We start from the raw sequence: 57,671 nt of genomic DNA on the forward strand, positions 1-57,671 counted from the left end.
GGCGGGGTAGGGCGGCCAGGTCGTTTCGGGCGTACCTGGTCGTTTCGGGCGTACCTGGTCGGAAGTTCTCGCCAGGTATGCCCGGAAGCACCAGGTATCGCGGGCGTTCTGGGAAAGAACGGGCGGGCTCAGGCCCCGAGCTCGACCAGGACCCGCGGGATCTCGGTCACGAGTTCGCTCGCCAGGTACCCGAGCGGCCCGACCTGCACCGCGAGTCGGTCGCCTGCGGCAGCGTGCACGTAGGACGCCCACGCCACGGCCTGTGCCGGATCGGCGCCGCGGGCGAGCAGGCCGGTGACCGCACCGGACAGCACGTCCCCACTGCCGCTCGTCCCGAGACCGCCGGAGCCGGTGCCCTTGAGCCACGCCCGACCCTGCGGTGTGGCGATGGCGTCGCCGAGGGCCACGACGGCACCGAAGCGGTTCGCGATCGCCACGGCGTCGGCCACGTCGTCGTCGCTGCACTCCCGCCCGAGCAGGCGCTCGGCCTCGCCGGAGTTCGGCGTCATCACGAGCCGTCCACGCAGCGGCTCCAGGCGGTCCCGCACGTCGGCGGCCACCCCGAGGGCGAAGGCGTCGAGCACGACGGTGGTGTGCGGACCGACGACGTCGGCGAGTCCGGCCACGAGGTCACGCGAACCGTCCGGCTCGTCGAGCCCCGGCCCGACCAACACGGCGTCGGCACTCGACGCGCTGTCCGCGATGCCTTCGATCGCGCCGACGGCGATGTGCCCGTCCTGGTCCTCGTCGAGGGGTTCGACCCCGGACTCGGGCACCTCGACCGCGACCTCGTTCGCCACGCTCCGGCCGACCGCCAGGGTGAGACGACCGGCGCCCACCCGGAGTGCGGCGAGCGCGGAGAGCATCGCTGCGCCCGGGGTCCGAGCGGCGCCGCCGACGATGAGCACCTGCCCGCGGCCGTACTTGCCGGCACCGGGTTCGGGCAGTGGCCAGTCCCGCAGGAAGTTCGGGGTGACGGGTTCAGTGGACATGCTCGTCGTCCTTCCGGCCGGTGTGCTGGGTGACCTCGTCGTCGTCCAGGTGCCCGACGGAGGAGAACTCCTCGAGCACCCACGGCGATCCGGCGTCGTCGCGACGGAGTCGGGTGAGGGAGGCGTTGGCGACGGCGTGGGTCCGGGCGAACTCCATGAGCGCCGGCTCGTCGAGGTCGAGGCACACCGCGACGGCGAGCATCACCACGGCGTCGTGCGCGGCGATCACCAGGCGCTCGGCGCCGTCGACCCGCTCGACGTCGCCGAGGAGCGACCGGAGCCGGAGCATCACATCGGCCCACGACTCCCCGCCCGCCGGCCGGTGGTAGTACTTGCCGAGCCACTGCCGGCGGCGTTCCTCGTCCGGGTACCGGTTGCGGACGCCCTGCAGGGTCAGCAGGTCGAGGACGCCGAGTTCGCGGTCGCGCAGCCGCTCGTCCACCCGCTTCTCGGGTTCGGCGAGGCCGGCTGCCTCGAGCGCGATTGCGATGGTCTGTTGTGCGCGGAGGTACGGCGACACCCACAGCGCGACGGGGACGTCGTCGATCCCGCGGTCGGCGAGCTCCTGCCCGAGGGCCCGGGACTGATCGGTGCCGAGCGGGCTGAGCGGGACGTCGGCGTCCCGGAACTCGACGTCGATGACGTCGTCGCCCGCTGCTTCGGCCCGAGCCGCCGCGACGTTCGCGACCGATTCGCCGTGACGGACGAGCCAGATCTCCTGCACTGCCATGCCGCCACGCTAGCCAGAGCGTGCTGTGCCGGTTCACCGGCGCCGTGGTTCATGCACGTGACGATGCCCGCTCAGCCACCCACTCCTGGGGCCGATGTCGGGAACTGTGGACGGGCCTCCAGGCCTGGGCGGTTGTGGAGGGGAGACGTTCCTTCCCAGAACGGCCGCGATGCCAAGCGGAACCGGGCGTACCTGGCCGGAAGTTCCGACAAGGTACGCCCGATTCGACCAGGTACGCCCGATTCGACCAGGCCACCCGACCCGCCCACCTCGGCCGCCCCCACACGCACCCCCGCACGCCCTCCCACCCCCCGCGCAACACGACGCCGAACGGAACGCACCCGTGTCCCGTCCGGCGCCGCGGTCTCTCCCCGACCGAACGCCGGGCCCGCTGCCTCAGGCCCGACGCACGCGCAGCGTCACGATCTCGAACGGCCGCAGGGTCAGTACGACCGGCTCCCCGGCCGACCACGAGCGCTCCAGCGGCCGCTCGAGCAGGTCGACCTGTGACACCGACTCGACGTCGAACCCGAAGGAGACCCCGACGTCCGACGCCCGGCCGCCGAGTCCCTCGTACAGTCGCACGACGACGTCTCCGGAGCGGTCCTCGGCGAGCTTGACGGCCTCGACGAACACCTGCGGCGACGACACCGTGACGAGCGGCGCGACCTCGGCCGACCCGGGGACGCTCCGCACCGGCAGGTTCAGCCGGTACCCGGAGTCGGCGGCGTCGAGCACCGAGGCCCCGATCCGCAGCACCGTCCGGAACACGTGGTGCCCCTGGTCGGCGTTCGGGTCCGGGAACGTCGGCCCGCGCAGCAGCGACTCCCGCACGAGCGTGGTGATCCCGCCGTCGGGCCGGGTCTCGCGCGTGATGTCGTGGCCGTAGGTCGAGTCGTTCGCCACGGCGACGCCGAACCCGGGCTCCGCGACGTGCACCCAGCGGTGTGCCGAGGTCTCGAACCGGGCGTGGTCCCACGAGGTGTTCTGGTGCGTCGGCCGGTCGATGTGCCCGAACTGGATCTCGCTCGAGGCCGACGACGCGAGCACGTCGATGGGGAACGCGAGCTTCAGCAGCTTCTGGTGCTCGTGCCAGTCGACCTCGGTCTCGACGGTCAGCTCCGGTTCGCCCTGCACGGCGGAGTAGCGCGTGGTGAGCGTCGACGATCCGAAGGACCGTTCCACCACGAGCGAGGAGCCGTCGACCGAGACGGACGACGCCGACAGCACCGTGCCGTTGCGCTGGTACGCGCGGTCGATGTCCCACGCCTCCCACTGGTTCGGGGTGTCACGGAACACCGTGTACTCCGCCGCCGCGGCGCCGGGCGCGATCGCGTCGCGTCCGGTGGCGTGGTCAACGAACGAGACGACGTGGCCGGCAGCGTCGATGGTCGCGGTGACGACGCCGGTGTCGAAGACGAAGCGGTCGCCGCTCCGGACGGGAGGCACGGGTCGCGGCGCGTGGACGACCGAACCTGCCAGGGCGGTCACGTCCCCTGCCGCGACCGGCGAGGCGTTGAAGCGCACGACCGACGCGGCGTCGTCGGCGCCGGCGAGCGCCGTCGTCGCGCTGCCCGCGAGCGCCGTCGTCGCGCTGCCGATCAGCCCCTCGAGCACCTCGGCGACCCGGGCGTACTGCTCCTCGGCGTTCTCGTACACCCACGCGATCGAGGACCCGGGCAGGATGTCGTGGAACTGCTGCAGCAGGACGGTGTGCCAGGCGTCCTCGAGTTCGGCGTACGGGTACTCGCTGCCGAGCCGGACCGCCGCCGTCGCTGCCCAGAGCTCGGCTTCGCGCAGCAGGTGCTCGGAGCGGCGGTTGCCCTGCTTCGTGCGGATCTGCGACGTGTAGGTGCCGCGGTGGAACTCGAGGTACATCTCCCCCGACCAGACCCCCGGCGTCGGCAGCTCGGCTTCGAGCTGCTCGAACACCTGAGCCGGCGTGCCGAGCGTGACGTGGGGCGACCCGTCGAGGTCGTGCTGGCGGTGTGCGGCGCCGACCATCTCGCGGGTGGGACCGCCGCCGCCGTCGCCGAAGCCGTACAGGAGCATCGAGGTGTTCGCGGTGCCGCGTTCCTTGTTGTTCCGTTCGCCGCGGCGCAGGTCGGCGGGCGAGACGTCGGAGTTGTAGGTGTCGGCCGGGGGCAGGTGCGTCAGGACGCGCGAGCCGTCGATGCCCTCCCAGTGGAACGAGGTGTGCGGGATGACGTTCGTCTCGTTCCACGACGGCTTCTGGGTGACGAACCACTTCGACCCGGCGGCGCGGACGATCTGCGGCAGGGCACCCGAGTAGCCGAACGAGTCGGGGAGCCAGGCCTCCGGGGTGTCGATGCCGAACTCCTCCAGGAAGAAGCGCTTGCCGGCGACGAACTGGCGGGCCAGGGCTTCACCGCCGGGCAGGTTGGTGTCCGACTCGACCCACATGCCGCCGACCGGGATCCACCGGCCCTCGGCAACGCGCTGCTTGATGCGGGTCCAGATGGACGGGTACTCGTCGCGGATCCACGCGTACTGCTGCGCGGACGAGCAGGCGAAGGTGAAGTCGGGGTCGCGGTCCATCAGGTCGAGCACGTTCGAGAACGTCCGCGCGCACTTGCGCTTCGTCTCGCGCACGGGCCACAGCCAGGCGGAGTCGATGTGGGCGTGCCCGACGGCGATCGCGCGGTGGGCGGCGGGACTGGCGGGGACAGCGAGCACGGGCGCCAGGACCTGACGGGCGTCCGCGGCGGTGCCGGCGACGTCGTCCGGATCGAGTGCGTCGGCGGCGCGTTCGAGTGCCCGCAGGATGTCGGCGCCGCGGGTGCCGTCGGTGGGGAGCTCGGCCATCAGCCCGCGCAGCACCCAGAGGTCCTGCTGCAGTTCCCACACGGTGTCGTCGCGCTCGACGACCTCGAGGGCCTTGAGGCGGTAGATCGGGTCGTCGCCGGCGGTGGAGCGCGAGCCGAGCGGCGTCGCACCCTGGAACGAGTCGCCGCCGATGTCCGGGTTCGCCCCGGCCTCGATCCAGAGCTCGAAGGACTCCCCCGGGCCGACCTCGAGCGGCACGGTGTCGTTCCGCGGCTCGATCGCCTTGATCGTGGAGCCGTCGGCGCGGAACGCGAGTCCCTCGGCCTGGAAGCCGGGCTGCCGCTTGGTGAACCCGAGGTCGACGAGGAGCTCGGCGGTGGTCCCCGGCGCGGTGCCGAAGTCCGCCGGCACGGTCCCGGTCACCCGGAACCACGTCGTGCCCCACGGGCGTCCGCCCCAGTGCGACCCCACCGTGAACGGTGTGTACGTCTCGCCCACGGCGGCGTCGAACGGCACCGGTTCGTCCGGCACCTCCCACGCCTCGATCGTCACCGGCGCCGAGCGACGGAGGACGGCGGGGTCGACGCGGTCGCGCACGAGGCGGGCGATCCGGGCCTCGACGAGCGGTTCGTCCTGGTGCATGTGCTTCCTTTCTGGTTCGCGGAACACCGGTGTTCGCGGATCGAACCGCGGTTCGCGGGTGTTCGACGCGCGAACACCGGTGTCTTGCGGGGGTGGGGGCCGGCGTCAGCCCTTGATGCCGCCGGCGAGGGCGTTGCCGCCGCCGAGGCCTCGGGACACGATCACGTAGAGGGCGATGACGGGCACGGAGTAGACGATCGAGAACGCGGCGAGCTGGCCGTACGCCACCGCCCCGTTCTGCCCGAAGAAGTTGAAGATGCTCACCGCGGCGGGCACCTTCTCGGGCGAGAGCAGCAGGACGAAGGGGACGAAGAAGTTCCCCCATGCCTGGATGAACACGAAGATGAAGACGACCGCGATGCCCGGACGCATGAGCGGGATCACGATGCGGGTCAGGGTGGTGAGCATCGAGGCGCCGTCGGTCCACGCCGCCTCTTCCAGCGAGATCGGCACCGAGTCCATGAAGTTCTTCGCCATCCAGATCGCCATCGGCAGCGACGTGGCGGCGAGGAAGAAGATGCAGCCCCACACGTTGTCGATCAGGTTGAGCGACACGAACAGCGCGTAGACGGGCACCATCATCGCGGTGATCGGCAGACCGGTGCCGAACAGGATGCTGTACAGGAACGGCTTGTTGACCCGCATCTTGTACCGGGACAGCGGGTACGCGGCGAGCAGGGCGAACACCACGGTGACGACCGCCGTGCCGCCGGAGAGCAGCAGGCTGTTCGCGAGCGGGATGAACGACAGCTCGGGGGTGAGCACCTTCGCGAAGTTGTCGAGGGTGAACTGCGAGGGCAGCTTCACCGACAGCGACGCCTGGGTGTCGAACGACGCGAGCACGAGCCAGAGCAGCGGCACCGCGAAGCACACCGCGATGACGAGCAACACCGTGTTCGACACCCACCGCATGGTGCGGCCGCGCGGTGACGTCATGTGCATCGACCCCGGTGCGGTCACCGAGCGGGTCGTGGTCTGGTCGAGGGACGGGGCGGTCGTGGCCATCAGTCCACCTCCGGCTTGAGGGCCCGGATGTAGATGATCGAGAAGACCGCCCCCACCACGAGCAGGATGGTCGCGATCGCGGTCCCGAAGCCGAGCTGCGAGAACTTGAACGCCTCCTGGTACGCCAGGATCGGCAGGGTCGACGAGTTCGTGCCCGGACCGCCGCCGGTCATCACGAAGATCAGCGTGAAGACCGACAGGGTCTGCAGCGTCGTGAGCATGAGGTTCGTCGAGATGCTCCGGCGGATCACCGGGAGCGTGATGTAGACGAGCCGCTGCCAGCCGGTGGCTCCGTCGACCTCGGCGGACTCGGTGATCTCCTCGGGGACCTCCTGCACGGCGGCCGAGTAGACGAGCATCGAGAACGCGGTGCCGCGCCAGATGTTCGCCAGGATCACCGCGAGCATCGGGTACGTGTAGAGCCAGTTCGCGCCGGTGATCCCGATCGACGCGAGGAACGTGTTGAGCGTCCCCTCGTCGTTGAAGAACGCGTACGCCGCGAAGGACGCCACGATCTCCGGCAGGACCCACGCGGCGACCACGAAGGTGCCGACGATCGCCCGGACGGCCTTGTTCGCCGAGCGCATCAGCAGGGCCAGTCCGAGGCCGAGCACGTTCTGTCCCACCACGGCCGAGGCCAGCAGGAAGACGACGGTCAGGATGACGGACTTCGGGAAGTCCGGGTCCTGGAACAGCTCGACGTAGTTCTGGAACCCGACGAACTGCTGGTCGGCCGCACTGGCGCCCGTCAGCGCCGAGTTGGTGAACGACCCGTAGAACGACGAGATGACGGGGCCGAGCAGGAAGATGACGAGGAGGACCAGGGCGGGGATGAGCGGAACCGCTCGTCCGACGTTCCGCAGTGGTCGCCGCTTGCGCGGCACGGGTGGATCGGTGCGCTTCGGCGCACCGGGCGCCGACAGCGTCGGCGCGAGGGGGGTGCTGGACACGATGGGTGCCTTCCGGGTGCGGAGGGGTTCCGAAGGTGGGGAAGAGCGGACGGGAGGCGCGGTGCGGGACCGCCCCGCGCCTCCAGTCCGTCAGTGGGTGACGTCCGTCAACCAGCGGAGACGGTGTTCTCCTTGCCGACCACCTGCGTGACGGCCTTGTCGTAGGCGGCAGCCGCGTCCTTCGGCGACTGCTGACCCGTCATGACCGCTTCCATCGCGACCTGGATCGCGTTGGAGACCTGCGAGTAGTCACTCGTCGCCGGGCGGAAGTTGGTGTTCTCCACCAGCCCCGAGAAGAACTTGAACGTCGGGTTCGCCGCCGTGTAGGCCGGGTCGTCCGCGACGTCCTTGCGGACGGCGATCTGACTGTTCTCGGTGTCGTACTTCAGCGAACCGTCCTTGTCGAGGAAGCTCGTGATGAAGTCGAACGCCGCCTGCGGGTTCTTCGACTTCGCGCCGACCGCCAGGGTCCATCCGCCGGACATCGAGTTGTAGCCGGGAGCCTGCCCGTTCTGGGTCGGCATGGGCGCCTGGCCCATCACGTCGTTCCACTCGGGCCACGGCGCAGTGCCGGACTTGAGCCACGTGCCGGACTGCCACGAACCGTCCAGGTCGATCGCGAGCTTGCCCTTCGGCAGCCACGTCTGGGCGATGGTCGTGCCGACGTTCGTGTCGAGCGCCTGCTGCGGTGTCGGGCCGAGGCCGCCCTGGTAGACGTCCTTCACGAACTTGAGCGAGTCCTCGAACTGCTTCGAGCCGGTGACCCACTTCTTGTCCTTGTACAGGGTGTTGCCGGAGCCGTCGGCGCCGTACAGGAGCATCTCGAAGCCCTGCATGGTCGAGGCCTCGCCCTGCGCCTTGCCCGAGTAGATGTTGAACGGGATGACGTCGGGCTGCTTGTCCTTGATGGTCTTCGCCGCCGCGAGCACGTCGTCCCACGTCTTCGGCTTCCACGGGACCTCGAGCCCGGCCTTCTTGAAGATGTCCTTGTTGTACCAGAGGGCTCGGGTGTCGGTGCCCATCGGGACGCCGTAGATCTTGCCGTCGTCACCCTGCCCGGCCTGCTTGGCGTTGTCGAAGAACTGGTCCCACTCGTCCCACTTGTCCGTGTACTTGTCGAGTGGCAGCAGGTAGCCCGCCTCGGCATCGGCCTTGACGAGGAACGTGTCCTCGTACATGACGTCCGGGGCGGTGGCCGGCGCCTTGTTCATGAGCGCGAGCTTCGTGTAGTAGTCGTTGCCCTGTGCCTGGATGGGCACGAGGGTGACCTTCTTGCCGGGGTTGTCCTTCTCGTACTGCTTCTTGACGACCTTCATCTGGGCGTCGAGCTGCTGGAAGGCGCCGAACTTCTGGTACGCGATCTTGATCGTGTCGCTCGAGGCGGACCCCGAGCTCGAGCAGCCAGCCAGACCGACTGCGGCCACGGCCACAGCTGCGAGTCCGGCGATGATGCGGGTGCGTTTCATCGGTGCTCCTTTGCACGGGTGATGTCCGCGGGCACCATCGCCCGCGCGCAGGATTAGTCCACCGTATTGACTTAACCGTGTCAAGGAGTTTCTGGGGGAGGCCGCCGGCGCAATCGGGCGTACCGAGTGAAATCGGGCGTACCGGGTCGGAAGTTTCGACCAGGTACGCCCGATTCCGCTTCCCAACGCGTGCGTTCTGGGAAGGAACGTCCGTCAGGAGATCGGCGTCGCGCTCCCCGTCACCGTGATCCCGCCGGCCTCGGGGACGTCCACGAGCAGCAGACTCGGACGCCCGACGTGCCGCCCCTGCCGGATCGTGATGCGGTCGCCCGGCTGCGCTGCACCGATCTGCCGCAGGTACGCCCCGGTCGACGCCGCAGCCGATCCCGTCGCCGGGTCCTCGGTGATGCGCCCGGCGGGGAACAGGTTGCGCGCCTCGTACTCCCGGTCACCGGTGCGGTGCAGCACCGTGACGGTCCCCGCCCATCCGGCCTCGCGTTTGAGCTCGGCGAGGGGCCCCGGCGCGAACCGGAACTGGTGGAACAGCTCGCGGTCGTGCAGCACGAGGACCGGGTGCCAGTTGCCGGCGAAGGACTCCAGCACCGGGAACCCCGGAGCGATGTCCGCCGCCTCGAGTCCGAGCAGGTCGAACAACCGCGCCAGCAGGGCCGGGTCGAGGTCCCGTGTGGCCGGCTCGACGCTCGTCATCGCGACCTGCACCGCGCCGTCCGCACCGACGATCGCATCGAGGGCGACTTCGCCGGCCAGGGTCGTGAACACCCGGCGGCCCGTCCCGTCGCGCTCGGCCAACGCGACGGCCAGTGCGACGGTGGCGTGCCCGCAGAACGGGACCTCGGCGCTCGGCGAGAAGTAGCGGACCCGCGGCCCGGTCGCCGTCGAACCGACGACGAAGGCGGTCTCGGGGTACCCGACCTGTCGGGCGATCGCGAGCATCTGGTCGTCGGACAGCCCGGCCGCATCGAGCACGAGCCCAGCGGGGTTGCCTCCGCCCGGCTCGGCGGCGAAGGCGGTGTACCGGAGGATCTCCTGCTGCATCCCCCGACGCTACTGCGGCGTCACGACCGGGTGCGCGGGCCGATCCCCGACGGGTGGCACGGCGTGCTGCGGTGCCCAGGTGGGGCTAACCCCCGACCGCTTCCGGGTGCGCACGTGATGTTTCAGCGCCGCGTCCGTCGCGAGACTGGATCCATGAGCACCGACACGCGCCCCACCACCGCCCGCCGCACCCTCCGGATCGCCCTCGCCTCCACCGCCGCGGTGTCCGCCCTGCTGCTGACCGCCGGCTGCAGCGCGATCCAGGACATCGTGCCGAACAAGACCCCGCAGAAGCACTTCGACGCGTACTCCGACGCCCCGCGCTCCGGGGAGTCCGAGGACCTGGCGTTCTTCATGCCGAAGTGGGTGCCGGAGGACGCGAAGGACATCGACGTCCGCCTCCACGTCTCCCAGCCCGGGTACGTCATCGGGTTCGCCTCGAAGGACGGCGTCGACGTGGACGACTGCACCCCGCTCGACGAGTCGTACGGCGGCACGGCGATGACCGCCGACTTCCTGCCCGAGGAGCTCCCGACCAAGGGCCTGGTCACCTGCGGCGACGGTCGCGCGGTCACCGAGATCGACGGCCGCTGGTACGGCTGGACCACGAAGGACGCCATCCCCGGTCAGGACGACACCCAGACCATGCACGGGGCGGCGCACTGAACGCACGCACCCACCCGCCTGGAGGCGCGGGGCGGCCCCGCACCGCGCCTCCCGTCCGTCGCGCGGTCGCGCCCACCGCGCATGGTGCGCAGAAACGGTCGGGTCCGCTGTTCGAACCCGACCATTCCTGCTCACGAAGTGTGCCCGTGGGGCGTGGGGACTTACTCCGCAGCCACCGTCCGACGTCGGCGACGCACGACCAGCACACCCGCACCCGCCGCGAGCAGCAGGAACGCCACCAGCGCACCGGCACCGAGCCCTGCGGCACCCGTGAACGCGAGCTGCCCGTCCGTGGTGATCGTGATCGGGGTCCACCCGATCAGATTCCCGTCCGCAGCCGTCACCGCCAACCGGTGCACACCAGCCACCGTGTCCGCCGGGATGGTCACCCGAACCGTCCCGTCAGCAGCCACCACCGCGGTACCGATCAACGTCGGCTCCGAGAACAACCACACGTTCACCGCGTCACCCGCCGACGCCGTGCCCACCGTCACCGTGATCGTCTCCCCCGCACGAGCCGACGCCGGAGCCGACACCCCACCACGACTCGCCTCCGTCAACAGCGACTCCGACGGCGCCACCGGAACAACCGGGGCAGCCGAGGGACCCGGGGTCGGGCCCGCGGTGGGCGTCCCACCCGGGGTCGGAACCGGCGTCGGCGTCGTGCCGCCGTCGCCCGGGGTCGGGGTCGGCGTGGGCTCCGTGCCCGGGTCGGTGTCGCCGCCCTCGCACGGGTACGTCCCCGTGCGGAGCGAGAACCCGTCCGTGTCGTTGTCGTCGGCGTAGAAGGTCGCGCGCTCCCCGTCGGTGCAGACCCCCGAGATCGCGAAGCCCTCGTTGGCGAGCGTGCGGTCGGCGGCCGACGGCGCCTCGTACAGCGTCGATGCGGCGAAGGCCCCGTCGGTCACCTCGTACAGCGCAGTCCGACCCGAGCACACCTCGTCGCAGACCACCCAGAGCGCGTCGAGCGTCGGGTCGAACTGCACGTCGGCGACGACGGCGAGCGAGGTCGCGATCGTGGCGACCCGCGCCGAGGACCCGTCGTCCATCAGGGCGTAGGCGTACACGCTCGCGGTGCCCTCGACCCCGACGAAGAACAGGCCCTCGCCGTGTCCGGCGTAGCGCGACGGTGCGTAGGCGGCGCCCGTGCGCTCGTCGGTGAAGCCGTGCGCGGTGAGCCAGGTGTCCGGGATCCAGGTGACGCCCTCGAGTCCGGCGTTCGCGCCGAGCCCGGGGAAGTCCGCGGCGAGGTTCCACTCGTCCGTGGCCCGCAGGGTGCCCTCGGAGCCGTCGGTCGTGGCGTAGCGCAGGACCGACGGGCGGCTCGTGCTCGACACGTCGTTGTTCCGCTCGGTCGACACGTAGACGGCACCGGGGTCGTCGCTCATGACGGTCACGCCCTCGGCGTCCGGGGTGCCCGTGCCGTCGGCGTAGCGCAGGTCGGTGCCCGCGGCGTTCGACGGCGCCCAGCCGCCCGTGCCGTCCGAGGTCAGGTGGTAGAGCAGGCCGTCGCCGTTCTGCACGGCCCAGAGCTGCCCGTCCCGCGAGGTCCCCGAGGTCGTCCAGTCGAGGCCGCTCAGGTCACCGGTGAAGGTGTCCTCGTCGTCGAGCACGGTCTCGTCCGGGCCGCCGGGCCAGGCCTCGGCGGTGACGACACCGGCGAACCGGTTCGCCGCGCCCTTCGTGGGGGCTGCCGTCTCGGCGAAGTCCCCGGTGCCGTCGGGGTTGCGGCCGTACGTCGTGCTCGCGTGCGCCGTCCACGAGGTCGAGTCGACGACCGCACCGCGAGCGTCGAAGAGCCGCACGGAGTCCACCTTGCCGAGTCCGAAGCCGAACGCCGCCTCGTCGAGGACGGTGAAGCCCCCGGCCGCGACGGTCGTGCCCGCGGGGATCGTGTACGTGTGGTCGTCCTCGCTGTCGCGCAGCACGTACCCGCCCAGGTCGACGGTGGCGCTGCTGGTGTTGGTCAGCTCCACCCAGTCGCCGGGGATGCCGTCCTGCGACTCGACCTCGTTGATCCGCACGGGCGAGGAGCAGTCGTTCGCGGCACCCTTGGTCGAGGACGTGGTGTCCACGAGCGTCCCGACGCCGTCGGCGCAGCGACCGTAGGTGACACCCGCGTGGGTCGTCCAGGCGTACCGGAGCACCAGGTCGCCGGCGGGGTCGTAGAGGCGCACGGTGTCGGCGCCACCGAGCCCGAAGTCGAAGCCGGGGGCGGTCGCGGACAGCTGGTCGACGACGAAGTACCCGCCGGCGGCGATCGTCGAGCCGGCGGGCAGGACGTAGGCGTCGTGCGAGCTGTCGGAGTCGAGGAACGCGTACCCGGTCAGGTCGATCGCTGCACCCGAGGTGTTCTCGAGCTCGACCCAGTCGGTGTCGTCGGCGTTCGACTCGACCTCGTTGATGACGAGGCCGTTCGCCGCGACGGCGCCGACGGCCGGGTCGTCGTCACCGACGGCGGCGAGGGCCGGGCTGGCGGTGACGACACCGGCCGCGACGACCAGGGCGGTCGCGACGACTGCGCCGATCCGCATCGTGGGTGGGCGCAGGGCAGGAGCACGCATGCAGGGTCCTTCTCGGGGAGAGAGCGGGCGGAGACCTGCACGACTGTTCAGCATCCACGCGACCGGCCGGTGGCCGCCGGGTGAACGGGCGGTGTCCCGGGTCGCGACCGGTGCCCTGGACGCGCGGCGTGCGGAGAGGCGCGGGGCGGGTCCGCACCGCGCCTCCCGTCCGCCCTGCGGTCGCGCTCACCGCATCCGGTGAGCCCGCGCGCTCAGCGCCGGATCAGCAGGGTGCTGGCCCGCGGCGAGAGCGCGGCGTCGAGCACCAGGCAGGCGGCACCCACGGCGGCGACGTCGGCACCGCGGTCGCTCTCCACCACCTGCACGGCGTGCTTCGGCACGAGCAACGGCGACCCGACGATGGCGGTCCGCGCAGCCGGCAGCGCAGCGCTCGCGATGCGCGACCAGAACGGGCCGCCGAACACCACGCGGTCGATGTCGAGCAGGTTGACGATGAGGACGACGGCGTTGCCCATGACGGTGCCGGCCTCGGCCGCGAGCGTGACGGCGGTGTCGTCCCCGTCGGCGATCGCCACGGCGAGCTCGTCCCACGCGGCGTTCACGGCGTCGACCGAGTCGGCATTCGCGGCGTCGGCGGCTGCGCCAGCACCAGCCTCCGTGACCGCGCCGCCGCCCGACAGCGCGAGCCCCCGCGACCGCGCGATCCGCACCAGCCGGTCCGGCGCGACGGCTGCACCGACCTCGCCGCGCGTGCCCGAGCCGTCCGGGGTGCCCGCGAGGGACCCCTGGTCGACCATGATGTGCCCGGCGTCGCCCGCGTTGGACCCCACCCCGCGCACGGGTTCGTGGTCGACGACGAGCCCGACGCCGAACCCGGTGCCGAAGTACACGAACGCGAAGTTCCGGGCCGAGGACTCCCCCGCCAGGAACATCTCGCCGACCGCGGCGGCCGTGACGTCCTTCTCGAGCAGGACCGGGTAGCCGGTGGCCTCGGCGAGCGCATCGCGCAGCGGCACGTCCCGCCACCGGGGCAGGAACGGCGGGTCGACCACGATGCCCGCCTCGACGTCGATGGGTCCGGGGCTCGCGATCCCGACACCGAGCACGCTGTCGACGGCCACCCCGGCGTCGGCGACGAGCCCGTCGACGGCCGAGGCGATCGTGCGAACCACCTCGGACGGGTCGTCGGCGGTGGGGGTCGAGGTGGTCGACGCGGCGACGACGGTGCCGGCGAGGTCGAGCAGCACGTAGGTGACGACGGCCGGGTCGACGTGCACGCCGACCGCGTACCGGCTGCCCGGTTCGAGCCGCAGGATGGTGCGGGGCTTGCCGCGGCCGGACACGACGGTGCCGGACTCGACGATCATGCCGGCCTCGATCAGGAACCGGGTCACGTTCGACACGGTCTGCGCGCTCAGTCCGGTGCGGGCTGCGAGTTCGACGCGGCTCAGGCCGTCGGGTGAGCGGCGGACGGCGTCGAGGACCACGGTGCGGTTGAACCCGCCGATCGACGGGAGGTTCGCTCCGCGTCGATGCTCTGCCATGCCGCGACCATACCGCGGCAACGGTGCGGTCTCGGTCTGCCCCGGTCTCTGGCTTCCGCAGGGTCTGCACCGTTAGCCTGGCCGCATGTCCGACCTGCGCCTGGAAGAACTCTCCGCGAAGACCGCTGCCGCGGCCAACTCCCTGACGCTCAAGCCGGGCCAGGAACAGTTCGTGCAGCCGACCACCTACGGGGTCGCCGAGTCCGACGTCAAGCCGAGCTCCGCGTGGACCCGTGTCGTCCTCGACGACGACGAGGTCCTCGGCCTGATCATCGGTTCGTTCGACGCCGACAACGCGCAGGAAGAGCTGCGCAGCTGCATCTGGCGCGTCAACGTGGCGGCGAGCGCACAGGGCCGGGGCGTCGGTCGCTTCGCCGTGCACGGCCTGGCGGACGAGGCACGCAGCCGTGGGTTCGAGCGACTGACGGTCGTGTACGAGCCGGGCGGCGACGACAGCCCCGAGGCGTTCTTCCGCGCCGTGGGCTTCGAGGTCGTTCGCGAGACCCAGTACGGCGACCACTTCGCGGTCCTGACGCTCTAGCACGCCCGACGACGTGCCCTCCGACGACGTGGCATCCGACGCCGTGCCGTCCGACTCCGTGCCCTTCGAAGACGCGGGCGGCGACTTCGGCGCGGCCGTCGCCGAGGTGGTGCGGATGATCCCGCCGGGCCACGTCATGACGTACGGCGACGTCGCCGCCGCCCTCGGGTCGCGGGCGTCGCGTGCCGTCGGCAAGGTGATGGCGCACGAGGGCGCCGACCTGCCGTGGTGGCGAGTGGTGCGCGCGGGTGGGCACCCGCCGGTCCACCACGAGGCCCGGGCACTCGAGCACTACCGCGTCGAGGGGACGCCGCTCGTGCAGGGGACGTCGGTCTGGAGGCTCGACATGCGTCGTGCGCGCTGGTCACCAGCCACGGACGCGGACGACCCGTTCTGATCCCCGCCCGCGTAGATCGGCCCGCCGGTATCCACTCCGCGTGTTTCGTCAGCGGTCGAAGCGCGCACCCTTCGGGTTCGCGGGCAGCAGGCACAGCACGTACACGATGAGCGAGCCGAGGCCCGGCAGCACGTGCAGGAACTGCCAGAAGCCGGACAGGTTCGCGTCGTGCAGCCGTCGTGCGCCGAGCGCAAGCGACCCGATGAGCGTCGCGAGCACCCACAGCATGAACAGGTACGAGCCGACGGGGTTCTCGAGCGCCGGGGTGTCCGGCGTGAACACCTGTGGCACGAGCTGCAGCACGAGCCCGATCGCGAACGACGTCAGCCACCACCACCAGAACTCGGCGCGCGATGCCCGTCCGGTGAACACGGTGTACTTCCGCCAGAACCGTCGGACGGCCTCGGTGAAGGGGGCACCGTAGAAGGGGTCGTGCAGGGCGACGCCGCCGGGCTGCACCACGCTGTCGTTGCTCATGGAGCAAGCCAACCACGTGGTGCAGCCCGATCGGGGCCTAGACGAGCGAGTCGCGCCAGGCCGCGTGCAGCTCGGCGAACCGCCCGGTGCCGGCGATGAGGTCGGCGGGGGTGCCGTCCTCGACGATCCGGCCGTGTTCCATCACGAGCACCCGGTGGGCGATCGCGACGGTGGACAGCCGGTGCGCGATGATCACCGCGGTGCGGTCGGCGAGCAGGGTCTCGAGACCCTCTTGCACGAGTCGCTCCGAGGGGATGTCGAGCGACGCCGTGGCCTCGTCGAGGATGAGCACCTTGGGGTCCGCGATGAACGCCCGCGCGAACGAGAGCAGCTGCCGCTGACCCGCCGAGACACGACCGCCGCGCTTGTTCACGTCGGTGTCGTACCCGTCGGGCAGCGCCATGATGAACTCGTGCGCGCCGACGGCCTTGGCGCTCGCCTCGATCTCCTCACGCGACGCACCGGGCTTGCCGAGCGCGATGTTGTCCGCGACGGTGCCGGAGAACAGGTACGCCTCCTGCGTGACCATGACGATCGCGCGGCGCATGTCCTTCGTGTCGAGGTCGCGCAGGTCCACGCCGTCGAGCTTCACCGAGCCCTGGGTCGGGTCGTAGAAGCGCGCCATGAGCTTGGCGAGCGTCGACTTGCCGGCACCGGTGGACCCGACGAGGGCGATGGTCTGCCCCGACGGGATGTGCAGGTCGAACTCCGGCAGCACGACCTTGCCCTTGTTGTAGGCGAAGACGACCTCGTCGAAGTCCATCTTCCCGGTGGCGTCCGCCAGACGGGTGGGCTTCACGGGGTCCGGCACGCTCGGCCGTTCCTCGAGGACACCGGAGATCTTCTCCATCGCCGCCGAGGCCGACTGGTACCCGTTGTAGAACATCGCGAGTTCCTGCGCCGGGTCGAAGAAGCGCTTGGCGTACAGCGCGACCGCGAGCAGCGCACCGACCTCGAGCGTCCCGCCGACGATCCGGAAACCACCGACGATGACGACCGCGGCGAGCGTCGCGTTGCCGATGAGCACGAGCACCGGGTCGAAGGTCCCGAACAGGTTGAACACCTTCGTGTTCGCCACCCGGTAGTCCTCGACGTAGCCGCCGTACTCGTCACGGTTGCGGGACTCCTTGCGGAACGCCTGCACCGCGCGGATGCCCGTCATCGTCTCGACGAAGTGCACGATGACGCGCGCCGAGGTGACACGGGTCGAGCGGAACAGCGTCTGCGAGTTCGTCTGGAACCAGCGGATCAGGAACCAGAGCGGCACGAGCGACACCGCCAGCACGAGCCCGGACGTCGGGTCGAGCAGCACCAGGGCCACGGCGGTGAACGCCATGTACAGCACGCCCTGGATGAGCTGGTTCAGTCCGGAGTCGAGCAGCTCGCGGATCGAGTCGAGGTCACTCGTCTGGCGCGAGATGATCCGGCCCGACGTGTAGGTCTCGTGGAACTCGAGCGAGAGCCGCTGCGTGTGCAGGAACACCCGCTTGCGCAGGTCGAACAGGATCGCCTGGCTGATCCGTGCCGCGAGCACCGTGTACCAGGCCGTGAGCACCGCACCGAGGACGGCCACGACGATGTACGTCGCGACGACGCCGAACGCCGGCACCCAGTCGTTCTGGTCCATCACCGCGGGCAGGGCGTTGTCGATGCCCCACGCGATGAGCGCCGGACCCGCGACGGTGCCGGCGGTCGAGACCACGACCACGATGCCGAGCAGCACCAGCCGGAGCTTCAGCGGTGCGGCGAGGGACCCGAGCAGGGCGAGGGACCGGCGCCGCAGGCGCTTGCTCTCGGCCTTCGTGAAGTCCTCACGCTCCTCGCCGCGCACGCCCATGGTGGTGATCGAGGCGGTGACGGGCGCGGCAGACTGCGCGTCGGCGATGTCGTCGACGACGGGATCCGCGCCTCCCGGCCCGGCCGACGTGTCGAGCGGCAGGTTCTTCTCTTGCTGGCTCATGCCATCGCCTCCTGTCGTGCGGTCGCGTCGTCGTCGTCGAGCGACGAGATGACGTAGCGGTAGTGCTCGTTGGTGGCCATCAGGTCGTGGTGGGTCCCGACGGCCGTGACGACGCCGTTCTCCATCAGGGCGACCCGGTCGGCGAGCGTCACCGTCGACGGACGGTGCGCCACGATGAGCGACGTGGTGTCGGCGAGCACGCGACGCAGGCCCGCCTCCACCCGCGCCTCGGTGTCGACGTCGAGCGCCGACAGCGGGTCGTCGAGCACGAGCACCGACGGCCGCGCGGCGATCGCTCGGGCGAGTGCAAGGCGCTGGCGCTGGCCACCGGACAGCGACAGCCCCTCTTCCCCGACCCGGGTGTCGACGCCGTCGGGCAGGTCGTCCACGAAGGACGCCTGCGCGATGTCGAGCGCCTCGCGCATGAGCGCCTCAGCCTCGGCACCCTGCACGTCCGGTCGACCGAGCAGCACGTTCTCACGCACGGTCGACGAGAACAGGGTGGCGTCCTCGAAGGCGACGCCGACGTGCCGACGCAGTTCCTCGCGGGTGAGGTCGCGGATGTCGACCCCGTCGATCGTCACCGAACCGCCGGTCACGTCGTACAGACGCGGCACGAGCGAGAGCAGCGTCGTCTTGCCGCAGCCGGTGAGGCCGACGAGCGCCATGGTCTCGCCCGGCTGCAGCTGCAGTTCGACGCCGTTGATCAGGTCCGGGTACTGCGGCGCGGAGTCCTGGTACCGGAAGTGCACGCCGTTGAACGACAGGGCACCGTGCGGCTCGGCGATCGTCTTCGGGTGCTCCGGGTCCGTGATGGTGTTCTCGGAGTCCATGACCTCGAAGAAGCGGTCGACCGCCGTGCGGGTGTCGAACGTCATCGAGAGCAGGAAGCCGATCGACTCGATCGGGAACCGCAGCACCGTCGCCGTCGCGAAGAACGCGAACAGCTGACCGACGCTGAGCTGCCCCTGCGACGCGAGCCAGATGCCGGCGAGCAGGCACAGGGCGAACGCGACGTCGGGCACGAGCAGCAGCCACAGCCAGATGCCCGCGATGGCCTTCGCCTTCTTGATCTCGGTGCCGCGCAGCGCCTCGGCCTGCTCGCTGAACTCCTCGAGCTTCGCGCCGCCGCGACCGAACGCCTTGAGCACGCGGATGCCGTGCACCGACTGCTCGACGCTCGTGGCGAGGTCACCGACCTGGTCCTGGCTGCGGCGTGCGACGGCGGAGTACCGGCGCTCGAACAGCAGGCCGTTGATCCACAGCGGGATCGACGCGATCAGGAAGATGAGCCCGAGGATCCACCCGAAGGTGAACAGCACGACGAAGCCGACGACGATCGTCACGATGTTCACGACGAGCAGGACGACCCCGAAGGCCAGCCAGCGCCGGATCAGCGACAGGTCCGACACGGAACGGGACAGCAGCTGCCCGGACTCCCAGCGGTCGTGGAACGCGACCGGCAGGTCCTGCAGCTTCGCGTAGAGCGAGTTGCGCATGCTGGTCTCGATGCGGGTCGAGGGGCGCATCACCAGCCGGCGGCGCGAGGCGATGAAGAACGCCTCGAGCACGCCGAGGGCGAGCACCCCGAGCCCGGCGGGCCAGATCTGTGCGGAGTCGCGCGACGACAGCGGACCGTCGACGAGCCACTGCAGCACGTAGGGGATTGCGAGCGCCACCAGGGAGGCTCCCATCGCTGCGGCCATGCCGCCGATGAGGCGCCCCTGGTAGGGCTTCACGTAGGGGTAGATCCGCGCGATCGCGCGGAAGGTGGACGGGCGCGCCGTGGTGGGCGACTTGGACATGCGTTGCGTCCTCATGCGTCTGCCGGGTCCCCGGGTCGCGCTGCGCGGTGCGTGCTTGCTGCTTGCTGCTGCTTGCTTGCTTGCTTGCTTGCTGCTTGCTTGCTTGCTTGCTGCTTGCTCGCGTCGCGCGGCTTCGGCCTGGAGGCTCGGTGTGGCGTTGCGTGGTGATCATCGGCCGGGCGCGTGGTCGCGTCTCCGCCGTCACTCGCGTGACGTCGGTCGGGCCGGAGGCACCGAGGGAGCGTCGTCCCTCGGGTTCAGGCGGGTGGTTCGCGGACGCCGGTGGTGCTGCGCCGCGGGGCCGTGGGAACGGCCCGACTAGACGGCGGCCGCGGCGCGGTGCCGCGGAGCGATCAGGGATCGCCGTGCGGGAGTGGTCCCCACGACGGACACGAGACCTGCACGGGCGGCCGTCGCCACGGTTCCGGTCATGTTGTCCATCGTCACTCCAGTCGTCGTCTTCGTCACCGTTGTGTCCGCGGTGCCGCCGGTCCCGAGGGATCGTCGGCTGCCTGCCGCGGAGCCTTACAGACTATTCACAGTGACTCACGGCGCGCAATGGTTCGCCACCATTTGTTCACATCAGTGGAAGAAGTGGCGCTCGCTCGTGAAGTACATCGTGACGCCGGCGGCCTTCGCCGCGGCGATGACCTCGTCGTCGCGGACACTGCCGCCGGGCTGCGCCACCGCACGGACACCGGCGTCGAGCAGCACCTGCAGGCCATCGGCGAACGGGAAGAACGCGTCCGACGCCGCCACGCTGCCGGTCGCGCGGTCACCGGCCCGGTTCACCGCGAGGTGGCAGGAGTCGACCCGGTTGACCTGGCCCATGCCGACACCGACGCTCGCGCCCTGGTTCGCCAGCAGGATGGCGTTCGACTTCACCGAACGGCTCGCACGCCATGCGAAGGCCAGGTCGGCGAGGGTCTGCTCGTCGGCGGGCTCGCCGGCGACGAGGGTCCAGGTGGCCTGGTCGAAGCCCGTGAAGCGGTCGGCGTCCTGCACCAGGAACCCGCCGGAGATCTGCTTGACCTCGCGGTCGGCGAGCGCGAAGTCGGCGGGCAGCGTGAGCAGACGGATGTTCTTCTTGCGCGACAGGATCTCGAGCGCCTCGGGGTCGAACCCGGGGGCGACGACGACCTCGGTGAAGATGTCCTTCACGGTCTCGGCCATGGCCACGGTGACCGGGCGGTTCGCGGCGATGACCCCGCCGAACGCCGAGAGCGGGTCGCAGGCGTGCGCGGCGGCGTGGGCCGAGGCGATCGGGTCGGCGGAGTCGGCCGGGGCGATCGCGATGCCGCACGGGTTGGCGTGCTTGATGATCGCGACGGCGGGCTCGTCGAAGTCGAAGGCCGCACGGACCGCTGCGTCGGCGTCGACGTAGTTGTTGTACGACATCTCCTTGCCGTGCAGCTGCGTCGCCTGTGCGATGCCGGTGCCGTCCGACGTCGTGTAGAGCGCCGCGGCCTGGTGGGCGTTCTCGCCGTAGCGCAGGGTCGCGGACAACTCGGCTTCGAACGAAAGGTGCTCGTCGAACGCACCCGGGGTCCGGATGTCGCCGGCGGTCGTCGGGGCCGCAGCGGCGGTGACGACGTCGCTCGCGAAGTAGGACGCCACCGCGGTGTCGTAGGCGGCGGTGTGCGCGAAGGCCTGGGCCGCGAGGCGCTTCCGGAGCTCGAGCGTGGTGCCGCCGGCACGGACGGCCTCGACGACCTCGGGGTAGGACGCCGGGGACACGACGATCGCCACGTTCGGGTGGTTCTTCGCCGAGGCGCGGACCATCGCGGGGCCGCCGATGTCGACGTTCTCGACCACGGTCGCGGTGTCGGCACCCGACGCCACGGTCTCGACGAACGGGTACAGGTTCACGACGACGAGCTCGAACGGCGCGATGTCGAGGTCGGCGAGCTGCTGCTCGTGCGACTCGAGCCGCAGGTCGGCGAGCAGGCCGGCGTGCACCGACGGGTGCAGGGTCTTCACCCGGCCGTCGAGCGACTCGGGGAACCCGGTGACGCTCGCGACGTCGGTGACGGCGTAGCCGGCGTCACGGATGGTCTGCGCGGTGGAGCCGGTCGACACGATCTCGACCCCGGAGTCGGCCAGGGCGCCGGCGAGCTCGAGCAGGCCGGACTTGTCGCTCACCGAGATCAGTGCACGGCGGACCGGGACCACGTCTCGGTCGCGGTAGAGGCTGGGGTCGGCTGCGTGCACGCTCATGCGCTCGGGGTGCCCTTCAGGTCGGTGGTGCCGTTGGCGATGTCGAGGATGGTCTGGATGAGCAGGCGGCGCTCGACCGGCTTGATGCGGTCGTGCAGCGTCGACTCGGTGTCGCCCGGCAGCACCGGGATGCGCTCCTGGGCGAGGATCGGCCCCGTGTCGACGCCGTCGTCGACCGCGATGACGCTCGCGCCGGTCTCGGTGACCCCGGCGGTCAGGGCATCCCGTACGCCGTGGGCGCCGGGGAACTCGGGCAGGTACGCCGGGTGGGTGTTGATGATCCCCGGGGCGAACTCGGACACCACGGCCGGGGGCAGCAGGCGCATCAGGCCGGAGAGCACGAGCAGGTCGGGCGACCACGGGCGGATCTGCTCCGCCAGGGCCTGGCCCCACTCGGCGCGCGAGTCGTAGCGGGTGAACGGCACCGTGAAGGTCGGGATCGAGAACTCCTCGCCCAGGCCGAGGCCCTCGGCGTCACGGTCGGCACCGATGGCGACGACACGGGCGGGGTACTCGGCGTCGAAGGTCGCTTCGAGCAGGGCTCGGAGGTTCGACCCGGTACCGGAGATCAGGACGACCAGTTCGAGCACGGCACCAACCCTACCGGCAGGCACGCACTCGACGGGCGCTGTTACCGGTCGTCCTTCGGCTGACGCCACCAGGGAAGTTCGTCCTCGGGGATCTGGTCGGTGACGTCCCACTTCGTCGGGCGGGACTGCTCCGCCGGCCTCGAGGCGGGCCCACGGGTGTCCGGCGCGACGTCCACGCGGTCCGCCTCGGCCGTCTCGTCCACGTCGTCCCGGCCGGCGACGAACTCCTCGGTGCTCCACGGGAACGCGGGCTGGGCGTCGGTGGGCACCGGGGTGGGTGCAGCTGCCGGGGCGGGCGCTGCGGGCCGCTCGGAGCCGGGACGCTGGGGCTCGGCGTCGGAGCCGGTCACGCGGTCGCGGAGTGCACCGGCTCGCCCCCGGACACCCTCGGCCGCGCCGGCCAGGCGGTCGCGGAGGCCGCCCAGGGATGCTCGTCCGACGCTGCGGCGTTCCGGTCCGGGCTCGGCGGCCAGGCGGTCGGCGGCCACCGCGTCGGTCTTCGCCCAGTCGGGGAGCTCGACGTCGTGGTCGGTGTCGCCCGCGCGCGGTGCGACGGGTGCGGGTGCGGTGGTGGGCCGTGCGGGTGCCGCATCGGCGGGCTCGCTGCGGATCGGCTCGCTGCTGACCGGCTCGGTCGCGTGCTCGGTCGTCGCGCGGGGCCGCGCAGCGGTCGACCCGTCGTGGGACTCCTCGACCACGAAGCGGTGCACGTCGGTGGTGCGCCCGGCACCGGCATGGTCGAGCGCCGCGAGCAGGGAACCCTCACCGAGGTCGACCCCGGCGTGCGCCGTGTCGTGGTCATCGTCGGGTTCGTCGGCCTCGGTCCAGCGCTCCCGCGTCCATCCGCCCTCCGGCAGCCGGACCAGGTCGCTGCCTGCGGCGAGGGCGATGATCGCCGGCAGGCCGACCTCGAGTGCGGCGAACCCACCGACCGCCAGGGCGTTCGGGCCGACGTCGGCCAGGCGCCCGGGGCCGAACGAGCCGGACGACACCCAGGCGATGAGTCCCGTGAGCACACCGGCCACGAGTCCTGCGACGACGCCGCCGAGCGCACGGTGCAGCGCGGAGTCGGCGGCGCCCAGGGCCCGCACCAACCGTGGTCGCATCGAGCCGCCGATCGCGAACCCGGCGATGACCGGCACGAGGACCCAGACGAGCCCGAAGGTGTGACCGGAGGTCGGCAAGGCGCCGAAGACCGGCAGACCGGGGATCGGGCCCAGGGTCGTGGCGACCGGGGACACGCTCGACCCGGTGCCGATGGCGAACCCGGGGCCGATCAGCCACGAGGTCGCCCACCCGACGAAGTCCGGCAGGAACGCGAGCTGCCCGACGGTGAGCGCGACGCCGCCGATGACCCCGGCGTGCGACTGCTCGTACAGGGTGATGACCTCGGCGAACGAGGTGAAGAGGAGCAGGCCGACGAGCACCGCGGCCACGCCGACGACCACGGCGGTCGCGGCGGTCCCGGCGCGCAGGCCGAACCCGGCGACGGACCGCCAGACGGCGGGGATGCGGTCGACCAGGTCGATGACCCGCTGGGTGCCGGCGTCGGCGGGCAGGTCACGGCGACGACGGCAGACCTCGGAGGCGGCGAGTGCGGGGATCCCGAACCAGAGCGCCGGCAGCACCACGGCCTGCCAGAGCGTGGGGCGGGTGGCGGCGGAGGTCGACGACAGCGCGACGGCCAGACCGAGGAGCGCGACGACGGCGGTCCCGACCAGCAGCCCGGTGGTGCGGTGCTCGGTCTCCGCGAACCGCCGTCCGGCGCGGGCGCCGAGCCAGGCCGTCACGACCGCGAACCCGAGGGCGGCGAGGGTCACGTGGATGGGGTCGGCGGCGCCGCTGACCCCGGTGCTCTTGGCGAGTGCGGACCCGAGCAGGAACGAGACGTCGACGCCGTGCCCGACGAGCCAGACGCTGCCGGTGGCCTTCCAGAACACGTCCCAGTCGACCTGCAGGCCGTACTCGAACCCCCAGAGCAGCGTCAGGGGCACGAGGGCGATCCCGATGCCGACGCCGACCGTCACGACCGCCTCGATCGCGGCGAGCAGAGCGGTTCCCAGGCGGTTCATCGCAGCGAGGATACGTGCCCCTCGCGCGGCCGCCCCGGAGCCGCGCGGCTGCCGACGCAAAACACCGGTGCTCGCAGGACGAACACGCGCAGGACGCGGTTCAACCGACGAACACCGGTGTTGTGCAGAACGGACGAACCGCTAGCGAGCGGCGACGACCTCGCGCAGCAGCGCGGCGGTCTCGGACGGCGTCTTGCCGACCTTGACGCCGGCGGCCTCGAGCGCCTGCTTCTTCGCCTCGGCGGTACCGGCCGAACCGGACACGATCGCGCCGGCGTGGCCCATCGTCTTGCCCTCGGGAGCGGTGAAGCCCGCGACGTAGCCGACGACCGGCTTGGTGACGTGCGCCTTGATGAACTCGGCGGCACGCTCTTCCGCGTCGCCACCGATCTCGCCGATCATCGCGATGGCCTCGGTCTCGGGGTCGGCCTCGAACGCGGCGAGCGCGTCGATGTGCGTGGTGCCGATGACCGGGTCGCCCCCGATGCCGATGGCGGTCGAGAAGCCGAGGTCCCGGAGCTCGTACATCATCTGGTAGGTGAGGGTGCCGGACTTCGAGACGAGCCCGATCGGGCCCTTGCCGGTGATCGTCGCCGGGGTGATGCCGACGAGGGACTCCCCCGGGGTGATGATGCCGGGGCAGTTCGGCCCGATGATCCGGGTCGTGCCGCCCTTCGCCTTGGCGTGCGCCCAGAACTCGGCCGAGTCCTGCACGGGGATGCCCTCGGTGATGACGACGACGAGCGGGATCTCGGCGTCGATGGCCTCGGTCACGGCGTCCTTCGCGAAGGCCGGCGGGACGAAGACGATCGAGACGTCGGCACCGGTGGTGTCGATGGCCTCGCGCACCGAACCGAAGACCGGCAGCGACACGTCGCCGTGGGTGACGGTGGTGCCGGCCTTGCGGGCGTTCACGCCGCCGACGACGTTCGTGCCGGCCTTGAGCATCAGGGCGGTGTGCTTCGTGCCCTCGCCACCGGTGATGCCCTGGACGATGACCTTGGAGTCCTTGTTGAGGAAGATCGACATGGTCAGTCCCTTCAGGCCGCTGCGGCGGCGAGTTCGGCGGCCTTCTCGGCCGCATCGTCCATGGTCGCGGCGACGGTGACGAGCGGGTGCGCTGCCTCCGCCAGGATCCGACGACCCTCTTCCACGTTGTTGCCGTCGAGGCGCACGACGAGCGGCTTGGTGGCCGCGTCGCCGAGGATGCCGAGTGCGGCGACGATGCCGTTCGCGACGGCGTCGCAGGCGGTGATGCCGCCGAAGACGTTCACGAACACGCTCTTCACCTGCGGGTCGCCGAGGATGACGTCGAGGCCGTTGGCCATGACCTCGGCCGAGGCGCCGCCGCCGATGTCGAGGAAGTTGGCGGGCTTCACGCCGCCGTGGCGCTCACCGGCGTAGGCGACGACGTCGAGCGTCGACATGACAAGCCCCGCGCCGTTGCCGATGACGCCGACCTGGCCGTCGAGCTTGACGTAGTTCAGCCCGTGGGCCTTCGCCTTGGCCTCGAGCGGGTCCTCGCTCGCGGTGTCCTCGAGGTCCTTGTGGCCCTCGTGGCGGAAGTCGGCGTTCTCGTCGAGCGAGACCTTGCCGTCGAGTGCCAGGATCTGGCCGTCGCCGGTGCGGACGAGGGGGTTCACCTCGACGAGGGTCGCGTCCTCGCCCTTGTACACGTCGTAGAGCTTCACGAAGACGTCGGCGACCTGATCGCGGAGCGACTCCGGGAAGTTCGCCTGCGCGGCGATCTCGAGCGCGGCGGCCTTGTCGATGCCCGTCAGCGGGTCGACCTCGACCCGGGCGAGCGCCTCGGGCTTCTCGACGGCGAGCTGCTCGATCTCCATGCCACCCTCGACGCTGGTGAGCGAGAGGTAGGAGCGGTTGGCCCGGTCGAGCAGCACGGAGAAGTAGAACTCCTCGGCGATGTCCGCACCCTGGGCGACCATGACGCGCTGGACGGTGTGGCCCTTGATGTCGAGGCCGAGGATGGCCTGCGCGTGCTCGAACGCCTCGTCCGGGGTCTTCGCGACCTTCACGCCGCCGGCCTTGCCGCGACCGCCGACCTTCACCTGCGCCTTGACGACCACGACGCCACCGATCTTCTCGGCCGCCGCCTTCGCCTGCTCGGGGGTGTCGGCGATGATCCCCTGCAACACGGGGACGCCGTAGGACTCGAAGAGGTCCCTGGCCTGATACTCGAAAAGATCCACGCTGTTCTTCTTCCCGCACGGTTCGTGCGATCGGCATCGGTTTCCCGGTCGCGCTCTCCACATCGAGGGTCGCTCGATGTCGAGACAACGGCCGCCACGCAGCCTAGCGCTGCTCGGTGGACGGCCGGTGCACGTCGGGGCACACCCGAGGACAAGCCGATCGGGACCGGGCACCGGAACCGCATGAGCCGCTGCGCGCACCGCTGGGACGGGTCCGAGCTCCCGCTCGGCAATGTGGATCGGTGCAACCCGAACTCCGTACCCGCGCCACCGAGGTCTTCGGCTGGACGCTCCGCCCCGACCAGGAGTCCGTCATCGACGCCGTGCTCGAGGGCCGTGACGCCCTGGCGGTCATGCCCACCGGATCGGGGAAGTCCGCGATCTACCAGGTCGCCGGCCTCGGACTGGACGGCCTCGTCGTGGTCGTCTCCCCGCTCGTGGCGCTGCAGGAGGACCAGGTGGTCGGGCTCGAGCACCATCCCGACGCGCCCCGAGCCGTCGCCCTGAACGCCACGAAGAAGGCACGGGACGTCGCCGATGCGTGGGACGCCGTCGCCGCGGGCGAGGTCGGCTACGTGTTCCTCGCCCCCGAACAGCTGGTGAAGGACGACGTGCTCGAGCGACTCCGCGATGCCGGGGTCGCGCTGGTCGCCGTCGACGAGGCGCACTGCATCTCGTCGTGGGGTCACGACTTCCGACCGGACTACCTGGCGCTCGGCGAGGTCGCGGAGCGCCTGGGCCGCCCGCCGGTGCTCGCCCTGACCGCGACGGGTTCCGCTCCGGTGCGGGACGACATCGTCGAGCGGCTCGGCATGCGCGACCCGTTCGTGCTCGCCTCGGGGTTCGACCGTCCCGGCATCCGGCTCGAGGTGGTCCGGCACGCCCAGGACGCCGAGAAGCGCCAGGCCGTGGTCGACCAGGTCGCCGAGCTCGACGGACCCACGGTCGTCTACGTCGCCACCCGCGCCGCGACCACGGAGTACGCCGACGCCCTCGCCGCCCGCGGTCGCCGCGCGCAGCCGTACCACGCCGGCATGCGGGTGGCGGAGCGCGAGGCCGTGCACACCGGGTTCCTGGACGGCGACGTCGACGTGGTGGTCGCGACGAGTGCCTTCGGCATGGGCATCGACAAGCCCGACGTCCGGTACGTCGTGCACGCCGACGTCCCCGAGTCGATCGACGCCTACTACCAGGAGATCGGGCGGGCCGGGCGGGATGCCGAACCGGCCGGCGCCACCCTGCACTACCGCGCCGAGGACTTCGGCCTGCGCACGTTCTTCGCGTCCGGCTCGCCGCGACCCGCCTCGGTCCGGGCCGTGTTCGACGCCGTCCCGGCGACCGGCTCGATCACCCGCTCCGCACTGGTGGAGGCCGCTGGCCTGTCGGCCCGCACCGCCGGTCGAGCGCTCAACGCCCTGCTCGACGCCGGTGCGCTGCGTGACGACGTCGACGGTGTCTCCCGGGTGCCGGACGGCCCGCAGGACGCCGACCGTGCGGCACGTGCGACAGCTGACCGTGCCGCCGAACGGGAGCGGGTCGAGGAGTCCCGCATCGCGATGATGCGCCAGCTCGCCGAGACGACGGGGTGCCGCCGCCAGTTCCTGCTCGGCTACTTCGGCGACGAGCTGCCGGAGCCGTGCGGGAACTGCGACACCTGCTCGTCCGGCACGGCACGCGAGGCCTCCGCCCACGTCGCCGACGGTGCGAACGACGAAGCGTGGCCGCCGGATGCGCGCGTCGAGCACGCCGAGTGGGGCACGGGCGTGGTGATGAGCACGGAAGAGGACCGCATCACGGTGTTCTTCGAGTCCGCCGGCTACCGCACCCTCGCACTCGCCGACGTCGAGCAACGCGACCTGCTCGAACGCGTCTGACCGAAACCAGGACGCATCGCGGACGAAGCGCACCGGCCCGGACCACCCGGGCGGGGAAGGCGCGGTCGCTCGACCACCCGTCGGCGACCGCGCTCCACTCCCCCGAGCATCGGCGATGCTGCCGTGGCGGTGTGACCGGCAGGTGACGCCCGGGTGAACACGACACGAAACCGGACGGCCGCCAAGCGCCGGCGGGTAGGCAGGAAGCCCGCAACGGAAAGGAACCACCATGAGCGACCCCGGCATCAGCCCCGTCGACGACTTCGAGTCCCAGCAGCGTCGCGACGACGACATCGACCGTGAGCACGTCGGCCCGTACGAGGTGGACGAGGCCGAGGAGTCCCTGGAGACGGTGACGAACGACGCGGTCGCCGGCGAGACGGTCGAGCCGCAGCCCGGTGACGGCTCCGACGACGGTCCGACCGGCGGCTCCCCGCGCGAGGGCTCGCCCGACCTGTGGGAGCACGAGAACGAGCAGGACGAGGACCGCGCCGACCTCGGCAACGACCTCGGCACGAAGCCGCTCTGAGCTGATCAGGCTCCCCCGGAACACGGCTCGGTAGCATCGGGCCGTGTTCCGACGAGTCCGTGCCAGCGTCCGCAGCATGCCCTCGGCAGCGCGGCTGCTGGCGGTCGCGGCGATGCTCCTGGTCGCCGCCTCAGCGCACCTCGCCGCCCGCTCGGAGCCCGGTGGCCGCTGGGTCCCGCTCCTCGTCGTCGGCGTCGTCGGTGCGGTCGTCACCGGATCACCGACCCGTCTCTGGCCGCTCCCCGCGATCTGGCTCGTCGCGACGCTCCTCGCCCTGACCGGTGACGCACCCGTCGATGCCTCGTGTGCACTGGTCGCCCTGGTCGTCGGCGCCGTCGCGCTCCTGGCCGCGATCGCCGTGGACCTGTGGCCCGTCCTGCGGGCGCGACGCCGACGGGGTGCGGCGTGACCACCCCACGGCCTGGAGGCGCGACACACGACCCGCACCGCGCCTCCCGTCCGCCTGCTGGGCGCGTCCACGACCGTCACCTGCGTCGGTTCCTCGCCGACAGCACCCCCGTGGCCGCGGGCGGCCGCGCCATCCTGCTGCAGATCGCCGACCCGGTCGTCGCGGCCGGTGTCCGACGGCACTCGGACTTCGCCCGGCGACCCCAGCAGCGGCTCGCCCACACCCTGATGTTCGTCTACGCCGTGGTCATCGGCACGGAGACCGACTCGGCGACCGCGGCCGGCTTCGTCAACCGTGCGCACCGGCCCGTCGCCGGCGCCGACGACGTCGACCGGCAACTCTGGGTGGCCGCCACCCTGTTCGACTCCGCCCGGCGGGCGCACGACCTGTTCGGCACACGCGTCTCCGCGGCCCGCGCCGAGCAGGTCCTCGCCGCCTACGCCCCGATCGCGACCGCGCTGCGGGTGCCGCCGGAGCGTTGGCCGACCTCGGTGGCGGCGTTCGACCGGTACTGGCAGCGGACGCTGGAGGGGCTCGAGGTCACCGACGACGCCCGCGGGGTCGTCCGCGACCTGCTGCACCCGCGGTTCGCGCCGCTGTGGGTGCGGGCGGCGATGCCCCTCGTCCGCATCGTGACCGTGGGGATGCTGCCGGAACGGGTGCGCACGGCGTACGGCTTCGCGTGGGGGCCGCGGGAGGAACGGCGTTTCCGGCACACCGTCCGGGTGGTGGCCGGGGTGCGGGCGCTGGTGCCGAGCGCGCTGCTGCGGCTGCCGGGTCCGCTGCTGCTGCGCGCGATGCGGCGGACCGCCGGGCGACACGTCACGTGACCCAGCTCGGTGCGTCACGCCGGACTCCCCGAGCGCTGACCGCCGGCGCACGGTTGGGTGGGTGCATGTCCTCTGCCCCGCTCTCCGGTGACGACTCCCTGCACCTGCCCGAGTTCGACGACCCGCACGCGGCCCTGCAGGCGTCCTGGCGCGAGACGATGCAGCAGCTCCGCTTCACCGAGCTCGTGTCGGTGCAGGTCCCGACGCCGTGACACGTGGACACGGCGGACGGCGATGACGACGTACGACCGGATCGCGTACCGGAACGGCACCAGCGCCCCGGCGACCGTCACGGTGGAGATGGACCTGACGAACCCAGACCGCCAGGCGCACTCCACCGTGACCGTGTCGCTGCTGGGCGTCGAGCACTCGGCCACGGCCGACGACGCCTTCGAGGCGCTGAGTCTGGTGCGCGCGGCACTCGACCGCGACGGGTGGCTCCTGGGCGTGCAGGGGGCTCGCGTCGACGTGTGGCCGAGCGGGATGGCACGCCAGCAGGGTGGTGGCCTGCGTGCGTACCGACACCGCCGCGGTCGTCGTCCACGCCTCGACGACCTGGTCGACGTGTTCGCCCCGGCCGACGAACGCCTCGGCACGGTGGAGGCACAGCGGGCGTTCGTCGGAGTGAAGCCGCTGGTCGCGCGACCAGAGGCCGTCGACGACACCGAGACGATCGCCACCTCGACCACGCTTGCTCCGACCCGCTCCATCGACGGACGGCCCTCCCTGATCGATCGCCTCCTCGGTCGCGCGCAGCCGGCCTCGTGGTCGGCACCGCAACGGTGGACCGCCGTGCGGGCGACGCTCGGTGACGCCCTGACTCCGGCCGAGTGGGCGGAAGTGGAAGTGCTCGCCGGCACGGTACTGACCGGCAGGCGCCAGCCGAGCACGCACCGGATCACCCGAGCGGTGGGGTGGGACGACGAGGACACCCGGTGGGCCGACCTCATCGACGTCGCGGTCGAACCGAACGGCACGATCGGCATCCGGGTGTTCCGCAGGCGGTACGTCGAGCGTCCCGGAGCGCCGTTCGAGGTGGTGCACGACACCCGCGTGGACGATCTGCCACCGACGGAGTTCCGCCCGAGCGGACTCGAGACGTCCACGCGTCAGGACCAGGTGGCCGCGCTCTGGGAGCACCTCCGCCGACTCGCGCTGATCCCGGACGAGGCGCTGTCCGTCATGTTCTGGCCGGATCACGGACGTGTCCCGACCGGCAGCGACGACGACCAGGGCCGAACCGTCACGTTCTCGGGCCTGGCGGACGGATCCGTCTGGAGCGTCCTCGTCAGTGCGGTCGGACACCTCCGCATCACCCGGACGCTGCCGTCCGCGACGCCCTGACGAGGCCGAGGTCGACCCCGGCGGACGACCCCTTTTCGAACACCGAGCCCTCGGGCACGGTTGGGTGGGTACATGTCCTCTGCCCCGCTCTCCGGTGACGACTCCCTGCACCTGCCCGAGTTCGACAGCCCGCCGGCGTCTCCGCTCGACCTCGCTCGCGACTGGCTGTCCGCGGCGCAGGACCGACAGGTCTCCGAGCCGTTGTCGATGACCCTCGCCACGGCCGGGGCCGACGGCCGTGTGTCCGCTCGCACCGTCGACGTGAAGCGCATCGAGGCGGACGGACTGGTCTTCGGCACGTCGGAGGACAGCCCGAAGGGGCGGCAGCTCGCCGAGAACCCGCACGCAGCCCTGCAGGCGTACTGGCGCGAGACGATGCAGCAGCTCCGGTTCGAGGGCCACGTCGTCCGGCTGTCGGACGCCGAGTCCGACGCCCTGTTCGCGGACCGCTCCCCGAAGTCACGCGCCGCGACGGCCATCGCGGACCAGTCGGCCGTGCTCGAGCCGCGGACCCTGCAGGACCTGATCGACGACGCGAACGACCTGCTCGACGACTCCGGCGACGACGTCCCCCGGCCTGCACGGTGGGTTGCCTGGCGTCTCGAGCCCGACATCGTGGAGTTCTGGCACGGCAGCCGCGACCGGATGCACCGACGACTGCAGTACGCACTCGCCGAGGGGACCTGGACGGCCACCCGCCTGCAGCCGTAGTCGGCGCGGCTCCCGCACCGAGAGCCCCCGCCCCTCTAGCGCCCGATCGGGTTCGCCATCGCCCCCGCCCGGATGAGCGACGCCGACTGGTCCGCCAGGTCCACCATCGACAGGGTGTTCCGCAGCTGCAACCGGTTCAGGCACGAGTGCTCGAACGTCGGCACCCGCAGGTCCAGGGGACGACGGCGGTCCGGGTGCGCGGCGGCGTGGGCGTCGATGCACTCCCCCACGACCTGCCAGAAGCGGGACTCCGGCAGCACCGCGTCGTCGTCGAGGATCGCGGCGACGAACCGGAGCACCCCGTCGAACACGTCGGTGAAGACCGCGAGCGCGGCCTCGTCGTCGGACACCGGGTGCACGATCCGGTCGATGTCGGCGGGGACCGGGCGGTCGTCGTGCCGACCGAGCACCGCGGCCTCCTCGCCGATGTCCTTCATCACGGCACGGACCACGACGCCGTCGCGCACGACGAGCACCAGGTTCTCGCCGTGCGGCATGAACACCAGGTCGTGCACGGTCAGGCAGTGCACGACGGGCAGCAGGTAGGCCTCGAGCCAGCGCCGGACCCAGACGTCGGCGGGCAGACCAGAGGCCTCGATCAGCGCCGAGACCACGGCGTTCCCCGCGGCGTCCCGGTGCAGCAGCGCCGCCATCGTCAGCAGCCGCTCGCCGTCCGTCACCCGCGGCAGCGGGCTCTCCCGCCACAGGGCCGCGAGCATCTTGCGCTGCGGCGAGGACACGTCGACCCGGTGGTAGGCGTCCCCCGTGTAGCCGATTGCGGCGTGCTCCCGGAGCACCGAGAACCCGACGGCGGCGAGCGTGGGGTCGGCGGAGACGATCGACTCGACCCAGTCGTTCACGGCCGGGGTGTTCCGCATGTACGCGGGTGACATCCCCCGCAGGAACCCCATGTTCTGCACGGCGAGCGCCGTCTTCACGTACGAGCGTGCCGGCTCGGTGCGGTTGAACGCGGTGCGGATGGACTGCTGCGGCTGGTACTCGTCGGGTCCCTCGCCCAGGTCGACCAGGTCCTGTCGGCCCAGGTCGGGCGCGAAGGTCACGGCGATCCGGTGCTGCCACTGCCACGGGTGCACGGGCAGCCACACGTAGTCGTCGGGGTCGAGCCCGCGACGCTCCAGCGTGGCACGGAACCCGGCCACGACCGCCGGTGACAGCTCTGCCTCCCAGTGCGCCTGCTCGGTCCGGTCGGCGGCGAGCGCCAGGTGCGTGTGCTCGCGTCGGGCGGCGAGCCACCGGTACCGGAACCGGCCGCCGGACTCCGGCGCGAACGCCCGGTACTCGTCGAGCCCGAACCCGATCCGGCCGTTGGCGGCGACGAACGCCGGGTGCCCCTCGGTCATCGCCGCCTCGACGTCCTGGAACGACGCGACGACGTCCTCGACGGACCCGGCCGAACCGGCCGAACCGGCCGATCCGGTCGAACCGGCAGCCCCGGCCGACCCGGCCCCGCCCCGCCCCCGTGCCAGCTGCCCGGCCGACGGTCCGCCCCGCCGGTGCTTCGCCGCGGCACTCGCCAGCGTCGACGCGATCTCCTCCAGGTACGTGCCGAGCAACTCGTCGGGGATCCCGAGCACCGCGCGCAGCTCGAGCACGAGCTCCTGCGCGCTGAGCGGCGCCGGCACCCCCGCACGGGTCCGCGTCAGCGAGGCCTCGTCCATCGACCAGTGCTCGAGCACGTGCTGCCGCGCCCGGAACCGGTAGGTCGACTCCCCCGCGTCGAGCCGCCACCCGTCCCCGTCCGGCACGGGTGCGATCAGCCGTTCGTGGGTGAACTCAGCGATCGTCTTCGCGACGAGGTGCCGTTCGGCGGGTTCCAGGTGCTCGGGCCGCAGGTGTGCGGCTGGCCCGTCGTCGTCGGGGACGCCGATCCGGTCGGTGTCGAGCACCGACAGCAGGGCCCGCTTGCCGTCGACGTCCACCTGTCGCAGGGCGCGGAACCCGACCTCGGCGTTCTTCGCCTGCACGGCGGTGTTCCGCACGTCGGGTTCGACGACGACCCGGCGCGCGCCGAGGGCGTCCCGGCAGTGCTCGACGACGGTACGCATCACCGCGCTGGTCAGGCCGTGGACACGACCCTCGGTGGGCACCGGCGCGACGAGCAGGTGCATGCCGACGTCGCCGGGTTCGGCCGCCCACACGTCGGTGAGCAGGACGGCGGAGGGGTCGTAGGTCTCCGCCAGGAAGCACGGTTCGCCGTTCCGGCGGCCGAGCCACGCTGCCTGTGCGGGGTCCGCCTGCACGCCGACCAGGTAGGCGCGCACCCCGTCCACGTCGAGGTCGCCCATCTCCCACCACGACGACGCCGGGTGGGCGAGCCACGACTGCACGACGGCGGCGTCGCGTTCCGGGTCCACGGGCTCGACGGTCAGGAGGCCCGGCTCGGCTCCCCCGGGCGCGGTCGCCCCGTGCGCGTCGACCGTCGCAGTGCCCACCACACCGGCGCCCACCGCACGGGCGCCCGTCACACCGGTGCTGTCGACGACGGCGCTCATGCGGACACCTCCGCCCGCTCGGACGTGCGCCGGGCCGGCGCGCGCTCCGCGGCGCCGGGGTGGGCGGTGGACGGCTCCGAGGCGGGCAGGCCGAACTCCTGGAAGGCGATCCGGGCCTCCAGGCCGTACACGGGGCGACCCGTGACGGACCGGATGATCGATGCGTTCCGCCACGCACCCATGCCGAGGTCGGGCGCGGTCAGGCCGTGCGTGTGCTCCTCGGCGTTCTGTACCCAGATGCGCCCGCCCAGGGTGTCGACGTGGTGGTCGCGGGCGACCGCCAGGCGACCGCGGGAGTCGCGGGCGACGAGGTGCTCGACCGGGTCGAGGAACCGCGGGACCCGCGGGGTGTACCCGGTGGCCAGCACCAGCTGCTCGACCTCGTGCTCGTACGTCTGGTCGAGCTGCTCGTGGCGGAGCGTCAGCCGGTACGTGCCACGGTCGGCGAGCCAGGCGGCGTCGACGACGCTCGTCTCGGTCCGGAGCGTCGTCGGGACCGGGCCGCGCGCGCTGATCCGGTAGAGCTGGTCGTACAGGTCGTCGACCAGGTCGGCGCTGATGCCCTTGTACAGGCCACGCTGTTCCCGCCCCAGGCGGTCGCGGACGGCTTCGGGCAGCCCGTGGAAGTGGTCCGTGTACTCCGGGCTCGTCATCTCGAGGGTGAGCTTGGTGTCCTCCATCGGGAAGAACCGGGGCGAGCGTGTGATCCAGTCGAGGCGGTAGCCGTCCTGCCGGATGTCCTCGAGCAGTTCGCGGTAGACCTCGGCGGCGGACTGCCCGCTGCCGACGACGGCGATGGATCCGGCGTCGCGCAGGGCGTCGCGGTTCGGCAGGAAATCGGCGGAGTGGACGGCCGGTCCGCCGATCCCGCGCAGCGGGGCGGGGACGGACGGCTCGGTGCCGATGCCCACGACGACGTGGTGTGCGCGGTACGTCTCGGGACCCTGATCGGTCTCGGCGTGCACCGTGAACGTGTCGGTGACCGGGTCGTGCTCGACGGCGGTCACCCGGCGGCCCCACCGCAGGGTGTCGAGCCGGTCGGCGGCCCAGCGGCAGTAGGCGTCGTACTCGCTGCGCAGGGGGTGGAAGTCCTCGCGGATGTAGAACGGGTACAGGCGCCCGGTCTCCTTGAGCCAGGCGAGGAACGAGAACGGCGAGGTCGGGTCGGCCATCGTCACCAGGTCGGCGAGGAACGGCACCTGGATCGTGGCGTCGTCGAGCATCATGCCGTGGTGCCAGGCGAAGCCGTCGGCGGCGTCGAGGAACACCGCGTCGACGTCGGCGATCGGGTCGGTCAGGCAGGCGAGGCCGAGGTTGAACGGGCCGATGCCGATGCCGACGACGTCGTGCACGGTGGGGTCGGCAGCGGTGCGGTCGGCGGTCATCGGTTCGCTCCCTCGGTCTCGGTGATGGCTGCGCGCACCCGGGCGGCCGTCGCGACGACGTGCTCCAGTGACGCGCGCATCTGCTCCGGGGTGGTCTCGGGGTTGAGCAGCGTGAGCTTGTTGCACGGCCGGCCGTCGATGACCGTCTTGGCGATCAGCACCCGGCCCTCGGCGAGCAGGGCCGAGCGGATCGGGGCGACCAGCGCGTCGGCGGCCTCGTCCGTCATGCCGGCGGGCTGCCAGCGGAACAGCACCGTGCTGAGCTGCGTCGGCGCGACGAGCACCAGGTCGGGGTGCTCCTCGACGATCCGGTGGGTGGCCACGGCGAGGTCGATGACGGCGTCGAACGCGGCCCCGATGGCATCCGCCCCGGTCGCCCGCAGGGTGGCCCAGAGCTTCAGGGCGTCGAACCGGCGTGTGGTCTGCAGCGACTTGTCGACCTGGTTCGGCTCGGCGGCGTCCTCGGGGTTCAGGTAGTCGGCGTACCAGGCGGTGCGGCGCAGGTCCTCCGGGCGCTGCACGAGCAGGGCGCTCGACGACACCGGCTGGAAGAACGACTTGTGCAGGTCGGCGGTCACGCTCCGGGCCCGTTCGACGCCGTCGAGCAGGTGCCGACGGGTCGGGGACACGAGCAGCCCGCAGCCGTACGCGGCGTCGACGTGCAGCCAGACTCCCTCGAGATCACAGACGTCCGCGATCGGCTCGAGCGGGTCGATCACCCCGCGGTCGGTGGTGCCGGCGGTGGCGACGACGGCCATCGGCGTCTGCCCGGATGCGCGGGCGGCGGCGATCGCCTCGGCGAGGGCGGCGGGCACCATCCGGCCGGCGTGGTCGGTGGCGACGGCGACGACGGCCTCGAGCCCGAGCAGCCGCGCCGACTTCGCGATGCTGAAGTGGGTCTCCGCGGTCGTGAACACGGTGCCACCGGCGCCCAGGGCCTCGCGCGCCAGCAGCAGGGCCTGCAGGTTCGACTGCGAGCCGCCCGAGGTGAAGATGCCGTCACCCGCGGCGAACCCGATCCGACCGGCGAGCCAGGCGACGACGTGCCGCTCGATCTCGGTGCCGATCCGGGACTGGTCCCAGGTGTCCACCGACGGGTTCACGGCGGCCAGGACCGACTCGGCGGCGACCGCGGGCAGCGCGACCGGGCAGTTCAGGTGTGCGAGGTACGCCGGGTCGTGGAACCAGACGGCCTCGCGGACGAACAGCTCGTCGAGTTCGGCGAGCGCGCGGTCCGTCCCGAGGGGTTCGGCGTCGAGGTCGACGTCCTGCACCCGGGCCCGGAGGACCTCGGGAGCGGTGTCGGTCGTCGGACGGTCGGCGGCGGCGAAGCGGTCCGCCAGACGGTCCACCGTGGACGTCACGGCGGAGCGGTAGCGCTCGGCGGTGGCGGTGGTCAGGAGTTCGATGGGAGGTGTCACGTTAGGTAAGGCTAACCTCACAAAGCGCGATCGTGCCACCCGGACGAGGGGCGCGCCGAACGGCCGGGCGTGTCAGACGCCCGTCTACCGGCGGGGCGTCAGGCGTTCATGAACTCGTTCGGCTGCAGCGCCCGGCCGACGATGCGCACGTCGCCGATCGACCCGACGAACACGTTGTCGAGCTTGCCGCCGTAGCGGTAGCCACCGAGCAGCCACGGCTTGCCGAGCGTGCTCAGACCTCGGTTCGGGGTGGACGGGTTCCGCACGACCGGGCACCCGTCGACGTACAGCACGGTGTGGCTCCCGTCGTTCACCACGGCCACGTGCCACCAGGCCCCGAGCGGCAACTCGTGCCCCCAGTTCGTCAGTGATCCGTCCTGGCTCGCCGGGTACACGCACCACTGCAGTTCGCGGTCCCCCGACAGGCTCAGGGTCACGGCGGGTTCGTCCGGGTCACCGTCGGCTCCGGTCGCCTTCCCCACCTGGCCGGCGCTCGAGTACTGCGACAGCAGGGCGCTGAAACCGTTCGCGCTCGGGTCGAACGTGGTCGGCAGCGCGAAGAACGCCTCGACCGTGTAGCCGTGGGGGAACCGGGTCCGGTTGAGCGGAGCCGCGTCGACGGTCTGCAGGTGGTCCCCGCCGGTCTTGCCGCCCTGCAGCGCGAGGCCGCCGGCGCCCGGCTGGTCGGGATGGTGCGCCGCCGTCCAGCGCAGCGCCCCCGCGACGGCACCGGTCCGCCGAGCGACCACCAGGTCGTTCCCCCGCCCGCTCTGGTCGCGCACCCGCGTCGTCGGCGCGAGCGCCGCCCCGTCCGGGTTGCCGTCGAACCGCCAGTACGCCAGCGTCCCCGGCACCAGCATGCGTGCCGCCGGCCGGGAGGCCCGTGGTGCGACCGGCGCGAACCCCGCGAAGCGTGCGTCGAAGTCCACCGCCATGGTGAAGCGGTCGACGTCTCCGCTGAGGGCGGTCTCCTGGGCCGCGAGCTCGTTCGTCTCGCCGAGCCCACCGGCGAGCAGGAACGGCGACAGTGTCTCGACGTCGATGACGTTCCGCTCGAGGTCGACGTGGTACAGCCGGATCATGGCCGCCCCGCCGTAGTAGCGGTTCTGGTAGTTGGTCAGGTGCAGGGCGACGTCGTGCCCGACGGCGTTCTTCGCCGTCGTGCGGCCCGGCCCCCAGTAGTGCCCGTTGAGCGTCAGGAACACCTGGTCGTGCTTCGAGATGAAGGAGTCCCAGAGCTGCTGGCCGTAGGGGTCGAACGCCGCTCCACCGCTGGCGTCCGAGTCGACGAGCGCGTGCGTCGTGAGGATGACCGGGGCGTGCGGCCGGGCCGCGAGCACGGAGCTGGCCCAGGCGAGCCCGCTCGCGCTCGTCCGCCAGTCGAGCGCCAGGACGACCCACTCGCGGCCGGCCGCGGTGAACCGGTGAGCGGTGTTGTAGCCGTCCGGGCTCGAACCGATCCAGCCCGGGGCCCTCCGGAACCGCTGCGGGCCGAACACGTCGAGGTACGGGGTTCGGCCACGCTGGTCGTCGGTCGACGAGTCGACGTCGTGGTTTCCGGCGAGCACGCTGTAGGGCGCACCGGCACGGTCGAGCACGTCGAAGACCGCGCCGGACGCACGCATCTCGGACGCCGCACCGTTCTGCGTCAGGTCGCCGAGGTGGACGAGGAACACCGTGTTGTGCCGGGCCTGCTCGCGGACGACGTACTCGAGCGACGCGCGCATCGGTGCCTGGTCGACCGCGGCGCCGTCGAACATGTACTGCGTGTCCGGCATCACGGCGACGGTGAAGCGTGGCGAGGTCGTGTCCGGGCGCCACCGTCCGGTGTGCCCGCGCGCCACCGCCGCCTGAGCGGCCTCGGTCGATCCGCCCAGCGCCGCCGGGGCCACAGCGGGTGCCACGGTCAGCGCATCGGCGACGGCCGGGGCGCCGCCGAAGCCGTTCGAGGCCACGAGACCGGCGGCACCGGCGAGTCCGGACCCGACCAGGAAGCCCCGGCGGGAGACCGGGATGCGCTTGCTGCGGTCTCCGGCGTGGTCGTGGGCGTCGTCGCGATCGTCAGGGCTGTTCTGCACAGCACCGCACCGTACGGACCGCGGGGGAACGCCCCGGGTCCGTTCCGTGAACTCCAGACCGGCTGCGGCTGCCGGTTCGGTGTGGACCGGTGAGGGCTCCTACAGCTTCTCGATCGGGGCGATCTTGATGAGGAGCTTCTTGCGGCCCGCGGAGTCGAACGCGATCTCGGCGATGCGCTTGGCTCCCTGGCCCGTCACCGCGGACACCGTGCCCTCGCCGAAGTCGACGTGCTTGATGCGGTCGCCGGCGACGAGTTCCATGTCGCCGTTGTCGCGCACCTGCCCGGACACCCGGTTCGCCCACTCGGTCTTCGGGCGGGTCTTGGACGCTGCCGCTGCGCGGTCGTACGAGCCGCCGCCCCAGCCACCACCACCGCGGTAGCCCCCGCCGCCGCCACCACCGCCGAAGCCGCCGTCGCGCTTGGCGTTCAGGGCGCGGGGCTGCGTGCCACCACGGCTGTTCGCCATGCCCGGGGACTGCTTCCACTCGATGAGCCCCTCGGGGATCTCCTGCAGGAAGCGCGAGGGCATCGCCACGTTCACGTCGCCGAACTGGGCACGGGTCATCGCGAGGGACAGGAACAGGACCTTCTTGGCGCGGGTGATGCCCACGTAGAACAGCCGGCGCTCTTCCGACGGCCCGCCGGGCTCGTTGGCGGACATCCGGTGCGGGAGCAGGTCTTCCTCGACGCCGGTCAGGAACACCGCGTCGTACTCCAGGCCCTTCGCGGTGTGCAGCGTCATGAGCGACACCGTGCCCGACGAGTCGTCGAGCTCGTCCGCCGCGGCGACCAGCGAGACCTCGGTCAGGAAGTCCGACAGCGTGCCCTCGGGGTTGTTCTTCTGGAACTCACGCGTCACGGCCACGAGCTCGTCGATGTTGTCGGCACGGGCGGCGTCCTGCGCGTCGGGCGACTTCCGCAGGTTGTCGAGCAGCCCGGAGCCGTCGAGCAGCTGCGTCAGGGTGTCGACCACCGGCTGCGTCGGGGCCTTCTCGGACACGGAGTCGAGCAGTGCCGCGAACTCGGTGATGGCGTTCCGCACCTTCGGCCCGAACCCGAGCTCACCCGCGTGCCGCAGGGCGTCGCGCATCGTGGTCTCGTGCTCGTCGGCGTAGCGCTGGAGCGTGGTCTCGGTGACTGAGCCGATACCGCGCTTGGGCACGTTGAGGATGCGGCGCAGGGCCATCGGGTCGGCCGGGTTGGCGACGGTGATCAGGTACGCCATGGCGTCCTTGATCTCGGCGCGCTCGTAGAACTTCGTGCCGCCGAGCACCCGGTACGGGATCGCCGCACGGATGAAGATCTCCTCCAGCGCACGGGTCTGCGAGTTGGTCCGGTAGAACACCGCCATGTCGCGGTAGTCCATGCCGTCTTCACGCAGGCGCTGGATCTCGTCGGCGACGAACTGCGCCTCGTCGTGGCCGGTGTACCCGGTGAAGCCGACGATCTTCTCGCCGGCACCGACGTCGGTGAACAGGCTCTTCGCCTGGCGGTCGAAGTTGTTCGCGATGACCGCGTTCGCCGCGTCGAGGATGTTCTGCGTCGAGCGGTAGTTCTGCTCGAGCAGGATCGTCTTGGAGTTCGGGAAGTCCCGCTCGAACTCGACGATGTTGCGGATGTCCGCCCCGCGGAACGCGTAGATCGACTGGTCGGAGTCGCCGACCACCGTCAGGGACGCGGGTGCGATCGACCCGTCGGTCTCCCGCATCCGGGCGACGTGCTGGCCGGAGTCCTCGAGCTTGTCGACCTGTTCGACCGGCACCGGGCGGGTGAGCTCACGGATCAGGGCGTACTGGGCGTGGTTCGTGTCCTGGTACTCGTCGACCAGGATGTACCGGAAGCGGCGCTGGTACAGGGCGGCGACGTCCGGGAAGGCCCGGAACAGGAACACCGTCTGGCCGATGAGGTCGTCGAAGTCGAACGCGTTCGCCCGGCGGAGTTCGTTCGTGTAGCGCCGGAACACCTCGGTGAACATGACCTCTTGCGGGTCGTTCACGTTGATGTTGCGCGCGTAGGTGTCGATGTCCTGCAGCTCGTTCTTGAGCTTCGAGATCTTCGACGCCGCGGCACCGACGGTCAGCCCGAGGGAGTCGGCCTCGAGCTCCTTGATGATCCGCTTCAGCAGCGCCTTGGAGTCGGCGGAGTCGTAGATCGTGAACGACTGCGGGAACCCGAACCGCTCGGCTTCGCGCCGCAGGATGCGCACGCACGCCGAGTGGAACGTGGAGATCCACATCCCCTCGGCCTCGCCACCGACCAGGGCCCGGACGCGCTCGCGCATCTCGGCCGCGGCCTTGTTCGTGAACGTGATCGCCAGGATCTGCGACGGCCAGGCTTCGCGGTTGGCGAGCAGCAGTGCGATGCGGCGGGTGAGCACGCTCGTCTTGCCGGAACCCGCACCGGCCACGATCAGCAGGGACTCGCCGCGGTACTCGACGGCTTCCTTCTGCTGGGGGTTCAGACCCGCGGTGAACGGGTCTTCGTACGCGCGGGCACCGGCGCCCGGTTCGGGCGTCGATTCGAAGGGGTCGAGCACGATCGTCATGTCCGGGACAGTCTAGGCGGGACCCCCGACAGCGGACCGGGCGAGCACCGCCAGGTCCGGGTGGTCGGCGAACACCCCGTCGAGTCCGGTGCGGATCACGGACGTGAACCACCGCTCCCAGTCGCCGAACGCCGCGACGTCGCCACCACGACGCAGCGGCGACGGCAGGAACCGGTTCTCCGGCCGGAGCGTCCACGTGTACACCGCGAGCCCGGCGGCGTGAGCGCGGTCGACGATCGCGCTGCGCACCGGCGTCGGGTCGTCGAGCGCGACGCTGTCGACGCCGGCCATCAGGGTGCCGAGGTCGACGCTGATGCCGTGGAACTCGGTCGCGAACGACGCGAGCGCGTCCTCGGAACGCTCGGCGGCGTAGGTGGGGGCGAGCGATCCGTGGGACGCGACCTCGTCCGCGGCGCTGCCACGGGCCTCCTGGAGGTACACGAGCCGACCACCGGTCCCCCGCTCGCGCAGGTCGCGCAGCACGCCCTTCTCGAAGCTCTCCACCGTGAGCCGCTCGTCCTGCCGCCACCCGGCCTCGCCGAGCGCGGCGTCGACGAGTCCACCCATCGGGAACCCGGCGCGGTCGAAGTACGCGGCGTGCTTGACCTCGGCGACGAGCCCGACCGGGCGGGGTGCGGCGTCGAGGATCGCGAGCAGGTCGACGAGCCGCAGGATCGGCTGCGCACCGTCGTGCTCGGCGGATCCCGGGCGCAGCACCGGCAGGCGCTCGCGGGTGCGGAGCGTCTGCAGCTCGGGCCACGTGAAGTCCTCGGTGAACCAGCCCGTCAGGGTCTGGCCGTCGACGGTCTTCGTCGTGCGCAGGTGCCGGAACTCGGGGTGGTCGGCGACGTCCGTGGTGCCCGAGACCTCGTTCTCGTGCCGGAGCACCAGGACGCCGTCCCTCGTGGGCACCAGGTCCGGTTCGATCGCGTCGGCACCGAGCTCGATCGCGAGCTCGTACGCGCTCCGCGAGTGCTCGGGGCGGTAGCCGGACGCACCACGGTGGGCGATCACGAGGGTCATGGCGCGACCCTACTTGCCGCGGGTGACCACCGGGGCGCCTGCGTCGCGGGACACACCCGGCGCTCCGGGGGCCGTCGTTCCCAGGGACGGCACCGAGCATCACCGCATGACCGTCCGTTCGCTCTCCACCGCCGTCGAGGCCCGGATCGACCGGGCCGCACGCCGTCTGCTCGACGCCGGGCACCAACCGCACCGGCCCGTCCGGGTGTTCGTCACCGAGTTCCTGGTGTTCGGCGCGAAGCAGGCCTGGGCGTGCGCGTTCGGGGCGCTGCTGCTCACGACCATGGCCGTGGTGCACCTGACCGTGCCGGCGGCGATGCGGAACGACGTCCTGACGATCGCGGCCGTGCTGCTGCAGGTCGGCATGCTCGTGTTCGGGCTCGAGACCGTGCGCGAACTCCGGGTCGTGCTGTTGTTCCACGTCGTCGGCACCGCGATGGAGGTGTTCAAGACCCACATGGGCTCGTGGACCTACGAACCCGGAGGGCTGTTCGTCCTCGCCGGGGTGCCGCTGTTCTCGGGGTTCATGTACGGCGCCGTCGGGTCGTACATGGTCCGGGTCTACCGACTGTTCGACCTGCGGTTCGACCGGTACCCGCGGCAGTGGCTGCTGGCGGTCGTGGCGGGCGGGATCTACCTGAACTTCTTCGGCCACCACTTCGTCGCCGACGCCCGGTACCTGCTGCTCGCGCTCGTGCTGCTGCTCTTCGCCCGCACGACCATGCACGTCCGGATGCACCGGGCGACGCTGCGGATGCCCGTGCTCGTCGCGATGGGACTCGTCGCGGTGTTCATCTGGGCGGCGGAGAACGTCGCGACCTGGGCCGGGGCGTGGAGCTACCCGGCGCAGCTCGCGGTGTGGCAGCCGGTGGCACCGGCGAAGATCGTGGCGTGGTTCCTGCTCATGACGATCTCGGTCGCGCTCGTCACCTGGCTCTACCCGGCGCTGCCGTCGAGACGGGTGGGCTCGACGGCGGACTCTCGACTTCCTCGGGGCGCGCGTGCAGCGGGCGACCCTAGGCTTCCCTCGTCGGGGCCCGCTGGGCCCGCGTCCGCTCGCCGCGAATCCTCAGCCTTCCGCGACCGAGCGCCCCTAGGCTGAGAGGACTCGAATCTCCTAGGAAGAGGACACCATGGCCTTCAAGCCCGGTTTCGACCAGTCCCCCGCCTTCAACGCACAGGGGGCAAACACCTGGGGCGGGCGCGGTGCTGGTCAGCAGCAGGCCGGCTGGGGACAGACCCCGCAGCAGGCCCAGGGCGGCATGACCCCCGAGCAGCTGCAGTACATGTACGACCGTCCGACTGCGTCCCCGGTGGACACCGACCGCATGTCGTACGAAGACACCATCGTCAAGACGCTGCTCGCGTTCGGCGTGCTCGTCGTCGGCGCGGTGGCCGGTTGGAACCTGCCGCCGGTCGTCTGGATCGTCGGCGCGCTCGTCGGGTTCGTCCTGGCGCTCGTCAACACCTTCAAGAAGAAGCCGTCGCCGGGTCTGATCCTGACGTACGCGTTCTTCGAGGGGCTGTTCGTCGGCGGTATCTCGAACTACTTCCAGACCGCGTTCCCCCAGGCCGACGGCATCGTCGCGCAGGCCGTGTTCGGCACGCTCGGTGTGTTCTTCGTCACCCTGCTCCTGTTCCGCTCGGGCAAGGTCCGCGCGACCCCGAAGGCCACGCGCTTCTTCCTGATCGCGATGGTCGGGTACATGGCGTTCTCGCTCGTGAACCTGGTCCTGATGTGGACCGGCGTGACCCAGAGCGCGTTCGGCCTGATGGGCGTGACGCTCTTCGGCATCCCGCTCGGGGTCCTCATCGGCGTGTTCGTCGTGCTGATGGCCGCGTACTCGCTGATCCTCGACTTCGACCAGATCAAGACCGGTGTCGAGCGCGGCGCACCCCGCATCTACGCCTGGACCGCGGCGTTCGGCCTCATCGTGACGCTCGTCTGGCTGTACCTCGAGATCCTGCGCATCCTCGCCATCATCGCGAGCAGCTCGCGCAACTAGCACCACCGCACACGCGAAGGGCCCCGGCGCTGCCGGGGCCCTTCGTCGTTCCCGGGCCGGTGGTCGGCGCCTGTGGGGGCGGGCGGGGCGGGGCGGGGCGGTGGCGGCCCGAGTGGCGGTCCCGGCGTCGGTCCCAGCGGTCACAACACCCCGCCGGTCGCCCGCCGAGTGGTCACGAAGTGTCGCCCGGGCAAGGGCCAGCCGACACTTCGTGACCACTCGGCACCGGGCCCGCGGGGTGTTGTGACCACGCGACGGCCCCCGGGAGCGCCCACGAACCGCGCCCGCGCCGCCCCGCACCGCCCGCCCCGCCGGCGGGAGCGCCGACGACCTCGACCCCGGCAGCGCCGCCCCCGGGACGCACGAAGGCCCGGCACGCGTGACGCGTACCGGGCCTTCCGTTGCTCAGGGGAGCCCTACTCCCACTCGATCGTCCCCGGCGGCTTCGACGTGACGTCGAGCACGACCCGGTTGACGTCGGGCACCTCGTTCGTGATGCGGTTCGAGATCTTCGCGAGGGTGTCGTACGGCAGACGCGTCCAGTCGGCGGTCATGGCGTCCTCGGACGAGACCGGACGGAGCACGATCGGGTGGCCGTAGGTCCGGCCGTCGCCCTGCACGCCCACGGAGCGGACGTCGGCGAGCAGCACGACCGGGCACTGCCAGATCTCCTGGTCGAGGCCGGCCGCGGTGAGCTCTTCGCGCGCGATCTTGTCAGCAGCGCGGAGCAGTTCGAGCCGCTCCTTCGTGACCTCGCCGACGATGCGGATGCCCAGGCCCGGGCCGGGGAACGGCTGGCGACCGACGATGACCTCGGGCAGCCCGAGCTCGCGGCCGACCGCACGGACCTCGTCCTTGAACAGGGTGCGCAGGGGCTCGACGAGCTCGAACGTCATGTCCTCGGGCAGGCCGCCGACGTTGTGGTGCGACTTGATGTTCGCGGTGCCCGCTCCGCCGCCGGACTCGACGACGTCGGGGTAGAGCGTGCCCTGCACGAGGAACTTGACCTCGGCATCAGAGTCGGAAGCCTGCGCCTCGAGCACGAGTGCCTCGGCCGCGCCCTCGAACGTGCGGATGAACTCGCGCCCGATGATCTTGCGCTTCTGCTCGGGGTCGCTCACGCCGGCGAGGGCATCGAGGAACTGCTGCTCGGCGTCGATCGTGATGAGCCGGACGCCGGTGGAGGCGACGTAGTCCTCTTCCACCTGCTTGCGCTCGTCGGCCCGGAGGAGTCCGTGGTCGACGAAGACGCAGGTGAGCTGGTCACCGACGGCCTTGTGCACCAGGGCTGCGGCGACGGCGGAGTCGACACCACCGGAGAGCCCGGCGATGACCCGTGCGGAGCCGACCTGCTCGCGGATGCGGGCGACCTGCTCCTCGATGACGTTGCTGGAGTTCCAGTCGCCGGGCAGGCCCGCGGCACGGTGCAGGAAGTTCTCGAGCACGGCCTGGCCGTACACGGAGTGCTTGACCTCGGGGTGCCACTGCACGCCGTAGAGCTTGCGCTCGTCGGACGCGAACGCCGCGACGGGCGTCGACGCGCTCGAGGCGAGCACCTCGAAGCCGGCAGGTGCCTTGGCCACGGAGTCGCCGTGCGACATCCACGTCACCTGGTCCGCCGGCTGGTCGCCGAGCAGGGTGCTGGTGCCGGGGGCGAGGGTCACGTCGGTGGCGCCGTACTCGCGCAGACCGGTGTTCGCGACCTCGCCACCGAGAGCGGTTGCCATGGCCTGGAAGCCGTAGCAGATGCCGAGCACGGGGACGCCGAGGTCGAGGATGTCACCGTCGAGGGACGGCGCGCCTTCTTCGTACACGGACGACGGACCACCGGACAGCACGATGGCCGCCGGGTCCTTGGCGCGGATCTCGTCCGCGGTGATGGAGTGCGGCACGATCTCGCTGTAGACGTTCGCTTCACGGACCCGACGCGCGATGAGCTGCGCGTACTGGGCCCCGAAGTCGACGACGAGGACGGGACGCTGTTCGGTCTCGCTCACCGAGCGGCCTCCTTCTCACGCTGCTGGGCAGCGATCAGCTCGTGGTAGGTGTCCATGGCCTGCTGCTGCATGCGGTGTTCGACCACGAAGGACATGAACGGGATGATGCCCCCGAGGGCGATGAGCAGGAAGCGCGACGGCCTCCAGCGCATGATGCTCCACAGACGGAAGTCCGTGAAGAGGTAGAGCACGTACAGCCAGCCGTGGGCGATGAGGATCGCGATCGACAGGTTGAACGTGCCCGGGGTCTCGCCCGCCGTGCCGTTGGGCACGAAGAACGGACCGTTGCCGAGCTGCATCTCGAGCTGCAGCGGCGTGTACTTGATGATGACCTCGACCACCAGGGCGAGCAGCAGTACACCGGTGATGTACGCCGAGACGCGGTACCACTTCACCGCCCCCGGGATCTTGGGGATGTCACGGGTTCGGACGGTCAGGGCCATGCCGGCAATCCTACCGTCGGAGCGCGTCGGCTTCGGTGGCGAGCGCTGCCTCGCGCTCCTCTTCCTGCTCGCGCTCCCAGGCGTCCTTCACGAACCGGTACCAGAGGAACACGGCGAAGCCGGCGAAGACGACCCACTCGATCGCGTAGAACAGGTTGAGCCAGTCGAACTGGACCTCGCGCGACGGTGCACGGTCGGCGATGGTGCCGAGGTCGGCGGCCTTCGCGGTGGTGCCGTCGGCGACGACGTACCCGAGGTACATGCGGTCGTCGAAGGCCTGCCACGTGTTCACGAACCGGGCGGGGGCGACCGCGGAGTACTCGCCCTTCTTGTAGGCGTCCTGGTCGGGCGACTCGGCCGGGTAGTAGCGACCCTGGATCGTGAGCGTCTGCCCGTCCGCCAGGCGCTCGCCCCCGGCGACGGCGGCCCCGCGCTGGTCGGACCAGCCGATGACGACCGGGAGGCTCGCCCCACCGTCCGAGTCCACCAGGTGTCCGACGGTCTGGTACTTCCCACCCCCGGTGCGGCCGGTCAGGACGGTGGTGTCGTCGGCGACGAAGGTCCCGGTGACGGTGACCTTCTGCCCGGCGAGACTCTCGCTGACGGGGCGCTCGGGGGTGGTGACCGCCTCGAGGGTGCGGCGGGTCTCGGTGGTCGCCGGCAGGGGCTTGCCGTTGGCGATCGACCGCTCCAGCTGCCACTTGCCCAGCCCGGCGAACACCGCCGCCAGCACGAGCGCCAGCAACAGCAGCGCGATCCACCTCGGTCGTCGGGCAACGGCCCACATCTGTATCAGTACTCCGGATCGCGCTGTCGGACCGGGCGCTCGGGGCGCTCGGCGGGGATCTCGACCGGCGACGTCACGGGGGCGGACGTCGGCTCGGACCCCTCATTGTCTCGCTCGTCCCTGCCAGCAGCCTCGACGAGCGCGAACTCCTCGGCGAACTGGCGGTCCCGCTCGGCCTTCCGCGCCGCGGCGGTGGCGTCCGCCTCAGCCTCGGCCGCTTCGGCGCTCTCGGCGGCGGCTGCCGCGGCGACGGCACGTCGGCCTCCCAGGCGTCCGCGCAGGCGGATGAGCCGGCCCGGGCGCACCACGAGGCGGCCGATCCGGTCCGAGTTCACCGCGAGCAGCGGCCCGAGGACGGCCATGCAGAGGACGTAGAGGCCCGCGAAGGCGGTGATCCGCGCCTCCAGCCCGGCGGCAGCCGACAGCGTCGCGAGGATCAGTGCGAACTCGCCACGGTTCACCAGGATGACGGCGGTGTTGATGCCCTGCTGGACGTTGAAGCCGTTCATCCGCGCGACGATCTGGCCGGCGACCGCGTTGAGCACGACCGTCATGCCGATCGCGCCGAGGACGGGCCAGAGCACCTCGCCGAAGGTCGACAGGTCGAGGCCGAGCCCGAAGTTGACGAAGAAGAACGCGGCGAAGACGTCGCGCATCGGCAGGGCGAGCTGTTCGATGCGGTCGCGGTACCGGGTCGCTCCGCAGAGCAGGCCGATGACGAAGGCACCGATGGCGTCGGTCACACCGAGCAGGTCTCCGATGCCGCCGAACATGACCGCGAGTCCGAAGAACAGCACCGTGAACAGTTCGTCGTCACGGGTGGCGAAGATCTTCGAGACCCACTTGCCCGCGAAGCGCGCGAGCGTGAACATCACGATGAGGAACCCGAACGCGAGTGCGAGCTTGCCGACGACGGCCCAGACGTTGGTGTCGCCGGACAGCACGACGGAGACGATCGCCAGGTAGACGGCGATGAAGACGTCCTCGATCACGGTGACGCCGAGGATCATCGGGGTCTCGTCGTTCGCCAGGCGCCGGAGCTCGATGAGGAGCTTCGTCACGATGGCGCTCGAGGACGTCGCCGTCATGCCCGCGATGATCAGGGCTTCACGGGTACCCCACCCGAGCGAGAACCCGAAGGCGAACCCGACGCCCATGTTGATGACGACGTAGGTGCCGCCCGACACCAGGAGCTTGCCGGCGTTGCCGTAGAACTCCTCTTGGTCGAACTCGAGCCCGAGGTTGAACAGCAGCAGGATGAGCCCGAACGTCGCGATGAGCTCGATCGTGTGGGACTCGACGCTCAGCCCGAACCACGGCGTGTTCGGACTCGCGACGAGCCCGACCACCATGTAGATCGGGATGGCCGGCAGACCGATGGTCTTGCCGAGCCGGCCCAGCACGTAGGCGATGACGAAGAGCACACCGATGGTGAGCAGCTCACCACCCAGGTGCATGCGCTAGCTCTTCCGCGGGGCCTCGGCCGAGGCGGCCGCAAGCTCTCCGCTGCGGTAGAAGGAGAACGCCTTGGCGACCTTCTCGGGGGAACCGGCGACGACGATCGTGTCTCCGGGGAAGACGACGAAGTCCGACGAGGGCGCCGGGTTGGCGCTGTCGCCACGGACCACGGCGACGACGGTCAGGCCGATGAAGCCCGAGTCGTGCAGGTCGCCGAGGGGCTTGCCGGCGATGGCGTCGTCGTAGTCGACGGAGAACCAGTCGATGGACAGCCCCGGGATCTCGTCGAGCTTGTCGAGACCCTCGGTGATCCGGGTGCCGCCGAGCAGTTCGGCGAGCGTGTGCGCTTCGTCCTCGCTGAGACGCAGCGAGACCTTCTCGGACTTGTCCGCGCCGTCGGAGACATCGGCGAACGAGATGAGGTCGGAGTGCCCCGACCGGTGCGTGATGACACCGCACTTGCCACCGTCGTCGGTGTAGAAGCTGTGCAGCACGCCGACTCCGGGGAGTTTGACGCGATGGACGTCGACCATGATGGCTCCCTCTTCGAGTACCCCCATGCTAACCACCCGGTGGTCCCGCGCATTCCGCTCACTAGAGTTCTGTGGATGGGGAGAACACGGATCGTCGTCGCCGTCGTCGGGGTGCTGGTCGTCGCGCTGTACGCAGCGCTGCTGGCGGTGGACGCACTGGTGCTGGACCCGCTCGCCGCGGTCCCCGGTGCGACCCTGGCCGAGATCCACGCCGAGCTCTCGGAGCAGGGCTTCCCGGTCGGGGCGGACGTCGCGACCGTCGTCGGGATCGCCGTCGTCGGTGTCCTGTTCGCCGCGGGGCTGTCGGTGCTGCTGCTCATCACCCGGGCAGCGGCGCACGTCATCGCGGCGGTGCTGCTCGCCGTCGTGGTGATGGGGACGCCGATGTCGTTCGTGGCGGCGATCGCCCTCGGCATGGACGTCGCGGACGCCTACGGGGTCGGCGGCGGTGACCACACGATCTGGTCGGGCGTGCTGTACGTGACGAGCCTCGTCGCGCTCATCGCGATCCCGGTGGTGCTCGTGGTGGGCCAGTCGGTGCACGTGCGCCGCGCTGCCCTGCGGGCGCGCGCCGTCTGACGGACGCACCACGGGCCTCCAGTCCGGTCTTCCGTCCTTCCGGTCTGGAGGCGCGGGTGGACTCCGCAAGACGCCGTCGTCTTGTCCAGACGCCTCGTCGGCACCGAGACGCCGCCGGATCCGGCGGCGTCTCGACGACCAGACGGCGTCAACACGACACGACGGCGTCTTGTCCGACCCGCAGACGCCGGCTTTCCGGTGACACGACGGCGTCTGCTGGCCTCGCTACTCCGGCTCGCTCGTCTTCTCGCCGACGACCTGCTCGTCGGACGCCTTCGCGCCCTCGGCGCCCTCCGAGCGACCGCCGCCCACGACCACGTCGTCCTCGTCGAAGCCGAACGCGATGTCGGGGGCCTCGAGCCGCACGCGGTCCGCGCTCTCGTCGTCGGGCTGCAGCTGCGACTCCCGTTCGGCGGCGACGCGCTTCAGGTAGTTCGCGACCTCGTGCTCGGTCGTCTCCTGGTCCCAGCCGAGCACGTCCGCCATGAGCTTCGCGGCGACGGGCGCTGCTGACTCACCGCGGTCCCAGGCTTCGATGGAGATGCGGGTACGACGGGCGAGGACGTCCTCCAGGTGCAGGGCACCCTCGTGCGAGGCGGCGTAGACGACCTCGGCGCCGATGTAGTCGTCGGCCCCCGGCAGCGGCTCGGCGAGTGCCGGGTCCTGCTCGACGAGCTGCAGCACCTCGGTCGCGAGGGTGCCGTACCGGTTGAGCAGGTGCTCGATGCGGACCTTGTGCACGTTGAAGCTCCGTGCGGTGCGGGCGCGTCGGTTCCACGCGGCGGGGTACCCCTCGGCACCGAGGAGCGGGATGTCCTCGGTCGTCGACTCCGGGATCCTGCCGTCCATGGCCGCGACGGCCTCGTCGATGGCGTCCTTGCCCATCACCCGGTACGTCGTCCACTTGCCGCCGGCGACCACGACGAGGCCCGGGACGGTGTGCGCGACGACGTGCTCCCGGCTGAGCTGCGAGGTCTGGTCGGACTCCCCCGCCAGGAGCGGGCGGAGTCCGGCGTAGACGCCCTCGACGTCCTCGCGGGTCAGCGGGACGGCGAGCACCTTGTTGACGTGCTCGAGGATGTAGTCGATGTCCGCCGCGGTCGCTGCCGGGTGCGCCTTGTCGAGGTACCAGTCGGTGTCGGTCGTGCCGACGAGCCAGTGCCGGCCCCACGGGATGACGAAGAGCACGCTCTTCTCGGTGCGCAGGATCATGCCCGTGTTCGACTGGAACCGGTCCCGGGGGATCACGAGGTGGACGCCCTTCGACGCCCGCACCTTGAACTGGCCACGGGTGCCGATCATCGCCTGGGTGTCGTCGGTCCAGACACCGGTGGCGTTGACGACCTGCTTCGCGCGGATCTCGAACCGTTCGCCGGTCTGGATGTCGTGGGCCTGCGCACCGACCACGCGCTCTCCGACCTTGATGAACCCCTCGATGCGGACGCGACTCGCTGCCTCGGCGCCGTACGAGGCCGCGGTGCGCACGAGCGACGCGACGTAGCGGGCGTCGTCGACCTGGGCGTCGTAGTACGTCATGCCGCCGACGAAGGCGTCCTTCTTGAGCCCGGGCATGTTCCTGAGCACCTGCTTCCGGCTCAGGTGCCGGTGGTGCGGGACGCCGGGCGGACGGCCGCCGGACCAGCTGAACACGTCGTACATCGCCATGCCGATGCCGATGTAGAAGCGCTCCCACACCCGGTGGTTGAGCGGGTAGAGGAAGCGCACGGGCTTCACCAGGTGCGGGGCGATGCGCTGGAGCAGCAGGCCGCGTTCGATGAGGGCCTCGCGGACGAGCGCGAAGTTGAGCTGCTCGAGGTAGCGGATGCCGCCGTGCACGAGCTTGGACGAGCGGCTCGACGTCCCCGAGCCCCAGTCGCGGGCCTCGACGATGCCGACGCTCAGGCCGCGGGTCACCGCGTCGAGCGCACTGCCCGCACCGACGATCCCGCCGCCGACGACCAGGACGTCGAGCTCCTTGGTCTTCAGCGTCTCGATCGCGGCCGCACGTTCGTCCGGGCCGAGCTTCGCCGCGGGGTCGAACCCCACGCCGGGCGCGACGTCACGCGGACGTCCGGCCGTGCTGGTCTGCTTCGTCGTGCTGGACTTGGCCATCGTCGCCTCCGGGTCACGGTCGGCGCCGTGGCGTCACCCGGGGTCGTGCCCGGGTGCCACCGTCACTGGTGGTACGGCGCCACGACCACTTCTACTCGCTGGAACTCCTTGGCGTCGGAGTATCCGGTCGTCGCCATCGAGCGGCGCAGGGCACCGACGAGGTTCGCGCGGCCGTCGTGGGTCGGCGTCGGGCCGTTCAGGACGTTCTCGAGCGGGGCGATCGTGCCCACCTCGACCCGGCGGCCGCGGGGCAGCTCGGGGTGGTGCGCCTCGGCACCCCAGTGGTAGCCACCACCCGGAGCCTCGGTCGCACGGGCCAGTGCGGTGCCGAGCATGACGGCGTCGGCGCCCACGGCGATGGCCTTGACGATGTCGCCCGCGGTGTCGAGCCCGCCGTCGGCGATGACGTGCACGTAGCGGCCGCCCGACTCGTCGAGGTAGTCACGACGGGCCCCGGCGACGTCCGCGACGGCAGTGGCCATCGGGGCGTGGATGCCGAGCGCGGCGCGGGTGGTCGACGCAGCGCCGCCACCGAAGCCGACGAGCACGCCAGCGGCACCGGTGCGCATGAGGTGCAGCGCCGACGTGTAGGTCGAGGCACCGCCCACGATCACCGGGACGTCGAGCTCGTAGATGAACTTCTTGAGGTTGAGGGGTTCCTCGGTCTGGGAGACGTGCTCGGCCGAGACCGTGGTGCCGCGGATGACGAACAGGTCGACACCGGCGTCGACGACCGTCTTCGAGAACTCCTGGGTGCGCTGCGGGCTGAGCGAACCGGCGACCGGCACCCCGGCTGCGCGGATCTCGGCCAGGCGTGCGGTGATCAGCTCGGCCTTGATCGGCTCGGAGTAGATCTCCTGCATGCGCTTCGTGACGTTGCCGTCGGTGAGCGACTTGATCTCGTCGTAGTACGGGGTCGGGTCCTCGTAGCGGGTCCACAGGCCCTCGAGGTCGAGCACACCGAGGATGCCGAGCTTGCCCATCTGGATGACCGTCGCCGGCGAGGACACGGAGTCCATCGGCGCCGACAGGATCGGCGACGCGAACGTGAACGCGTCGATCGACCACTGCACGCTGACGTCGCGCGGGTCACGCGTCCGCCTGGAGGGGACCACTGCGATGTCGTCGAACGCGTACGCCCGACGTCCGCGCTTGCCTGCACCGATCTCGACTTCGCTCACTCGGACAGCCTACCGGGCGGGCTCTGCGGCGTGCACGGGCCGGACGGTGCGGGCGCCGGGCGCCCTCGCACCGTGCGAGGGCTGCCGCGTACGGTGCGAGGTTCCGTGTTCGGTGCGAGGTCGCGAGGGTCGCACGACGTGCGGAACCTCGCACCACGCAGCCGTCACCCCGCAGCCGACGGCGCGGAGCCGTCAGCGCGGGGCCGTCAGCGCGGAGCCGTCAGCGCGGAGCCGTCAGCGCGGAGCCGTCAGCGCGGGCGGCGCGGCGCCCGCCGGCGCTTCCGGAGCGCCCGCAGCACGAAGCCGAGCAGGAGCGCGAGCACCACGAGGACGACGAGCAGCACGGCCGCGACCTTGACGAGCAACGCCGCCCCGACGAAGAGCGCGATGAACACGAGCCAGACGAGGGCGTCGAGCACGAGGGGTCCGGAGGTGCGCACCCGCGGAACGATACCGACCTGCGCGGGGCGAGCCGCGCCTCCGGGCCGGATACGACGGGCGACGCCGTCGTCAACGGAAGACGCCGTCGTCCGCGCAGGACACCGCCACGCCCACGAGACACCGCCGAATTTCGAGGCGTCTCGACGGGACCGCGGCGTCAACGGAACACGACGGCGTCATGCGACCACAGTCATGCGACGCGGGGCGAGCCGTGCCTCCCGGGCCGGGTACAGGAGCGGGGCCGTGCGGCGCGAAGCGACCACGCACGGCCCCACCCGTCACGGATACCACCCCCACAGCGGTACCCGTAGTCGACGACAGCGCTAGCGCTGTGCGTCGACGTCCTTGGCGAGCGTCCCCAGGTAGAGCTCGATGACCTTGGGGTCGTCAGCGAGTTCCTTCCCGGTGCCCGAGTACGCGTTCTTCCCCTGGTCGAGCACGTACCCACGATCGCAGATCTGCAGACAGCGTCGCGCGTTCTGCTCCACCATGATGATCGACACACCGGCCTTGTTGATCCGGCGGGTCCGCAGGAACGTCTCGTCCTGGCGCACGGGGGACAGTCCGGCGCTCGGCTCGTCGAGCAGCAGCACCTTCGGGTCCATCATCAGCGCACGGGCCATCGCGACCGACTGCCGCTCACCACCCGAGAGCGATCCGGCCCGCTGGTTGCGCCGCTGGGCGAGGACCGGGAACAGGTCGTAGATGACCTCGAGCCGTTCGGCGAACTTCCGGGGCCGCAGGTACAGCCCCATCTGCAGGTTCTCCTCGATCGACAGCGAGGGGAACACGTTGTTCGTCTGCGGCACGAAGCCGACACCGGCCTGCACGAGCTTGTTCGCCTTGAGGTTCGTGATGTCGTCCCCCTGCAGGGTCACCGAACCCTCGCGGATGGACACCAGCCCGAACAGCGCCTTGAGGAGCGTCGACTTGCCCGCACCGTTCGGCCCGATGATGCCGATGAGCTCGCCCGGGTAGCAGTCCAGGTCGCAGCCGTTCAGGATGTTCACGCCCGGCAGGTAGCCGGCGACGAGGTTCTTCGCGCTGAGCACCGGCTCGCGTTCCAGCGTGGCCGCCGGGGACGGACTGGAGGCACTGCTCGCGTTCGTGGGGTCCGTTGCGTCCGTCATCGGGTCGTCTCCTCTGCTGCGTCCTCTTCGGCGACTTCCTCCGCCAGTTCCTCGAAGGTCTCCTCGGTGAGGAGCGAGTCGTCACCCAGGTCGGTGTCGTGGTGCGCACCGAGGTAGGCGTCGATCACGGCCTGGTCGTCCATCACCGTGTCCGCCGGGCCCTCGGCGACGACCTTGCCCTCGGCCATCACGACCACCCAGTCCGAGATGTGCCGGACCATGTGCATGTCGTGCTCGACGAAGAGCACGGTCATGCCGTCGTCGCGCAGGGACTGGATGTGCCCGAGGAGCGACTGGGTGAGCGCGGGGTTCACACCGGCCATCGGCTCGTCGAGCATGATCATCGTCGGGTCGGACATCAGCGCCCGGGCCATCTCGAGCAGCTTGCGCTGGCCGCCGGACAGCGAACCGGCGTAGTCGTCCGCCTTCGTGTCGAGCTTGAACCGGGCGAGGAGGTCCTCGGCCTTGGCCGTGATCTCGCGCTCCCGCTTCGCCCACACCGGCTTGACCAGGGCGGCGAAGAAGTTCTCGCCGGGCTGGTCGCGGGCACCGAGCAGCATGTTCTGCATCACGGTGAGCCGGGACAGCGCCTTGGTCAGCTGGAAGGTGCGGACCATGCCCTTGTTCGCGATGTGCGTCGCGCTCGTCTTCTGCAGCGTGGCGCCGTTGAACTGGGTCTTCGCACCCGGGCTCGGCTTGTCGAACCCGGTGAGCAGGTTGAAGAACGTGGTCTTGCCGGCGCCGTTCGGGCCGATCAGGGCCGTGATGGAACCGCGCTGGACCTCGAGGTGGTCGACGTCCACGGCGGTCATGCCCCCGAAGCGGCGGGTGACGTCGTCGACGGTGAGGATCGGGTCGGCCTTGGGGTGGCCGTAGGTCTCAGACACTGAACGTCAGCTCCTTCTTGTTGCCGAGCAACCCCTGTGGACGGAACACGATGAGCAGCATGAGCGCGACGCCGACGAGCACGTACGAGAACTGCTCGGCCTGCTGCGCGTTCATGATCGAGTCGGGGATGAAGTCGCCGGCCAGCGTGCGGATGAAGAGCCGGACGACGAAGAAGAGCACGGCTCCGAGCACCGGTCCGAACACCGTCGCCGCACCACCGAGGATGAGCGCCGTCCAGATGAAGAACGTCATCGATCGGCCCATGGCGTCCGGTTGCACCGAACTCGGCAGCACGTAGATGATGCCCGCGATCGCACCGAGCGCCCCACCGAACACGAGCGCCTGCATCTTGTACGAGTAGACGTTCTTGCCGAGCGAGCGGACGGCGTCCTCGTCCTCGCGGATGGCCTTCACCACGCGGCCCCACGGGCTGCGCATGAGCAGGAAGAGCACCAGGGTGAACAGGGCGACCATGGCCCACGCCGCGATGCGGATCCACCAGCCGTTGACGCCGTTGTTCGCGTACGTGAACCACAGGATCGTGGTGGTTCCGTCGGGCAGCGGGCTGAGGGCGGTGAACGGGTCGCGGTAGCTCGACCCGGTGATGCCGTTCGAGCCGCCCGTGGTCGAGGTGAGCAGGCTCGAGCGGCCCACCATGCGGATGATCTCGGCGCCGGAGATCGTGACGATCGCCAGGTAGTCGCCGCGCAACCGCAGGGTGGGGATGCCGAGGATGATCGCGAACACGATCGCGACGAGCAGGGCGATGAGGACCGCCATCACGAACGGCAGCCCGTTCGTGATCGAGATCGCGAAGCCG

General features: G+C 71.1%; 47 protein-coding genes (1 of these 47 cut by a window edge). 13 read left to right on the forward strand and 34 right to left on the reverse strand.

Going from position 1 to position 57,671, the window contains the following annotated elements; genetic code table 11:
- Positions 1-128: 128 nt before the first annotated feature.
- The 7 genes from BR70_RS0114610 to BR70_RS0114640 form a co-directional block, all read right to left on the reverse strand.
- Positions 129-992: an NAD(P)H-hydrate dehydratase gene (locus BR70_RS0114610; RefSeq protein WP_027466660.1), complete on the reverse strand. Its 864-nt coding sequence runs from the start codon at positions 990-992 to the stop codon at positions 129-131.
- Positions 982-1,722 carry a histidine phosphatase family protein gene (locus BR70_RS0114615; RefSeq protein ID WP_027466661.1) on the reverse strand — a complete coding sequence of 247 codons (741 nt, stop codon included), beginning with the start codon at positions 1,720-1,722 and terminating at the stop codon, positions 982-984. The genes BR70_RS0114610 and BR70_RS0114615 overlap by 11 nt, the downstream gene beginning before the upstream one ends.
- Before the next feature lie 396 nt (positions 1,723-2,118).
- Complete coding sequence (locus tag BR70_RS0114620) at positions 2,119-5,151, reverse strand: alpha-mannosidase (protein ID WP_027466662.1); 3,033 nt, start codon at positions 5,149-5,151, stop codon at positions 2,119-2,121.
- 105 nt (positions 5,152-5,256) lie between these two features.
- Positions 5,257-6,093, reverse strand: a complete 837-nt coding sequence (locus BR70_RS0114625; protein WP_035809430.1) for a carbohydrate ABC transporter permease — start codon at positions 6,091-6,093, stop codon at positions 5,257-5,259.
- 62 nt (positions 6,094-6,155) lie between these two features.
- The gene (locus BR70_RS0114630; protein WP_027466664.1) at positions 6,156-7,106 is read right to left on the reverse strand and encodes a carbohydrate ABC transporter permease; all 951 of its coding nucleotides are present in this window, start codon (positions 7,104-7,106) and stop codon (positions 6,156-6,158) included.
- A 107-nt stretch (positions 7,107-7,213) separates the two neighbouring features.
- On the reverse strand, positions 7,214-8,572 hold the full coding sequence (locus BR70_RS0114635; RefSeq protein ID WP_027466665.1) for an extracellular solute-binding protein: 1,359 nt from the start codon (positions 8,570-8,572) through the stop codon (positions 7,214-7,216).
- A gap of 213 nt (positions 8,573-8,785) precedes the next feature.
- Entirely contained in the window at positions 8,786-9,628 is an 843-nt protein-coding gene (locus tag BR70_RS0114640) for a PhzF family phenazine biosynthesis protein (protein WP_027466666.1), read from the reverse strand.
- Positions 9,629-9,781: 153 nt separating this feature from the next.
- Here BR70_RS0114640 and BR70_RS0114645 point away from each other — a divergent pair, with 153 nt between their 5' ends.
- Complete coding sequence (locus BR70_RS0114645; RefSeq protein WP_027466667.1) at positions 9,782-10,294, forward strand: hypothetical protein; 513 nt, start codon at positions 9,782-9,784, stop codon at positions 10,292-10,294.
- A gap of 161 nt (positions 10,295-10,455) precedes the next feature.
- On the opposite strand, the gene BR70_RS21185 is transcribed toward BR70_RS0114645, so the two are convergent.
- Both BR70_RS21185 and BR70_RS0114655 read right to left on the reverse strand, forming a co-directional pair.
- Positions 10,456-12,858, reverse strand: a complete 2,403-nt coding sequence (locus BR70_RS21185) for a lamin tail domain-containing protein (protein WP_051596985.1) — start codon at positions 12,856-12,858, stop codon at positions 10,456-10,458.
- 212 nt (positions 12,859-13,070) lie between these two features.
- A complete protein-coding gene (locus tag BR70_RS0114655; RefSeq protein WP_027466668.1) occupies positions 13,071-14,363 on the reverse strand; it encodes an ROK family transcriptional regulator in 1,293 nt (430 codons plus the stop codon).
- An 85-nt stretch (positions 14,364-14,448) separates the two neighbouring features.
- Between BR70_RS0114655 and BR70_RS0114660 the strand changes: the two genes are divergently transcribed.
- Together BR70_RS0114660 and BR70_RS0114665 are read left to right on the forward strand one after the other, a co-directional pair.
- Positions 14,449-14,904, forward strand: coding sequence for a GNAT family N-acetyltransferase (locus BR70_RS0114660; protein ID WP_027466669.1), 456 nt, complete (start codon positions 14,449-14,451; stop codon positions 14,902-14,904).
- Between the two features lie 13 nt (positions 14,905-14,917).
- Positions 14,918-15,301: an MGMT family protein gene (locus BR70_RS0114665; protein WP_231495711.1), complete on the forward strand. Its 384-nt coding sequence runs from the start codon at positions 14,918-14,920 to the stop codon at positions 15,299-15,301.
- Positions 15,302-15,349: 48 nt separating this feature from the next.
- Here BR70_RS0114665 and BR70_RS0114670 read toward each other — a convergent pair whose 3' ends face one another.
- The 8 genes from BR70_RS0114670 to sucC form a co-directional block, all read right to left on the reverse strand.
- Positions 15,350-15,778, reverse strand: a complete 429-nt coding sequence (locus BR70_RS0114670) for a DUF805 domain-containing protein (protein ID WP_027466671.1) — start codon at positions 15,776-15,778, stop codon at positions 15,350-15,352.
- A gap of 37 nt (positions 15,779-15,815) precedes the next feature.
- The gene (locus BR70_RS0114675; protein ID WP_155896942.1) at positions 15,816-17,615 is read right to left on the reverse strand and encodes an ABC transporter ATP-binding protein; all 1,800 of its coding nucleotides are present in this window, start codon (positions 17,613-17,615) and stop codon (positions 15,816-15,818) included.
- Between the two features lie 119 nt (positions 17,616-17,734).
- Positions 17,735-19,543: an ABC transporter ATP-binding protein gene (locus tag BR70_RS0114680; RefSeq protein ID WP_027466673.1), complete on the reverse strand. Its 1,809-nt coding sequence runs from the start codon at positions 19,541-19,543 to the stop codon at positions 17,735-17,737.
- Between the two features lie 582 nt (positions 19,544-20,125).
- Entirely contained in the window at positions 20,126-21,760 is a 1,635-nt protein-coding gene (gene purH, locus BR70_RS0114690; protein WP_027466674.1) for a bifunctional phosphoribosylaminoimidazolecarboxamide formyltransferase/IMP cyclohydrolase, read from the reverse strand.
- Complete coding sequence (gene purN, locus BR70_RS0114695; RefSeq protein WP_027466675.1) at positions 21,757-22,350, reverse strand: phosphoribosylglycinamide formyltransferase; 594 nt, start codon at positions 22,348-22,350, stop codon at positions 21,757-21,759. The genes purH and purN overlap by 4 nt, the downstream gene beginning before the upstream one ends.
- A 41-nt stretch (positions 22,351-22,391) precedes the next feature.
- A complete protein-coding gene (locus BR70_RS23645) occupies positions 22,392-24,422 on the reverse strand; it encodes a cell division protein PerM (RefSeq protein WP_051596986.1) in 2,031 nt (676 codons plus the stop codon).
- 141 nt (positions 24,423-24,563) lie between these two features.
- On the reverse strand, positions 24,564-25,451 hold the full coding sequence (gene sucD, locus BR70_RS0114705; protein WP_027466676.1) for a succinate--CoA ligase subunit alpha: 888 nt from the start codon (positions 25,449-25,451) through the stop codon (positions 24,564-24,566).
- Between the two features lie 11 nt (positions 25,452-25,462).
- Positions 25,463-26,632: an ADP-forming succinate--CoA ligase subunit beta gene (sucC, locus tag BR70_RS0114710; RefSeq protein ID WP_027466677.1), complete on the reverse strand. Its 1,170-nt coding sequence runs from the start codon at positions 26,630-26,632 to the stop codon at positions 25,463-25,465.
- Between the two features lie 242 nt (positions 26,633-26,874).
- Between sucC and BR70_RS0114715 the strand changes: the two genes are divergently transcribed.
- The 7 genes from BR70_RS0114715 to BR70_RS0114745 all read left to right on the forward strand — a co-directional run bounded on the left by BR70_RS0114715 (position 26,875) and on the right by BR70_RS0114745 (position 32,329).
- Positions 26,875-28,506, forward strand: a complete 1,632-nt coding sequence (locus BR70_RS0114715) for a RecQ family ATP-dependent DNA helicase (protein WP_027466678.1) — start codon at positions 26,875-26,877, stop codon at positions 28,504-28,506.
- 229 nt (positions 28,507-28,735) lie between these two features.
- Positions 28,736-29,035, forward strand: a complete 300-nt coding sequence (locus tag BR70_RS21195) for a hypothetical protein (RefSeq protein ID WP_035809242.1) — start codon at positions 28,736-28,738, stop codon at positions 29,033-29,035.
- Positions 29,036-29,078: 43 nt separating this feature from the next.
- Positions 29,079-29,444 carry a hypothetical protein gene (locus BR70_RS0114725; protein WP_027466679.1) on the forward strand — a complete coding sequence of 122 codons (366 nt, stop codon included), beginning with the start codon at positions 29,079-29,081 and terminating at the stop codon, positions 29,442-29,444.
- The gene (locus BR70_RS0114730; RefSeq protein WP_081827410.1) at positions 29,441-30,274 is read left to right on the forward strand and encodes an oxygenase MpaB family protein; all 834 of its coding nucleotides are present in this window, start codon (positions 29,441-29,443) and stop codon (positions 30,272-30,274) included. The genes BR70_RS0114725 and BR70_RS0114730 overlap by 4 nt, the downstream gene beginning before the upstream one ends.
- A 65-nt stretch (positions 30,275-30,339) precedes the next feature.
- Positions 30,340-30,486 carry a hypothetical protein gene (locus tag BR70_RS23370; RefSeq protein WP_155896898.1) on the forward strand — a complete coding sequence of 49 codons (147 nt, stop codon included), beginning with the start codon at positions 30,340-30,342 and terminating at the stop codon, positions 30,484-30,486.
- Positions 30,487-30,508: 22 nt separating this feature from the next.
- The gene (locus BR70_RS22530; RefSeq protein WP_051596988.1) at positions 30,509-31,618 is read left to right on the forward strand and encodes a hypothetical protein; all 1,110 of its coding nucleotides are present in this window, start codon (positions 30,509-30,511) and stop codon (positions 31,616-31,618) included.
- A gap of 72 nt (positions 31,619-31,690) precedes the next feature.
- Positions 31,691-32,329, forward strand: a complete 639-nt coding sequence (locus BR70_RS0114745; protein WP_027466681.1) for a pyridoxal 5'-phosphate synthase — start codon at positions 31,691-31,693, stop codon at positions 32,327-32,329.
- 35 nt (positions 32,330-32,364) lie between these two features.
- Here the strand turns inward: BR70_RS0114745 and BR70_RS0114750 are convergent, their stop codons facing one another.
- The 6 genes from BR70_RS0114750 to BR70_RS0114775 all read right to left on the reverse strand — a co-directional run bounded on the left by BR70_RS0114750 (position 32,365) and on the right by BR70_RS0114775 (position 43,296).
- Positions 32,365-34,842, reverse strand: a complete 2,478-nt coding sequence (locus tag BR70_RS0114750; protein WP_231495712.1) for a GNAT family N-acetyltransferase — start codon at positions 34,840-34,842, stop codon at positions 32,365-32,367.
- Entirely contained in the window at positions 34,839-36,227 is a 1,389-nt protein-coding gene (locus BR70_RS0114755; RefSeq protein ID WP_027466683.1) for a lysine N(6)-hydroxylase/L-ornithine N(5)-oxygenase family protein, read from the reverse strand. Before BR70_RS0114755 ends, BR70_RS0114750 begins: the two co-directional genes overlap by 4 nt.
- Positions 36,224-37,648 carry a pyridoxal phosphate-dependent decarboxylase family protein gene (locus tag BR70_RS0114760; protein ID WP_027466684.1) on the reverse strand — a complete coding sequence of 475 codons (1,425 nt, stop codon included), beginning with the start codon at positions 37,646-37,648 and terminating at the stop codon, positions 36,224-36,226. The genes BR70_RS0114755 and BR70_RS0114760 overlap by 4 nt, the downstream gene beginning before the upstream one ends.
- 98 nt (positions 37,649-37,746) lie before the next feature.
- On the reverse strand, positions 37,747-39,726 hold the full coding sequence (locus tag BR70_RS0114765) for a LamG-like jellyroll fold domain-containing protein (RefSeq protein ID WP_027466685.1): 1,980 nt from the start codon (positions 39,724-39,726) through the stop codon (positions 37,747-37,749).
- 99 nt (positions 39,727-39,825) lie between these two features.
- Complete coding sequence (locus BR70_RS0114770; RefSeq protein ID WP_027466686.1) at positions 39,826-42,273, reverse strand: ATP-dependent helicase; 2,448 nt, start codon at positions 42,271-42,273, stop codon at positions 39,826-39,828.
- A gap of 12 nt (positions 42,274-42,285) precedes the next feature.
- Complete coding sequence (locus BR70_RS0114775; protein ID WP_027466687.1) at positions 42,286-43,296, reverse strand: glycerophosphodiester phosphodiesterase family protein; 1,011 nt, start codon at positions 43,294-43,296, stop codon at positions 42,286-42,288.
- Positions 43,297-43,402: 106 nt separating this feature from the next.
- Here BR70_RS0114775 and BR70_RS0114780 point away from each other — a divergent pair, with 106 nt between their 5' ends.
- Together BR70_RS0114780 and BR70_RS0114785 are read left to right on the forward strand one after the other, a co-directional pair.
- Positions 43,403-44,398: a DUF817 domain-containing protein gene (locus BR70_RS0114780; protein WP_027466688.1), complete on the forward strand. Its 996-nt coding sequence runs from the start codon at positions 43,403-43,405 to the stop codon at positions 44,396-44,398.
- A gap of 31 nt (positions 44,399-44,429) precedes the next feature.
- Positions 44,430-45,302 carry a Bax inhibitor-1/YccA family protein gene (locus BR70_RS0114785; RefSeq protein ID WP_027466689.1) on the forward strand — a complete coding sequence of 291 codons (873 nt, stop codon included), beginning with the start codon at positions 44,430-44,432 and terminating at the stop codon, positions 45,300-45,302.
- Between the two features lie 416 nt (positions 45,303-45,718).
- Here BR70_RS0114785 and guaA read toward each other — a convergent pair whose 3' ends face one another.
- The 5 genes from guaA to BR70_RS0114810 are packed head-to-tail and all read right to left on the reverse strand — an operon-like array spanning position 45,719 to position 50,520.
- Positions 45,719-47,299: a glutamine-hydrolyzing GMP synthase gene (guaA, locus tag BR70_RS0114790; protein WP_027466690.1), complete on the reverse strand. Its 1,581-nt coding sequence runs from the start codon at positions 47,297-47,299 to the stop codon at positions 45,719-45,721.
- Positions 47,296-47,742: a DUF3817 domain-containing protein gene (locus BR70_RS0114795; RefSeq protein WP_027466691.1), complete on the reverse strand. Its 447-nt coding sequence runs from the start codon at positions 47,740-47,742 to the stop codon at positions 47,296-47,298. Before BR70_RS0114795 ends, guaA begins: the two co-directional genes overlap by 4 nt.
- A 10-nt stretch (positions 47,743-47,752) precedes the next feature.
- Positions 47,753-48,529, reverse strand: a complete 777-nt coding sequence (locus BR70_RS21205) for an SURF1 family cytochrome oxidase biogenesis protein (protein ID WP_051596989.1) — start codon at positions 48,527-48,529, stop codon at positions 47,753-47,755.
- Between the two features lie 5 nt (positions 48,530-48,534).
- Positions 48,535-49,986, reverse strand: a complete 1,452-nt coding sequence (locus tag BR70_RS0114805; protein ID WP_027466692.1) for a cation:proton antiporter — start codon at positions 49,984-49,986, stop codon at positions 48,535-48,537.
- A 3-nt stretch (positions 49,987-49,989) separates the two neighbouring features.
- Positions 49,990-50,520, reverse strand: coding sequence for a cation:proton antiporter regulatory subunit (locus tag BR70_RS0114810; RefSeq protein ID WP_017885470.1), 531 nt, complete (start codon positions 50,518-50,520; stop codon positions 49,990-49,992).
- Positions 50,521-50,595: 75 nt separating this feature from the next.
- On the opposite strand from BR70_RS0114810, the gene BR70_RS0114815 reads away from it, so the two are divergent.
- The gene (locus BR70_RS0114815; RefSeq protein ID WP_027466693.1) at positions 50,596-51,099 is read left to right on the forward strand and encodes a hypothetical protein; all 504 of its coding nucleotides are present in this window, start codon (positions 50,596-50,598) and stop codon (positions 51,097-51,099) included.
- Between the two features lie 225 nt (positions 51,100-51,324).
- On the opposite strand, the gene BR70_RS21210 is transcribed toward BR70_RS0114815, so the two are convergent.
- From BR70_RS21210 to BR70_RS0114845, 6 genes are all read right to left on the reverse strand, one after another.
- Positions 51,325-53,211 (reverse strand): glycerol-3-phosphate dehydrogenase/oxidase, encoded by a 1,887-nt coding sequence (locus tag BR70_RS21210; protein WP_051596990.1) that lies wholly within the window; start codon positions 53,209-53,211, stop codon positions 51,325-51,327.
- A gap of 62 nt (positions 53,212-53,273) precedes the next feature.
- A complete protein-coding gene (locus BR70_RS0114825) occupies positions 53,274-54,392 on the reverse strand; it encodes a GuaB3 family IMP dehydrogenase-related protein (RefSeq protein ID WP_027466694.1) in 1,119 nt (372 codons plus the stop codon).
- A 248-nt stretch (positions 54,393-54,640) separates the two neighbouring features.
- The gene (locus BR70_RS0114830) at positions 54,641-54,832 is read right to left on the reverse strand and encodes a hypothetical protein (RefSeq protein WP_027466695.1); all 192 of its coding nucleotides are present in this window, start codon (positions 54,830-54,832) and stop codon (positions 54,641-54,643) included.
- A 324-nt stretch (positions 54,833-55,156) separates the two neighbouring features.
- Positions 55,157-55,963: an ABC transporter ATP-binding protein gene (locus tag BR70_RS0114835; RefSeq protein WP_027466696.1), complete on the reverse strand. Its 807-nt coding sequence runs from the start codon at positions 55,961-55,963 to the stop codon at positions 55,157-55,159.
- Positions 55,960-56,850: an ABC transporter ATP-binding protein gene (locus tag BR70_RS0114840; RefSeq protein ID WP_027466697.1), complete on the reverse strand. Its 891-nt coding sequence runs from the start codon at positions 56,848-56,850 to the stop codon at positions 55,960-55,962. Before BR70_RS0114840 ends, BR70_RS0114835 begins: the two co-directional genes overlap by 4 nt.
- On the reverse strand, positions 56,843-57,671 hold the 3' portion of the coding sequence (locus tag BR70_RS0114845; RefSeq protein ID WP_027466698.1) for a branched-chain amino acid ABC transporter permease. 158 nt of this gene lie beyond the right edge of the window; 829 of the gene's 987 nt are visible here — the last part of the coding sequence; its start codon lies off the right edge, out of view; its stop codon occupies positions 56,843-56,845. Before BR70_RS0114845 ends, BR70_RS0114840 begins: the two co-directional genes overlap by 8 nt.

The organism is Curtobacterium sp. UNCCL17 (genome assembly GCF_000686685.1).
GTDB lineage: Bacteria > Actinomycetota > Actinomycetes > Actinomycetales > Microbacteriaceae > Curtobacterium > Curtobacterium flaccumfaciens.

Bases quoted from the DNA above. Each gene is read 5' to 3' on its own strand.
- BR70_RS0114750 (WP_231495712.1), bottom strand. From the start codon at position 34,842: ATGAGCGCCGTCGTCGACAGCACCGGTGTGACGGGCGCCCGTGCGGTG.
- BR70_RS21210 (WP_051596990.1), bottom strand. From the start codon at position 53,211: ATGGCCAAGTCCAGCACGACGAAGCAGACCAGCACGGCCGGACGTCCG.
- BR70_RS0114810 (WP_017885470.1), bottom strand. From the start codon at position 50,520: ATGGTCGACGTCCATCGCGTCAAACTCCCCGGAGTCGGCGTGCTGCAC.
- BR70_RS0114770 (WP_027466686.1), bottom strand. From the start codon at position 42,273: ATGACGATCGTGCTCGACCCCTTCGAATCGACGCCCGAACCGGGCGCC.
- BR70_RS0114625 (WP_035809430.1), bottom strand. From the start codon at position 6,093: ATGCACATGACGTCACCGCGCGGCCGCACCATGCGGTGGGTGTCGAAC.
- BR70_RS0114835 (WP_027466696.1), bottom strand. From the start codon at position 55,963: ATGACGGACGCAACGGACCCCACGAACGCGAGCAGTGCCTCCAGTCCG.
- BR70_RS0114635 (WP_027466665.1), bottom strand. From the start codon at position 8,572: ATGAAACGCACCCGCATCATCGCCGGACTCGCAGCTGTGGCCGTGGCC.
- BR70_RS0114670 (WP_027466671.1), bottom strand. From the start codon at position 15,778: ATGAGCAACGACAGCGTGGTGCAGCCCGGCGGCGTCGCCCTGCACGAC.
- BR70_RS0114795 (WP_027466691.1), bottom strand. From the start codon at position 47,742: ATGGCCCTGACCGTCCGAACCCGTGACATCCCCAAGATCCCGGGGGCG.
- BR70_RS23645 (WP_051596986.1), bottom strand. From the start codon at position 24,422: ATGAACCGCCTGGGAACCGCTCTGCTCGCCGCGATCGAGGCGGTCGTG.
- BR70_RS0114755 (WP_027466683.1), bottom strand. From the start codon at position 36,227: ATGACCGCCGACCGCACCGCTGCCGACCCCACCGTGCACGACGTCGTC.
- sucD (WP_027466676.1), bottom strand. From the start codon at position 25,451: ATGTCGATCTTCCTCAACAAGGACTCCAAGGTCATCGTCCAGGGCATC.
- BR70_RS0114745 (WP_027466681.1), top strand. From the start codon at position 31,691: ATGTCCTCTGCCCCGCTCTCCGGTGACGACTCCCTGCACCTGCCCGAG.
- BR70_RS21185 (WP_051596985.1), bottom strand. From the start codon at position 12,858: ATGCGTGCTCCTGCCCTGCGCCCACCCACGATGCGGATCGGCGCAGTC.
- BR70_RS0114775 (WP_027466687.1), bottom strand. From the start codon at position 43,296: ATGACCCTCGTGATCGCCCACCGTGGTGCGTCCGGCTACCGCCCCGAG.
- purH (WP_027466674.1), bottom strand. From the start codon at position 21,760: ATGAGCGTGCACGCAGCCGACCCCAGCCTCTACCGCGACCGAGACGTG.
- BR70_RS0114640 (WP_027466666.1), bottom strand. From the start codon at position 9,628: ATGCAGCAGGAGATCCTCCGGTACACCGCCTTCGCCGCCGAGCCGGGC.
- BR70_RS0114610 (WP_027466660.1), bottom strand. From the start codon at position 992: ATGTCCACTGAACCCGTCACCCCGAACTTCCTGCGGGACTGGCCACTG.
- BR70_RS23370 (WP_155896898.1), top strand. From the start codon at position 30,340: ATGTCCTCTGCCCCGCTCTCCGGTGACGACTCCCTGCACCTGCCCGAG.
- BR70_RS21205 (WP_051596989.1), bottom strand. From the start codon at position 48,529: ATGTGGGCCGTTGCCCGACGACCGAGGTGGATCGCGCTGCTGTTGCTG.
- BR70_RS0114615 (WP_027466661.1), bottom strand. From the start codon at position 1,722: ATGGCAGTGCAGGAGATCTGGCTCGTCCGTCACGGCGAATCGGTCGCG.
- BR70_RS0114675 (WP_155896942.1), bottom strand. From the start codon at position 17,615: ATGGGCGTGCGCGGCGAGGAGCGTGAGGACTTCACGAAGGCCGAGAGC.
- BR70_RS0114780 (WP_027466688.1), top strand. From the start codon at position 43,403: ATGACCGTCCGTTCGCTCTCCACCGCCGTCGAGGCCCGGATCGACCGG.
- BR70_RS0114680 (WP_027466673.1), bottom strand. From the start codon at position 19,543: ATGTCCAAGTCGCCCACCACGGCGCGCCCGTCCACCTTCCGCGCGATC.
- BR70_RS22530 (WP_051596988.1), top strand. From the start codon at position 30,509: ATGACGACGTACGACCGGATCGCGTACCGGAACGGCACCAGCGCCCCG.
- BR70_RS0114620 (WP_027466662.1), bottom strand. From the start codon at position 5,151: ATGCACCAGGACGAACCGCTCGTCGAGGCCCGGATCGCCCGCCTCGTG.
- BR70_RS0114815 (WP_027466693.1), top strand. From the start codon at position 50,596: ATGGGGAGAACACGGATCGTCGTCGCCGTCGTCGGGGTGCTGGTCGTC.
- BR70_RS0114645 (WP_027466667.1), top strand. From the start codon at position 9,782: ATGAGCACCGACACGCGCCCCACCACCGCCCGCCGCACCCTCCGGATC.
- BR70_RS21195 (WP_035809242.1), top strand. From the start codon at position 28,736: ATGAGCGACCCCGGCATCAGCCCCGTCGACGACTTCGAGTCCCAGCAG.
- BR70_RS0114805 (WP_027466692.1), bottom strand. From the start codon at position 49,986: ATGCACCTGGGTGGTGAGCTGCTCACCATCGGTGTGCTCTTCGTCATC.
- BR70_RS0114660 (WP_027466669.1), top strand. From the start codon at position 14,449: ATGTCCGACCTGCGCCTGGAAGAACTCTCCGCGAAGACCGCTGCCGCG.
- BR70_RS0114785 (WP_027466689.1), top strand. From the start codon at position 44,430: ATGGCCTTCAAGCCCGGTTTCGACCAGTCCCCCGCCTTCAACGCACAG.
- BR70_RS0114655 (WP_027466668.1), bottom strand. From the start codon at position 14,363: ATGGCAGAGCATCGACGCGGAGCGAACCTCCCGTCGATCGGCGGGTTC.